Source organism: Amycolatopsis sp. NPDC104819 (assembly GCF_055583145.1).
In genome coordinates, this window is the sequence record NZ_JBVJON010000010.1 from 1 (window position 1) to 54,599 (window position 54,599).

General features: G+C 72.9%; 53 protein-coding genes and 2 pseudogenes. 37 read left to right on the forward strand and 18 right to left on the reverse strand.

The window, feature by feature from the left end; all coding sequences use genetic code 11:
* Window positions 1–93 precede the first annotated feature (93 nt).
* From ACZ63E_RS29955 to mptB, 4 genes and pseudogenes are all read left to right on the forward strand, one after another.
* A pseudogene (locus ACZ63E_RS29955) lies at window positions 94–1,065 on the forward strand (ABC transporter permease); the annotation flags it as partial.
* A complete protein-coding gene (locus ACZ63E_RS29960) occupies window positions 1,062–1,958 on the forward strand; it encodes an ABC transporter permease (protein ID WP_465304870.1) in 897 nt (298 codons plus the stop codon). The pseudogene ACZ63E_RS29955 and the gene ACZ63E_RS29960, both read left to right, overlap by 4 nt.
* Window positions 1,955–3,607 carry a nickel ABC transporter ATP-binding protein NikE gene (nikE, locus tag ACZ63E_RS29965; protein WP_465339472.1) on the forward strand — a complete coding sequence of 551 codons (1,653 nt, stop codon included), beginning with the start codon at window positions 1,955–1,957 and terminating at the stop codon, window positions 3,605–3,607. The genes ACZ63E_RS29960 and nikE overlap by 4 nt, the downstream gene beginning before the upstream one ends.
* 47 nt (window positions 3,608–3,654) lie before the next feature.
* Window positions 3,655–5,190 (forward strand): polyprenol phosphomannose-dependent alpha 1,6 mannosyltransferase MptB, encoded by a 1,536-nt coding sequence (gene mptB, locus ACZ63E_RS29970; RefSeq protein WP_465339473.1) that lies wholly within the window; start codon window positions 3,655–3,657, stop codon window positions 5,188–5,190.
* A 52-nt stretch (window positions 5,191–5,242) separates the two neighbouring features.
* On the opposite strand, the gene ACZ63E_RS29975 is transcribed toward mptB, so the two are convergent.
* Genes ACZ63E_RS29975 through ACZ63E_RS29990 form a run of 4 tightly spaced genes read right to left on the reverse strand, consistent with a single transcriptional unit; the run spans window position 5,243 to window position 8,768 of the window.
* Complete coding sequence (locus ACZ63E_RS29975; protein WP_465339474.1) at window positions 5,243–5,509, reverse strand: hypothetical protein; 267 nt, start codon at window positions 5,507–5,509, stop codon at window positions 5,243–5,245.
* Between the two features lie 42 nt (window positions 5,510–5,551).
* Window positions 5,552–5,953: a TIGR03668 family PPOX class F420-dependent oxidoreductase gene (locus ACZ63E_RS29980; RefSeq protein WP_465339476.1), complete on the reverse strand. Its 402-nt coding sequence runs from the start codon at window positions 5,951–5,953 to the stop codon at window positions 5,552–5,554.
* On the reverse strand, window positions 5,950–6,849 hold the full coding sequence (locus ACZ63E_RS29985; protein ID WP_465339477.1) for a S66 peptidase family protein: 900 nt from the start codon (window positions 6,847–6,849) through the stop codon (window positions 5,950–5,952). The genes ACZ63E_RS29980 and ACZ63E_RS29985 overlap by 4 nt, the downstream gene beginning before the upstream one ends.
* Window positions 6,846–8,768, reverse strand: a complete 1,923-nt coding sequence (locus ACZ63E_RS29990) for an alpha/beta hydrolase family protein (protein ID WP_465339478.1) — start codon at window positions 8,766–8,768, stop codon at window positions 6,846–6,848. The genes ACZ63E_RS29985 and ACZ63E_RS29990 overlap by 4 nt, the downstream gene beginning before the upstream one ends.
* 76 nt (window positions 8,769–8,844) lie before the next feature.
* On the opposite strand from ACZ63E_RS29990, the gene ACZ63E_RS29995 reads away from it, so the two are divergent.
* The 7 genes from ACZ63E_RS29995 (at window position 8,845) to ACZ63E_RS30025 (ending at window position 14,434) form a co-directional block, all read left to right on the forward strand.
* Complete coding sequence (locus ACZ63E_RS29995; RefSeq protein ID WP_465304883.1) at window positions 8,845–9,420, forward strand: DUF3090 domain-containing protein; 576 nt, start codon at window positions 8,845–8,847, stop codon at window positions 9,418–9,420.
* A 2-nt stretch (window positions 9,421–9,422) separates the two neighbouring features.
* The gene (locus tag ACZ63E_RS30000) at window positions 9,423–10,238 is read left to right on the forward strand and encodes an SCO1664 family protein (RefSeq protein ID WP_465339479.1); all 816 of its coding nucleotides are present in this window, start codon (window positions 9,423–9,425) and stop codon (window positions 10,236–10,238) included.
* Window positions 10,223–11,107, forward strand: a complete 885-nt coding sequence (locus ACZ63E_RS30005) for an aminoglycoside phosphotransferase family protein (RefSeq protein ID WP_465339480.1) — start codon at window positions 10,223–10,225, stop codon at window positions 11,105–11,107. The genes ACZ63E_RS30000 and ACZ63E_RS30005 overlap by 16 nt, the downstream gene beginning before the upstream one ends.
* 51 nt (window positions 11,108–11,158) lie before the next feature.
* A complete protein-coding gene (locus ACZ63E_RS30010) occupies window positions 11,159–11,971 on the forward strand; it encodes a DUF3097 domain-containing protein (RefSeq protein ID WP_465339481.1) in 813 nt (270 codons plus the stop codon).
* Window positions 11,972–12,055: 84 nt separating this feature from the next.
* A complete protein-coding gene (locus ACZ63E_RS30015; protein ID WP_465304891.1) occupies window positions 12,056–12,490 on the forward strand; it encodes an NfeD family protein in 435 nt (144 codons plus the stop codon).
* The gene (locus ACZ63E_RS30020) at window positions 12,487–12,975 is read left to right on the forward strand and encodes an SPFH domain-containing protein (RefSeq protein ID WP_465339482.1); all 489 of its coding nucleotides are present in this window, start codon (window positions 12,487–12,489) and stop codon (window positions 12,973–12,975) included. Before ACZ63E_RS30015 ends, ACZ63E_RS30020 begins: the two co-directional genes overlap by 4 nt.
* Before the next feature lie 16 nt (window positions 12,976–12,991).
* A complete protein-coding gene (locus ACZ63E_RS30025) occupies window positions 12,992–14,434 on the forward strand; it encodes an SPFH domain-containing protein (RefSeq protein WP_465339483.1) in 1,443 nt (480 codons plus the stop codon).
* A 52-nt stretch (window positions 14,435–14,486) separates the two neighbouring features.
* On the opposite strand, the gene ACZ63E_RS30030 is transcribed toward ACZ63E_RS30025, so the two are convergent.
* The 3 genes from ACZ63E_RS30030 to ACZ63E_RS30040 form a co-directional block, all read right to left on the reverse strand.
* A complete protein-coding gene (locus tag ACZ63E_RS30030) occupies window positions 14,487–15,833 on the reverse strand; it encodes an MFS transporter (protein WP_465339484.1) in 1,347 nt (448 codons plus the stop codon).
* 82 nt (window positions 15,834–15,915) lie between these two features.
* Complete coding sequence (locus ACZ63E_RS30035; RefSeq protein ID WP_465339485.1) at window positions 15,916–16,365, reverse strand: hypothetical protein; 450 nt, start codon at window positions 16,363–16,365, stop codon at window positions 15,916–15,918.
* Window positions 16,366–16,848, reverse strand: a complete 483-nt coding sequence (locus tag ACZ63E_RS30040; RefSeq protein WP_465339486.1) for a MarR family winged helix-turn-helix transcriptional regulator — start codon at window positions 16,846–16,848, stop codon at window positions 16,366–16,368.
* 76 nt (window positions 16,849–16,924) lie between these two features.
* Between ACZ63E_RS30040 and ACZ63E_RS30045 the strand changes: the two genes are divergently transcribed.
* The 6 genes from ACZ63E_RS30045 (at window position 16,925) to ACZ63E_RS30070 (ending at window position 20,934) form a co-directional block, all read left to right on the forward strand.
* A complete protein-coding gene (locus tag ACZ63E_RS30045; RefSeq protein WP_465339487.1) occupies window positions 16,925–17,539 on the forward strand; it encodes a TetR/AcrR family transcriptional regulator in 615 nt (204 codons plus the stop codon).
* Window positions 17,540–17,618: 79 nt separating this feature from the next.
* Window positions 17,619–19,145: an FAD-dependent monooxygenase gene (locus tag ACZ63E_RS30050; protein ID WP_465339488.1), complete on the forward strand. Its 1,527-nt coding sequence runs from the start codon at window positions 17,619–17,621 to the stop codon at window positions 19,143–19,145.
* A gap of 26 nt (window positions 19,146–19,171) precedes the next feature.
* Entirely contained in the window at window positions 19,172–19,558 is a 387-nt protein-coding gene (locus tag ACZ63E_RS30055) for a VOC family protein (RefSeq protein WP_465339489.1), read from the forward strand.
* Window positions 19,558–19,878, forward strand: coding sequence for a metalloregulator ArsR/SmtB family transcription factor (locus tag ACZ63E_RS30060; RefSeq protein ID WP_465339490.1), 321 nt, complete (start codon window positions 19,558–19,560; stop codon window positions 19,876–19,878). Before ACZ63E_RS30055 ends, ACZ63E_RS30060 begins: the two co-directional genes overlap by 1 nt.
* On the forward strand, window positions 19,875–20,348 hold the full coding sequence (locus ACZ63E_RS30065; protein ID WP_465339491.1) for an SRPBCC family protein: 474 nt from the start codon (window positions 19,875–19,877) through the stop codon (window positions 20,346–20,348). The genes ACZ63E_RS30060 and ACZ63E_RS30065 overlap by 4 nt, the downstream gene beginning before the upstream one ends.
* A complete protein-coding gene (locus tag ACZ63E_RS30070; RefSeq protein WP_465339492.1) occupies window positions 20,332–20,934 on the forward strand; it encodes a TetR/AcrR family transcriptional regulator in 603 nt (200 codons plus the stop codon). The genes ACZ63E_RS30065 and ACZ63E_RS30070 overlap by 17 nt, the downstream gene beginning before the upstream one ends.
* On the opposite strand, the gene ACZ63E_RS30075 is transcribed toward ACZ63E_RS30070, so the two are convergent.
* On the reverse strand, window positions 20,914–21,690 hold the full coding sequence (locus tag ACZ63E_RS30075) for an SGNH/GDSL hydrolase family protein (RefSeq protein WP_465339493.1): 777 nt from the start codon (window positions 21,688–21,690) through the stop codon (window positions 20,914–20,916). The genes ACZ63E_RS30070 and ACZ63E_RS30075 overlap by 21 nt on opposite strands.
* A gap of 73 nt (window positions 21,691–21,763) precedes the next feature.
* Here ACZ63E_RS30075 and ACZ63E_RS30080 point away from each other — a divergent pair, with 73 nt between their 5' ends.
* The 3 genes from ACZ63E_RS30080 (at window position 21,764) to ACZ63E_RS30090 (ending at window position 24,327) form a co-directional block, all read left to right on the forward strand.
* On the forward strand, window positions 21,764–22,552 hold the full coding sequence (locus ACZ63E_RS30080; RefSeq protein WP_465339494.1) for an LLM class flavin-dependent oxidoreductase: 789 nt from the start codon (window positions 21,764–21,766) through the stop codon (window positions 22,550–22,552).
* 8 nt (window positions 22,553–22,560) lie between these two features.
* On the forward strand, window positions 22,561–23,433 hold the full coding sequence (locus ACZ63E_RS30085; RefSeq protein WP_465339495.1) for an alpha/beta fold hydrolase: 873 nt from the start codon (window positions 22,561–22,563) through the stop codon (window positions 23,431–23,433).
* 189 nt (window positions 23,434–23,622) lie between these two features.
* Window positions 23,623–24,327, forward strand: coding sequence for an SRPBCC family protein (locus tag ACZ63E_RS30090; RefSeq protein ID WP_465339496.1), 705 nt, complete (start codon window positions 23,623–23,625; stop codon window positions 24,325–24,327).
* Here the strand turns inward: ACZ63E_RS30090 and ACZ63E_RS30095 are convergent.
* On the reverse strand, window positions 24,324–24,833 hold the full coding sequence (locus ACZ63E_RS30095) for a CGNR zinc finger domain-containing protein (protein WP_465304923.1): 510 nt from the start codon (window positions 24,831–24,833) through the stop codon (window positions 24,324–24,326). The genes ACZ63E_RS30090 and ACZ63E_RS30095 overlap by 4 nt on opposite strands.
* A 25-nt stretch (window positions 24,834–24,858) precedes the next feature.
* Here ACZ63E_RS30095 and ACZ63E_RS30100 point away from each other — a divergent pair, with 25 nt between their 5' ends.
* Complete coding sequence (locus ACZ63E_RS30100) at window positions 24,859–25,029, forward strand: hypothetical protein (protein WP_465304925.1); 171 nt, start codon at window positions 24,859–24,861, stop codon at window positions 25,027–25,029.
* Between the two features lie 6 nt (window positions 25,030–25,035).
* On the opposite strand, the gene ACZ63E_RS30105 is transcribed toward ACZ63E_RS30100, so the two are convergent.
* Window positions 25,036–26,079, reverse strand: coding sequence for a site-specific integrase (locus tag ACZ63E_RS30105; protein WP_465339497.1), 1,044 nt, complete (start codon window positions 26,077–26,079; stop codon window positions 25,036–25,038).
* Window positions 26,080–26,176: 97 nt separating this feature from the next.
* Between ACZ63E_RS30105 and ACZ63E_RS30110 the strand changes: the two genes are divergently transcribed.
* Window positions 26,177–26,521: a YciI family protein gene (locus ACZ63E_RS30110; RefSeq protein WP_465339499.1), complete on the forward strand. Its 345-nt coding sequence runs from the start codon at window positions 26,177–26,179 to the stop codon at window positions 26,519–26,521.
* A complete protein-coding gene (locus ACZ63E_RS30115; protein ID WP_465339501.1) occupies window positions 26,518–27,705 on the forward strand; it encodes an RNA polymerase sigma factor in 1,188 nt (395 codons plus the stop codon). Before ACZ63E_RS30110 ends, ACZ63E_RS30115 begins: the two co-directional genes overlap by 4 nt.
* Before the next feature lie 3 nt (window positions 27,706–27,708).
* On the opposite strand, the gene ACZ63E_RS30120 is transcribed toward ACZ63E_RS30115, so the two are convergent.
* Window positions 27,709–28,092: a RidA family protein gene (locus tag ACZ63E_RS30120; RefSeq protein ID WP_465339502.1), complete on the reverse strand. Its 384-nt coding sequence runs from the start codon at window positions 28,090–28,092 to the stop codon at window positions 27,709–27,711.
* A 288-nt stretch (window positions 28,093–28,380) separates the two neighbouring features.
* On the opposite strand from ACZ63E_RS30120, the gene ACZ63E_RS30125 reads away from it, so the two are divergent.
* From ACZ63E_RS30125 to ACZ63E_RS30155, 7 genes are all read left to right on the forward strand, one after another.
* Complete coding sequence (locus ACZ63E_RS30125) at window positions 28,381–30,132, forward strand: non-ribosomal peptide synthetase (protein WP_465339503.1); 1,752 nt, start codon at window positions 28,381–28,383, stop codon at window positions 30,130–30,132.
* Window positions 30,133–30,191: 59 nt separating this feature from the next.
* Window positions 30,192–36,248 (forward strand): amino acid adenylation domain-containing protein, encoded by a 6,057-nt coding sequence (locus ACZ63E_RS30130; RefSeq protein ID WP_465339505.1) that lies wholly within the window; start codon window positions 30,192–30,194, stop codon window positions 36,246–36,248.
* 17 nt (window positions 36,249–36,265) lie between these two features.
* On the forward strand, window positions 36,266–37,105 hold the full coding sequence (locus tag ACZ63E_RS30135) for an alpha/beta fold hydrolase (RefSeq protein ID WP_465339507.1): 840 nt from the start codon (window positions 36,266–36,268) through the stop codon (window positions 37,103–37,105).
* An 11-nt stretch (window positions 37,106–37,116) separates the two neighbouring features.
* Window positions 37,117–38,283 (forward strand): MFS transporter, encoded by a 1,167-nt coding sequence (locus tag ACZ63E_RS30140; RefSeq protein WP_465339508.1) that lies wholly within the window; start codon window positions 37,117–37,119, stop codon window positions 38,281–38,283.
* Between the two features lie 531 nt (window positions 38,284–38,814).
* Window positions 38,815–39,858: a hypothetical protein gene (locus ACZ63E_RS30145; RefSeq protein ID WP_465339510.1), complete on the forward strand. Its 1,044-nt coding sequence runs from the start codon at window positions 38,815–38,817 to the stop codon at window positions 39,856–39,858.
* A 39-nt stretch (window positions 39,859–39,897) separates the two neighbouring features.
* Window positions 39,898–40,236 (forward strand): ArsR/SmtB family transcription factor, encoded by a 339-nt coding sequence (locus tag ACZ63E_RS30150; protein WP_465339511.1) that lies wholly within the window; start codon window positions 39,898–39,900, stop codon window positions 40,234–40,236.
* A complete protein-coding gene (locus ACZ63E_RS30155; protein WP_465339513.1) occupies window positions 40,233–40,664 on the forward strand; it encodes an SRPBCC family protein in 432 nt (143 codons plus the stop codon). The genes ACZ63E_RS30150 and ACZ63E_RS30155 overlap by 4 nt, the downstream gene beginning before the upstream one ends.
* A gap of 4 nt (window positions 40,665–40,668) precedes the next feature.
* On the opposite strand, the gene ACZ63E_RS30160 is transcribed toward ACZ63E_RS30155, so the two are convergent.
* Window positions 40,669–41,601, reverse strand: coding sequence for an AraC family transcriptional regulator (locus tag ACZ63E_RS30160; RefSeq protein ID WP_465339514.1), 933 nt, complete (start codon window positions 41,599–41,601; stop codon window positions 40,669–40,671).
* An 82-nt stretch (window positions 41,602–41,683) separates the two neighbouring features.
* Between ACZ63E_RS30160 and ACZ63E_RS30165 the strand changes: the two genes are divergently transcribed.
* A complete protein-coding gene (locus ACZ63E_RS30165) occupies window positions 41,684–42,508 on the forward strand; it encodes a Rossmann-fold NAD(P)-binding domain-containing protein (protein ID WP_465339515.1) in 825 nt (274 codons plus the stop codon).
* 17 nt (window positions 42,509–42,525) lie between these two features.
* Window positions 42,526–42,981: an anthrone oxygenase family protein gene (locus ACZ63E_RS30170; protein ID WP_465339516.1), complete on the forward strand. Its 456-nt coding sequence runs from the start codon at window positions 42,526–42,528 to the stop codon at window positions 42,979–42,981.
* Here ACZ63E_RS30170 and ACZ63E_RS30175 read toward each other — a convergent pair whose 3' ends face one another.
* The 5 genes and pseudogenes from ACZ63E_RS30175 to ACZ63E_RS30195 all read right to left on the reverse strand — a co-directional run bounded on the left by ACZ63E_RS30175 (window position 42,982) and on the right by ACZ63E_RS30195 (window position 46,944).
* Window positions 42,982–43,467: a GyrI-like domain-containing protein gene (locus tag ACZ63E_RS30175; RefSeq protein ID WP_465339518.1), complete on the reverse strand. Its 486-nt coding sequence runs from the start codon at window positions 43,465–43,467 to the stop codon at window positions 42,982–42,984. It lies immediately after the preceding gene.
* Window positions 43,467–43,802, reverse strand: a complete 336-nt coding sequence (locus ACZ63E_RS30180; RefSeq protein ID WP_465339519.1) for a YciI family protein — start codon at window positions 43,800–43,802, stop codon at window positions 43,467–43,469. Before ACZ63E_RS30180 ends, ACZ63E_RS30175 begins: the two co-directional genes overlap by 1 nt.
* A gap of 1 nt (window position 43,803) precedes the next feature.
* Complete coding sequence (locus ACZ63E_RS30185; protein WP_465339817.1) at window positions 43,804–44,568, reverse strand: alpha/beta fold hydrolase; 765 nt, start codon at window positions 44,566–44,568, stop codon at window positions 43,804–43,806.
* Between the two features lie 12 nt (window positions 44,569–44,580).
* Window positions 44,581–45,837: pseudogene (locus tag ACZ63E_RS30190) on the reverse strand (RNA polymerase sigma factor); the annotation flags it as partial.
* Between the two features lie 63 nt (window positions 45,838–45,900).
* Complete coding sequence (locus tag ACZ63E_RS30195) at window positions 45,901–46,944, reverse strand: TetR/AcrR family transcriptional regulator (RefSeq protein ID WP_465339521.1); 1,044 nt, start codon at window positions 46,942–46,944, stop codon at window positions 45,901–45,903.
* A gap of 86 nt (window positions 46,945–47,030) precedes the next feature.
* On the opposite strand from ACZ63E_RS30195, the gene ACZ63E_RS30200 reads away from it, so the two are divergent.
* The gene (locus ACZ63E_RS30200) at window positions 47,031–48,200 is read left to right on the forward strand and encodes a cytochrome P450 family protein (protein WP_465339522.1); all 1,170 of its coding nucleotides are present in this window, start codon (window positions 47,031–47,033) and stop codon (window positions 48,198–48,200) included.
* Here ACZ63E_RS30200 and ACZ63E_RS30205 read toward each other — a convergent pair.
* Window positions 48,183–48,959, reverse strand: coding sequence for a TetR/AcrR family transcriptional regulator (locus tag ACZ63E_RS30205; RefSeq protein WP_465339524.1), 777 nt, complete (start codon window positions 48,957–48,959; stop codon window positions 48,183–48,185). The genes ACZ63E_RS30200 and ACZ63E_RS30205 overlap by 18 nt on opposite strands.
* Before the next feature lie 79 nt (window positions 48,960–49,038).
* On the opposite strand from ACZ63E_RS30205, the gene ACZ63E_RS30210 reads away from it, so the two are divergent.
* From ACZ63E_RS30210 to ACZ63E_RS30225, 4 genes are read left to right on the forward strand one after another with little or no spacing between them, the layout of a single operon-like run.
* Window positions 49,039–49,968, forward strand: a complete 930-nt coding sequence (locus ACZ63E_RS30210; protein WP_465339526.1) for an ATP-binding cassette domain-containing protein — start codon at window positions 49,039–49,041, stop codon at window positions 49,966–49,968.
* Window positions 49,965–50,747 carry an ABC transporter permease gene (locus ACZ63E_RS30215; protein ID WP_465339528.1) on the forward strand — a complete coding sequence of 261 codons (783 nt, stop codon included), beginning with the start codon at window positions 49,965–49,967 and terminating at the stop codon, window positions 50,745–50,747. The genes ACZ63E_RS30210 and ACZ63E_RS30215 overlap by 4 nt, the downstream gene beginning before the upstream one ends.
* A 44-nt stretch (window positions 50,748–50,791) precedes the next feature.
* Window positions 50,792–53,323, forward strand: coding sequence for a DEAD/DEAH box helicase (locus ACZ63E_RS30220; RefSeq protein ID WP_465339529.1), 2,532 nt, complete (start codon window positions 50,792–50,794; stop codon window positions 53,321–53,323).
* Window positions 53,320–54,432: an SWIM zinc finger family protein gene (locus ACZ63E_RS30225; protein ID WP_465339531.1), complete on the forward strand. Its 1,113-nt coding sequence runs from the start codon at window positions 53,320–53,322 to the stop codon at window positions 54,430–54,432. Before ACZ63E_RS30220 ends, ACZ63E_RS30225 begins: the two co-directional genes overlap by 4 nt.
* Window positions 54,433–54,599 lie beyond the last annotated feature (167 nt).

Sequence of the window (54,599 nt, forward strand, 5' to 3'; positions counted from 1 at the left end):
CCCCCCCCCCCCCCCCCCCCCCCCCCCCCCCCCCCCCCCCCCCCCCCCCCCCCCCCCCCCCCCCCCCCCCCCCCCCCCCCCCCCCCCCCCCCCGGGACCGGCACCGGCCGGTTCTTCCTCCGGAAGCTCCTCGAAGCCGTCATCAGCATCGTGCTGGTGGTCGTGCTGTTCTTCTTCCTCTTCCGCATGCTGCCCGGCGACCCGGTCGCCGCCATGACCCGCGACCGCGCCACCAGCCCCCAGCAGATCGCCGAGCTGCGCGAGAAGATGGGCGTCGACAAGCCCATCTTCGTCCAGTTCGGCCAGTACTTCTGGAACCTGCTGCACGGCGACCTCGGCGAGTCCCGGCTGCTCAACAACGGCCGCCCGGTCGCGGACATGATCGGCGAACGGCTCTGGCCGACCATCCTGCTCGTCGGCAGCGCCACCATCCTCGCCGTCCTCATCGGCCTGTGGCTGGGCATCCGCGCCGCCTGGCGCCGCGACAGCTTCTTCGACCGCGCCCAGACCGGCATCGCGCTCACGCTGTGGTCGGTGCCGCAGTTCTGGCTCGGCCTGATGCTGCTCGTGGTCACCGGCGGCCTGTTCCCCAGCCGCGGCATGCACTCCCCGGACGCCGCGCCCGACGTGCTCTCCCAGACCGTCGACGTCCTGCACCACCTGGTGCTGCCGTGCGTGACGCTGCTGGCGGTGTTCTACGCCCAGTACATGCTGATCATGCGGTCGTCGCTGCTGGGGGAGATGAACGCCGACTACCTCACCACCGCCCGCGCCAAGGGCCTGCGCGACGACCTCGTCCGCCGCCGCCACGCCGTCCCCAACGCCCTGCTGCCGACCACCACGCTGGTGTTCATGCAGTTCGGCCAGGTCGTCGCCGGCGCGGTCACCGTCGAAGCCGTGTTCAGCTGGCCCGGCCTCGGCCAGCTGACCTACGACGCGCTGCACGGCCCCGACCTGCCGGTGCTGCAGGGCGTGTTCACCGTGCTGGCGAGCGCGGTGGTGCTGATGAACCTGCTCGCGGAGCTGCTCTACCGCGTGCTCGACCCCAGGGTGCGTACCTCATGACCACCGCCGAGACCCCGCGGCAGATCGCCTGGAGCCGCCGCCGCGCGTCCCTCGCCCGGACCTGGCGCGAGTTCGCCTCCCAGCGCGCCGCGCTCATCGGGCTGGTGCTGCTCGCCGCCACCGTGGTCGTCGCGCTGCTGCTGCCGCTGATCAGCGACGAAAGCGGCCTCGACGTCACCAAGGCGGCCGGGCAGCCGCTCAGCCCGCCCACCGGCGACTACTGGCTCGGCACCGACAACTTCGGCCGGTCGGTGCTGCTCATGACGATCTGGGGCAGCCGGATCTCCCTGCTCGTCGGGTTCTCCGCGGCGCTGCTGTCGGTCGTCATCGGCACCGTCATCGGCATCACCGCCGCGCACTTCGGCGGCTGGGTGTCGGCGACGCTGCTGCGGTTCACCGACTTCTTCCTCGTCCTGCCCTCGCTCATCCTGGCGATCGCCCTCTCGGCGGTGCTGCCCAAGGGCGTCGGCACGATCATCGTCGCGATCGGCCTGACCGCCTGGCCCAGCACCGCCCGCCTGGTCCGCGCCCAGACGCTGACCATCGAGAGCCGCCCGTACATCGAGCGCGCCCACGCCCTCGGCGGCGGCCACCTGCACGTCATCGGCAAGCACGTCCTGCCCGGCGTGATGCCGCTCGTGCTGGCCAACACCACCCTCGTCGTCGGCAACGCCGTCATCGCCGACGCCACCCTGTCGTTCCTCGGCGTCGGCGACCCCAACTCCGTCACCTGGGGCCTGGTGCTGGAGAACGCCCTCAACAACGGCGCCATCAGCCGCGGCGCGTGGTGGAACGTGCTCCCGCCCGGCATCGCGATCGTCCTCGTCGTCCTCTTCTTCACCCTGGTCGGCCGGGGCCTGGAGACCGTGCTCAACCCGAGGTTGAAGAAGTGACCACCCCGCTGCTGCAGCTCGACGACCTGACCGTCACCTACACCGTGGGCGAGCAGGACATCCCCGCCGTCCGCGGCGTCTCCCTCGGCCTCGACCCCGGCGGCACCCTCGGCATCGCGGGGGAGTCGGGCTCGGGCAAGTCGACCGTCGCGATGAGCGTCCTGCGGCTGCTGCCCCGCACCGCGAAGATCACCGGCGAGATCCTCCTCGACGGCGAAGACGTCACCGCCATGAAGTGGGGCCGCCTGCGCGCGGTCCGCTGGGCCGAGGCGTCGGTGGTCTTCCAGGGCGCCATGCACGCGCTCAACCCGGTCCGCAAGATCGGCGACCAGATCGCCGAGCCGCTGCGACTGCACCCGCCCGAAGGCGGCAAGGCGCTCACCGACGCCCAGGTCGACGCGCGGGTCGCCGAGCTGCTCACCCAGGTCGACCTGCCGCCGAGCCGCGCCGGCGCCTACCCCCACGAGCTCTCCGGCGGGCAGAAGCAGCGGGTCATGATCGCGATGGCCCTGGCCTGCTCACCCCGGCTGATCATCGCCGACGAGCCGACCACCGCCCTCGACGTCATCGTCCAGGCCCAGGTCCTCGACCTGCTCTCCCGGCTGGTCGCCGAACAGGACATCGGCCTGATCATGATCAGCCACGACCTGTCGGTGCTCGCCGCCACCTGCAAGCGCATCGCCGTGATGTACGACGGGCAGATCGTCGAGGAGGGTCCCAGCGCCGAGGTGATGGGCTCGCCTCAGCACGAGCACACGCGGGCGCTCGCCGCGGCGTTCCCGACCGTCGGCGACCCGGTGTCGCGCTTCGCCCCGGCCACCAGCATCCCGCTGCCGCCCGAACCGCCGGAACGGGTGGCGGGCGAGCCGCTGCTGGCCGCGGAAAACCTGCGCGTGTCCTTCCGCGACCGCACCGGCAAGCGCATCAACGCCGTCGCCGGGGTCGACCTCACGGTGGCGCGCGACGAGATCGTCGCCCTGGTCGGCCAGTCCGGCTCCGGCAAGACCACGCTCGCCCGCACCCTGCTCGGCCTGCAGAAACCCGACTCCGGCGTGGTCCGCTACGCCGGGGACCCGGTGCCCACCGGCGGCGCCGGGCTCAAGGCCTACCGCCGTCAGGTGCAGCTGGTCCTGCAGGACCCGACCAGCGCGCTCAACCCGGCCCACACCGTCTACGAGGCCGTCGCCGAAGGCCCCCGCATCCACAAGCTGGCCGACGAGCGCGCGGTCGTCCACCGGGCCCTGGAGGCCGCGGAGCTGCGACCGGCGGAGAAGTACGCCGACCGGCTCCCGCACCAGCTCTCCGGCGGGCAGCGCCAGCGCGTCGTCATCGCCGGGGCACTGGCGCTCGAGCCGTCGGTGGTGGTGGCCGACGAGCCGGTCGCCTCTCTCGACGCGTCCGTGCGCGGCGAGATCCTGGGGCTGCTGCTGCGGCTGCGCCGCGAGCTCGGCCTCGCCGCGCTGGTGATCACCCACGACCTGGGCCTGGCCTGGAACATCGCCGACCGCGTCGCCGTGATGTACCGCGGCGAGCTCGTCGAAACCGGGACGGTGGAACAGGTCCTGCTCGACCCGCGGCACGAGTACACGAAGTCCCTGCTGGCCGCCCTGCCCGGCGGCACCGCCCAGCGCCGGACCGTCGAAACCTGACACTGCGGGAACCCCGCCCGAGCGCAGTGTGTAACCTCCGAACGGAAATGGCGACCACCACCGACCCCGCGCAGAGGCCCTCGACCGGACTGGCCGAGCGGCTCCTCACGCCTTCGCGATTCCCGTACCGCACGATCGCGATGGGCACGGTCGGGAGCACCCTGCTCATGCTCGCCGCCTTCGGCGCCGGCGGCATCCTGATCAAGGACCCCGTGCTCGGCCACGGCCCGATCTCGTGGATCCGCTACGGCCACGGGCGCATGCTCGCCAACGCCGTCCTCTACACCGGCTTCGGTCTCGTCGTCTGGGCCTGGGTCCGGCTCGGCCGCTACGTGCTGGCCGGCCGCATCGGCAGCCGACCCATCCTGGTCGCCGCCGGCTGCTGGATGGCCCCGCTGCTGGTCTCGCCGCCGCTGTTCACCCGCGACGTCTTCTCCTACCTCGGCCAGGGCGCCCAGCTGCTCTACGGGCTCGACCCCTACGCCAACGGCCCCGCCGAGCTCGACGTCCTGCCGAACGTCGTGCAGAACGTCCACCCGCTCTGGCAGACCACCCCGGCGCCGTACGGGCCGCTGTTCCTGCTGATCTCCAAGGGCGTCGTCTCGGTCAGCGGCGACAACATGATCCTCGGCGTCATCCTCATGCGCCTCGTGCTGCTGGTGGGGCTCGCGGGCACGCTGTGGGCGCTGCCGCGGCTGGTCAAGCACCTCGGCGGCAAGCTCCCGGTCGCGCTGTGGCTCGCGGTCGCCAGCCCGATGATGGTCATCCACCTCTTCGGCGGCCCGCACAACGACCTGATGATGCTCGCGTTCCTCACCATCGGCGTCCTCGCCGCCCTGGAACGCAAACACGTCGTCGCGGTCGTCCTGGTCACGATCGGCATGCTGATCAAGCCGACGGCCGCGATCGCGCTGCCGTTCATCGTCTGGATGTGGGCCAACCACATGGCGGGCGAGTCGAAGGTCCGCAACTTCCTGCGCGCCGGAGCGGCGTCGGTCGGGCTGTTCCTGCCGGTGTTCGTCGCCGGCACGTGGATCTCGCTCGGCTCGCTCAACCTCGGCTGGTGGTCCGGGCTCAAGGCCCCGCAGCTCATCGCGAACTGGCTGAACATCCCCACCGGCATCGGCGAGGTGTTCTACAACCTGGTCCACCTCGTGGTGGACGTCCAGGTGTCCCCGTTCGTCACGGTCGCCCGCGCGGCCGGCATGCTCCTGCTGATCGGCTTCGGCATCCGCCAGTGGTGGCTCGGCCGCGGCGGCGGCACCGAGGCCGTCTACCGCGCCGGGATCTCGCTGCTCGCGGTGGCGATCCTCATGCCGCCCACCCTGCCGTGGTACCTGACCTGGGGTTTTGTGCTCCTGTCGGCGTTCAAGTGGCAGCCGCGGCACCTCGCGCTGGTGGTGGCGGTCTCGGTGTTCGTGACGCTGGTCTACTACCCGACTGGCGAGCAGGCCCTCTACGACTGGTGGTTCATCGCGCTGGTCGTGGTGGCGAGCCTGTACTCGGCGGCGTCCCTGCTGCGCCCGGACCCGCTGGGCCTGATCGACGCGTGGCGCCGGCCGGAGAAGTTCCTCCGCGACTGAGAGCCGGCCCGGCAGGTCGTTTGAGCAGCACCGCGACCTCGACGGCCTGCCCCTACCGGGCCGGGCGACTGCGCGCGATCTCCTCCGCGACCTTCTGCAGGAACCACACCATGATCTCGTGGGGGACGCTGTGCTCCTGCGGGGCGTGAACACGCACGGTCGGCTCCACCGTCAGATCTTCGTCGGGCACGACCCCCGTCATGATCAAGTCGCCGGACTTGACGTCGGTCAGCTCGACGAACCAGGCCTCTTCCGGTACGGCGTACATGAACTGCACCCCGTAGTGGCGCCCGGCGTGCTCCCGTTCTTCGTAAGCCATGGTCGGACGATGCCACACCGGTCCGCCGCGGGACAGCCGATTTCAGGCGCCCGCCCAGCCGCTCCACTTGCGCACCCGCGTGACCACCACCGCGTGCTCCGGCGGCCTTTCCGCGTACTGCTCGTACTTCGCGACCAGCCACGAAACCGGCTCCGCGCCCGGCGGCAGGACCCAGGCCGAACCGTCCGCGCGGGCCCACCACAGCCGCGACCAGTCCTCGTCGTAGCCGTCGGCCAGGAAGCACACTGCCGGGTTCTCCGCGATGTTCGCGAGCCGCCGCAGCGCCACCGTCGACTTCGGCTTGTGGTCGACCGCGAACGCCACCTCGTCCCCGCGCACCGCGAACGTCACCGGCACCAGGTGCGGGATCCCGGCAGCCGAGACCGTCGCCAGGCGCGCCACCCGTGCCGCGGAGAACCGCTCCCTGGCTTCTTCGGGAGTCATGTCAGCGCAGGGGAGTCGAAGGTCAGCGTCCCCAGGTCCGCGTCCAGCGTCACCGGCACCCCCAGCGGCAGCGTCGGCGACGACGCCACGTGCCCGAACCCGAACTCCTCCACCATCGGCACCTCCAGCGGCCCCAGCCGCTCCAGCAACAGCGCCCGGACGTCCGACGGGGCGCCGCACGCCGCCCACGAGCCCAGGACGATTCCTCGGACCCCGGTGAACCAGCCGCTGCGCAGCAGCTGCGTCAGCATCCGGTCCAGCCGGTACACGCTCTCGGTGACGTCCTCCAGCAGCACCACCGCGTCCCGCGCGGACCCCTGCTCCGGCGTCCCCAGCCCCGCCGCCAGCAGCGACAGGTTCCCGCCCGTCAGGACTCCCGACGCGCGGCCCGGCACCAGCGGCGAACCGCCGCGCACCACCAGGTTCCGCTCGGGGTCGAACAACGACCGCCGCAGGTGCTCCACCGCGAAGTCGTCGAACAGCACGCTCGCCGGCATCGGCGAGAACAAACTGGACAGTCCCAAGTGGACGTTCACCGCCCGGTGCAGCGCGGTGACGTCCGACGACCCGGCCAGCACCTTCGGGCCCGCTTCCCGCAGCGCCGCCCAGTCCACCAGGTCCAGCATCCGCTGCACGCCGTAACCGCCGCGCGCGGCCAGGACACATCGGACACCGGGGTCGAGCCACGCCTCGGTGAACTCCGCCGCCCGCGCGGCGTCCGAACCGGACAGGTACGGCGGCGACCCCGGCTCGGCCGTCACGCACGGCCCGACCCGCACCTCGACGCCCCAGCCGCGCAGCACCGGCAGCGCCTTCTCCAGCAGGTCCGCCGGCACCGGCCCGGCCGGCGCGACCAGCGCCAGGGTGTCGCCCGCACGCAGGCGTGGCGGCCTCATCGCCGCAGCTCCAGCCGCGCAACGTCCGGTGTCTCGAACCCGAGCACCTGGCCGTAGAACGACAGCTCCGCCGCCAGGGCCGCCTCGATCGTCGCGGCCTGCCGGAACCCGTGCTGCTCGCCGGGGAACCGCTGGTAGGCGTACGGGATCCCGAGGCCGGCGAGCCGCGCCACGAACCGGTCCGCCTGCTGCGGCGGGCAGATCCGGTCCTCCAGGCCCTGCTGGAGCAGCACCGGCCCGGCCAGGGTGGCGGCGTTGGCCAGTGGCGAGCGTTCGACGTACCGCTGTCTCGCCGCGGGCAACGGCCCGACCAGCCCGTCCAGGTAGTGCGACTCGAAGTCGTGGGTCTCACCCCCGCCGCCGGCCCAGTCGGCCAGGTCCAGCACCGGGTACATCACCGTGCCCGCCTTGTAAGTCTTCGTCGTGGTCAGCGCCGCCGCGGCGGTGAACCCGCCCGCGCTGCCGCCGCGGATCGCGAGCCGGTCGCGGTCGGCCAGCCCGGCTGCCACCAGCGCCTCGGCCACCGCGGCGCAGTCCGCGACGTCGACCACGCCCCACTGGCCGCGCAGCCGCTCCCGGCGGGCCCGCCCGAACCCGGTCGACCCGCCGTAGTTCACCGCCGCGACGGCGAGGCCGCGGCTGGTGAAGTAGGCGATCTCCAGGTCCAGCGTCGCGTGGTGCTGCCCGGTCGGGCCGCCGTGGACGTGCACCAGCACCGGCGGAAGCTCACCCGCGGGCGCCGCGAACTCCGGGTTCGCGGGCGGGTACAGCACCACCGGCACCGGCTCCCCGTCCGCCGCCGTGAACACCCGCTCCTGCGGCACCGGCAGGAACGCCGTCGGCAGCTCGGGCTGCGGCGTCAGGTCCGTCAGCTCCCCGCTGCCGAGCGCGACGTGGACCACGGCGGACTCGCGCAGCGGACCGGCCGCGACCCCGGCGACCCCGCCGCCGTGCGCGGCGAACCCGGTGCTCGACCAGGCCGTCAGCTCCTCGGCGACCGGCGTCACCGAGCCGTCCGTTTCGTCGAGCACCGCCAGCCGGCCCGACACCAGCACCGCGTGACGGCCGCCGCCCAGCGGCACGAACCACCGCGAGCCCGCCTTCCACAGCGGCCCGCCCAGCTCCCGCTCCACCGGCGCCAGGTTCACCACCGAGCCGTCCAGCCCGATCCGGTGCAGGTTCCACCAGCCGTCCGGGTCCAGCAGGGCCAGCAGCGTTGTCGCCGTCTCCCACTCGACCTGGCACACGGCGACGTCCGGGCCGCCGGCCAGGACGCGGTGCGGCTCGAACGAGCCGTCCTCGGCCACCGGAGCCACGCACAGCTCGGTGCCGTCCCACGGCATCGCCGGGTGGTCCCAGCCGAACCAGGCGGCGTGCCGCCCGTCCGGCGACAGCTTCGGCACGGTCAGGAAGTGGTGACTCGCCGCCAGCACCCGCTCGGCTCCGCCGGCCGGCGCGATCGACACCAGCTCCCGCTCGACGTCGGTGGGCCGCGAGCCCACCGACCGCTCGCGCACCGCCCACACCTCACCCGGCCGGCCCTCCCGGAGGTCGCCGTAGCGGACGCTCTGGGGCCGCGCGGGCTCCGGTGTCAGCGGCGCCACACCGGTTTCGCTCACCGCGTAAACCCGCTGATCCGCCCAGTGCGTGAACACCACCACACCGCCGGCGACCACCCACGGCCGGCCGCCGTACTCGTGCAGCCGGTTGCGGACGCTCCACGGGGCCGGCAGGACGTCCTCGGTGCCGCCCGGCACCGCCCGCACCAGGGCGACCCGCCCCTGCTCACCGGGCCGCGCCTCGGCCCACCACACCTCGTCCCCGACGACGTCGAGCCACTGCGGGCCGCCGCCGGCGGCGGCCACGGCGGCGGCGGTGATGGGCGAAGACCAGGTTCCGTACGGGGCGATCCGAGACACCCCCAGAGGCTAGCGGCCCGCGAAGGTGGGGCGGCGGATGCCGATCATGCGCCGGTGGCCTAGGGTCGTCGGTGCTATGTCTCGCGTAATCCACGTCTTCCGCCAGCCGGATCGGTTCGTCGCCGGCACCGTCGGCGAGCCCGGCGATCGCACGTTCTACCTTCAGGCCTCCGAGGACGTGCGCACCATCAGCGTCACCATCGAAAAGCAGCAGGTCGTCGTCCTCGCGGAACGCCTCAGCTCGCTGCTCGAGGAGGTCGCCAGCCGCTTCGGCGCCGACGTGCCCGAGGACGTCCCCGACGACCTCGTCGACGTCGACCCCCTGACCGTGCCGGTCGAGGAGGAGTTCCGGGTCGGCACCATGGGCCTGGGCTGGGACGCCGACAGCAGCGCCGTCGTCGTCGAGCTGCTCGCCATCACCGAGGGCGAGGTCGACGAGACGGTCGTGCTCGACGACACCGAGGAGGGCCCGGACGCCGTCCGCGTCTTCCTCACCCCGGCCGCCGCCCGCGCGTTCGCCGAGCGGGCCGACCGGGTCGTCAACGCCGGCCGCAAGCCGTGCCCGCTGTGCGGGGAGCCGCTCGACCCGGCCGGGCACATCTGCCCCCGGCAGAACGGCTACCGGCGCGACACCGACGCGGGCGAAGACTGACCATGGCCGACACCCCGGCGGACCAGCCGGACCCGGCCGACCCGGCGTCGCGCGAGCTGGTCACCCACGGCCGCATCGACGTCGAAGGCCGGCTCGTCGACGCCTCCAACGTGACGCTCTTCTGCGCCATCGAGCTCGACGGCGTCACCGGGCGCGTCGTGTACAAGCCGGTGTCGGGGGAGCGGCCGCTGTGGGACTTCCCGGACGGCACGCTCGCCGGGCGTGAGGTCGCCACCGCGATCGTCGCCGACGCCGCCGGCCTCGGCGCGATCCCGCCGACCGTGCTGCGCGACGGCCCGTTCGGCCCCGGCATGGTCCAGCTGTGGGTCGAGACCACCGAGGACGACGTCGTCGAAGTCCTCCCGCCCGACGAGGTCCCCGAAGGCTGGCGCGTCGTGCTGCACGCCCACGACCGGCTCGGCGAGCCCGCGGTGCTGGCCCACGCCGACCACCCCGGGCTGCGCGACCTCGCCGCGCTCGACATCGTCGTCAACAACACCGACCGCAAGGGCGGGCACCTGCTCCCGGGGGTCGACGGGCGCGTCTACGGCGTCGACCACGGCATCTGCCTGCACACCGACCCGAAGCTGCGGACCGTGCTGTGGGGCTGGATCGGCGAGCCGGTGCCGCCGGACACCGTCGAGAAGCTCCGCAAGCTGCGTTCGGAGCTCGATGGCGGCCTCGGCACGACGCTGTCCGAGCACATCACGAAGTTCGAGATCCGCGCGCTGGCCGAACGCACCGACGTGCTGCTCGCCGAAGGCATCTTCCCCGAGCCCGGCGACGACTGGCGCGCCATCCCGTGGCCCCTGTTCTAGTCGACGCCGCCGCCCGCGCCCGCCTGGTCGACCGCTTCGGCGCGGAGCTGGCCGAGCCGTGGTGCGACACGCTCCCGGACCTCGTCGCTCGGCTGACGGCCACCTGGAACCTCGAAGTCCGCGAAGCGCGGCCGGGCAACACCGGCCGCACCCTGCTGTGCACCGGTCTGCGCGGTGACCTGCGCGTTCTCAAGCTGACGCCGGACCCCGAAGTCGCCCGGCTCGAGCTCACCGGGCTGAGCGCGTGGGCCGGGTGCTCGCGGGTCGTCCAGGTGCTCGACGCCGAACTCGACGCTAATGCGATCCTCCTCGAAGGCCTGGTCCCGGGCACGCAGGTGGACGGCGACGTTCCCTGGGCGCAGCTCGGCGAAATGCTCGACCAGCTGCACGCGGCCGAACCGGCCGGGCAGGTCCGGCGGCTGGCCGAGGGCATCGACTTCATCTTCACGCTGTCGGAACGCCGTCGCCGCGAATCCCCGGCCGCGGCGCACCTGAGCGCCGAGACGCTGCAGAAAGGCCGCGAGCGGGCGCTCGAGCTGGCCGGCAGCGGGCCCGTCACGCTCATCCACGGTGACCTGCACCCCGCCAACGTCCTCGACGCCGGACCCGGGCGCGGCGCCGTCGCGATCGACCCGCGCCCCGGCCTCGGTGACCCGGCGCTCGACGCCCTCGACTGGATGTTCGTCCCGGTGGCACGCGGCGGCACGATCGAAGACGGCCTGACCGCGCTCGCCCCGCACGTCGCGGGCTTCGACGCCGACCGCGTCCGCGCCTGGTGCGTCGCGATGGCCCCGCTGGTCGCCCTCGGGCCGCTGCGGCGCGGTGAACCGTCGCCGTTCACCGACGCCGTCCTGCAGATGGCGCGCTGACCGGCGTGGCGTCACCCGCCCGGGTCGCCCGGGCCACTAGCGTCGCTGGCCGTGCGCTCCCATTCCTATGACGACGTGCTCGCCGGCCCGCGCCGCAAGAAGGTGCCGGAGGTCCCCGCCGAACCCGGCCTGGTGGTCGAGGACCCGGCCAGCGGGTTCTGCGGCGCCGTGATCAAGATCGAGTACGGCAATGTCGTGCTCGAAGACGGCAAGGGCCGCCACCGCGTGTTCCCGCTGGCCCCCGCCGGGTTCCTGCTGGAGGGCAAGCCGGTCACGCTCGTGCCGGTCAAGACGGTGAAGGCGCCGGTCAGGCAGGTTTCGGCGTCCGGGTCGGTCAAGGTCCAGGGCCTGCAGGCCCGCGTCGCCCGCGACTCGCGGATCTGGGTGGAGGGCAAGCACGACGCCGAGCTCGTCGAACGCGTCTGGGGCCACGACCTGCGGGTCGAAGGGGTCGTCGTGGAGCCGCTGGACGGCGTCGACGTCCTGTCCGACCGGATCGCAGAGTTCGGCACCGGGCCCGGCCGGCGCCTCGGCGTGCTGGTCGACCACCTCGTCTCCGGCAGCAAGGAGTCCCGGCTCGTCGGCGCGATCCACGACGAGAACGTGCTGGTCACCGGCCACCCGTACATCGACGTCTGGGAAGCCGTGCGGCCCGAGGCGGTCGGCATCCGGGCGTGGCCGAAGATCCCGCGCGGCACCGAGTGGAAGCAGGGGATCTGCGACGCGCTCGGCTGGGGGCAACCTTTTGAAGGCTGGCAACGTGTGCTGAGCGGGGTGAGCAGTTTCCGCGACCTCGAGACCCCGCTCATCGGGGCCGTGGAACGGCTCATCGACTTCGTCACCGAGCCGGCGGAAGAGGCCTGAATGTCTGAATTGTCCAAGGTCACGCGTAGGTCACGTCGAGTCACGGCGCCGGTGCGAACCGGCGCTATCTGAGAGCATTAAGCCATGTCTTGGGCACTGGTCTGGTTGATCGTCGGCATCGCCCTGGTGATCGCCGAGGTCCTCTCCGGCGACTTCGTGCTGATCATGCTGGGCATCGGCGCGCTGTTCGGCGCCGGGGCCGACGTCATCACCGGGAACGTCTTCATCGACGTCGCGGTGTTCGCCGTCGCGTCCGTCGGCATGCTCATGCTGGTGAGACCCGCGCTGAAGCGGCGGCTGCTCGCCGGCTCGTCGCACCGGACCGGCATCGACGCGCTGATCGGCGCCCGCGCCGTCGTCGTGTCCACAGTGGACTTCGAGGCCGGGCAGGTGAAGCTGGCCGGCGACGTCTGGTCCGCCCGCAGTCTCTCCGAGGCCCACGAGCCGATCGCACCCGGCACGTCCGTCACCGTCGTCGAGATCTCCGGCGCCACCGCCGTCGTGTCGGCCGAGCCGTGAGCCTGGGCCTCGTCACCGTCCCCGAGGGCCGGGCCGCGGTGATCGAACGCGGCGGGCGGTTCCGCGCCGTGCTCGGCCCCGGCCGGCACTTCGTGCTCCCGTTCGCCGACCGGGTCCGCGCCCGCGTCGACCTCGGCGAGCAGATCCTGTCCGCCCCGCCGCACGCCGTCGAAACCGGCGACGGGCAGGAAGTCCACATCGGCTTCGAGGTCGTCTTCGCGGTCACCGACCCGCGCCGGGCGACCTACGAAACCACCAACCCGGCCATCGCCATCGAACAGCTGACCCGCACCGCGCTGCGGCAGGAAGCCGGGCTCACGACGGCCGAGCGCGCCGTCGCCGCGCCCGGGGACCTGCACCGTACAGTGTGGACGGTCCTGCACGACACCACCGGACGCTGGGGCGTCACCACGCGGGAGCTCAAGCTCGCGGTGCGCCCGCCCGCGGCGCCCGGACCGCCGTCAACCGCGCAAGAATGGTACTAGGTAAGGGGAAGAGCTCTTGACCGGATTTGTGATCGGCCTGGTCATCGTGTTGGCCTTGCTCGTGATCATCACGATCGCCAAGGCGGTCATGGTCGTGCCGCAGGCACAGTCGGCCGTGATCGAGCGACTGGGCCGGTTCCGCACGGTCGCCTCGCCCGGCCTGAACATCCTCGTGCCGTTCCTGGACAAGGTGCGCGCCCGGATCGACCTGCGCGAGCAGGTCGTCTCGTTCCCGCCGCAGCCGGTGATCACCGAGGACAACCTGACGGTCTCGATCGACACCGTCGTCTACTTCCAGGTGACCGACTCGCGTGCCGCGGTGTACGAGATCTCCAACTACATCGTCGGTGTCGAGCAGCTGACCACCACCACGCTCCGCAACGTGGTCGGTGGCATGAGCCTCGAGCAGACGCTGACCTCCCGCGACTCCATCAACACGCAGCTGCGCGGGGTCCTCGACGAGGCGACCGGCCGCTGGGGCATCCGCGTCGGCCGCGTCGAGCTCAAGGCGATCGACCCGCCGCCCTCCATCCAGGACTCGATGGAGAAGCAGATGCGCGCCGACCGTGAGAAGCGCGCCATGATCCTCACCGCGGAAGGCCAGCGGGAGTCCGCGATCAAGACGGCGGAAGGCCAGAAGCAGAGCCAGATCCTCTCCGCGGAAGGTGCCCGCCAGGCCACCATCCTCGCGGCCGAGGCCGAGCGGCAGTCCCGGATCCTGCGCGCCCAGGGTGAACGCGCCGCGCGGTACCTGCAAGCGCAAGGCCAGGCGAAGGCGATCGAGAAGGTGTTCGCCGCGATCAAGGCCGGCCGCCCGACGCCGGAGGTGCTGGCCTACCAGTACCTGCAGACGCTCCCGCAGATGGCGCAGGGCGACGCGAACAAGGTCTGGATGATCCCGAGCGACTACGGCAAGGCCCTCGAAGGCTTCGCCCGCGCGCTCGGCGCCCCCGGCGACGACGGCGTGTTCCGCTACGAGCCGCCGAAGGAAGACGACGTCCCGGCCAAGCCCGACCTCGAGGACGAAGAGGTCTCCAGCTGGTTCGAGACGAAGAGCGACCCGAAGGTCGCCGAGGCGGTCGCGGCGGCGGAAGCCGTGGCACGCCAGGAGGTCCCGGCCCTCGGCGTCGCGACCGGAACGCCGCCCGCACGGCCGCAGATCCCGCGTCCGGCGCAGCAGCAGCAGGCGCCGGAGCTGGAAGAGGCGGAGGAGGAGCGCGGCACCGAGGTCGCGCCCGCGCCGCAGCAGCCGTCGACACCGCAGAGCGGGCTGCCCCAGCCGCAGTCGCCGTCCCCGCAGCAGCCGCCGCCCGGCCCGCCGCCGGGTGGCCAGTACCAGGGCCCGCCGCCGCAGTCCCCGCCGCCGGGCCAGTTCGGCGGGCCGCAGCAGAACCCGGGCAGCGGGCCGTTCCCGCAGCAGCCCCCGTTCGGCGGCCCCCAGGGCGGCCCGCGCCGCTGACGTCCGGTCCGTGAAGGCCTCCCACCACGCGGTGGGAGGCCTTCACGGCGTTTCAGGCTCGCTGGTAGACGCTCGCGTCGTCGATGTCCACCTTGGACCGGTCCTTCAGCCAGATCACGCACAGGACCGAAACCACCGCCGACAGCACGATGTACCCCGAGATCGAGTACGGCGTCCCGGTCTGGTGCAGCAGCCACGTCGCCAGCAGCGGCGCCGGGCCGCCCGCGAACACCGACGCCAGCTGGTAGCCCAGCCCCGCGCCGCCGTAGCGCAGGTGGGTCGGGAAGCTCTCGCCGATCAGCGCCGCCTGCGGGCCGTACTGCAGCGCGTGCGGGATGAACGACACCACCACGATGACGAACACCAGCGCGTGGCCGCCACTGGTCAGGACCGCGAAGTAGGGGAACGCGATCACGCCGGTGAGCACCACCCCGGACAGGTAGACCTTCTTGCGCCCGTACCGGTCGGACAGCTGCGAGAAGAACGGGATCATCAGCAGCTCCAGCGCCGCGCCGACGAGCACCGCGTTGAGCACGAACGTCTTGCTGAACTCTTCGCGCGCCACGACGTAGATCAGCACGTAACTGGTGAACAGGTAGAACGGCATCTGCTCGCTGAACCGAACGCCGGCCGAGAGCAGGATCTCGCGCCAGTGGTGGCGGATCGCGTCGAGCACCGGCGTCTTCGCGGTCTTGCCGCTCTCGACCAGCTTCGCGAACATCGGCGTCTCGAGGATCTTCAGCCGGATCACCAGGCCGACCGCGACGAGGATCAGGCTGGCCAGGAACGGCAGCCGCCAGCCCCAGGAGTCGAACGCCGCGGGGGAGAGGACCGCCGAGAGCAGCGTCATGCCGCCGGTGCCGAGCACCAGCCCGACCGGCACGCCGATCTGGGCGAAACTGCCGAGCAGGCCCCGTTTCTTCTGGTCGCCCCACTCCATGGCGAGCAGCACCGAACCGCTCCACTCGCCCCCGATCGCGATGCCCTGGACCAGCCGCAGCAGCACCAGGATCAGCGGCGCGGCGAACCCGATCGCCGCCGTGCCGGGCAGCATCCCGACCACGCCGGAGGAGATGCCCATCAGCAGCAGCGTGACGATCAGCGTCGTCTTGCGGCCGATCCGGTCGCCCCAGTGCCCGAAGATCGCGGCGCCGACCGGGCGGGCCGCGAAGCCGACCGCGTACGTCGCGAACGACTGCATCGCCCCCGCGTACGCGCTCGAAGCGGGGAAGAACAGGTGCGGGAAGACCAACGCGGCCGCGGTGTTGTAGAGGAAGAAGTCGTACCACTCGATGGTCGTGCCGATCGCGCTCGCCAGCGCCGCACGCCGTACCTGCACTCGCCCCGTCTTGCTGCCCGGCTCCACCTTGTGAGTGACGCCGTTGTCTCCCAGGACCATCTCGCAACACCTCCGGTGACTGATGTCACACAACAGTGTGACGCCCGTCGACGAATTCGGCGATCGATGACCGTGATCGTGGCTAACGCGTGAAGAACCGCCGGGCGGTCCGCGGCGCCCACAGCAGCACCACGACGGCGACCTGGATCGCGCCGACCACCGGGATCACCGCGTGGAACATCGGCGACGACGACCACGAGAAGACGCTGAACACCACGGACAACAGCTGCGACACCGTCGTCAGGCGACGCGTCCACGGCCGCGCCCCGGCCAGCTTCACCACCAGCAGCAGGCAGACCAGCAGCAACACGCCGTGGAAGACCGCACCGGAGACAACGGCGATGTCGGCCGAACGCGCCACCTCGGCCGAGCCGAAGTCCGGATGCCGGCCGGCGATGACGTCCCGCAGCGAGTTCTCGCCGGCCGCCATGACGATCGGCACCACGAGGTGGCTGAGCGCGACGAGCACCAGCAGTCCCCGCGCCAGCTGGACGGCCGGCGGCACCCGGCGGCCGGTGGAAAGAGTGGTCATCTAGTTCTCCTCGATCCGGCGGGTCCGGCGCCACCGCGGCCCGGATGGGGGAGCCGGCCGCGCGTTGCGGCGGCCCCAGTCCTCGGTCAAGCGGGTGATCAGCACCCGTGCGGTCACGACGTCTTCGTCCGGCCAGTCGGCGACGACCTCCGCGAAGACCGCCGACCCGGCTTCGACGGCCGAGTCGAGTTCGCTCTGGCCGGACTCCGTCGCCCGCACGAGGAACGTGCGCTGGTCGGCCGGGTCCGGCTCGACGGCGATCCGGCCGGCGCGCTCCAGCGCGGTCAGGTGGCGGCTGGTGGCCGACGCGGTGAGCCCGAGCTCCGCGGCGAGCGTGGCCGGGCGCACCGGTCCTTCGGCCGCGACCGTGCCGAGGATTCGCATCCGCGTCAGGTCCAGGTGCCGCGAGATCCCCCGGTGCCCCTGGTCGATCAGCTCCATCACGGCCCGGGCCAGTTCGGCCCGTTCATTTCGTTGCGCCACGAAACGAGTGTACCTCACGGGAACCCTGCAGATTCGGCAACTTTGCAGAATCTGCAAGTTTTGCTACTTTGGGTTCATGGACACCGACGGCGCCGGGCTCCGGGAGCGCAAGAAGCAGCAGACGCGCATCGCGCTGAGCTGGGCGGCGATCCGGCTGACCGTGCAACGCGGGTACGACAACGTCCGGATCGAAGACATCGCCGCCGAGGCCGGGGTGTCCACCCGGACGTTCAGCAACTACTTCGGCAGCAAGGGCGAAGCCGTCGCCGCCCGCCACCACGACCGGGCCCAGGCGATCGCGGCGGCACTGCGCGAGCGCCCGGCCGGCGAGCCGATCTGGGACGCCGTCACCGAAGCCACGCTGGCCGGGTTCGCCCTGGGTGAGCCGGTCGACCGAGGGCGCCCGGCGGACCCGTCGTGGGTCGAAGGGCTCCGCCTGATGGTCGCCGACCCCGCACTGCAGATCGAGTTCCAGAAAGCCGCCGCGGCGGCCGAAGCCGAAATCGCCTGCGTCGTGGCCGAACGCACCGGAGCCGACGACTTCTACCCGCAGCTCGTCGCGGGCGTGGTCGGCGCCGCGCTGAACGTCGTCACCTGCGAATGGCTCCGCGCCGACCCGCCACCACCGATGGACGAGCTCTTGCGCGACGTTTTCGGCCGGCTCGCCGCCGGCCTGCCCGAACCGCGCTGAACCACTGAAAACTGGGGCGCCCGGCACCCGCCGGGCTGGTTCGTCGTGCCCTTTTCCTTCCACCGCAAGGAGTTCCGCCATGGAAGACGTCGTCATCGCCGGAGCCGGCCCGACCGGCCTCCTGCTCGCCTGCGAGCTCGCTCTCGCCGGCGTCCGCCCGCTGGTCTTCGAGCGGCTGCCCGAGCCGGCCTCCGAGAACCGCGCCAACGGTCTCGTCGGCCAGGTCGTGCGCCTGCTCGACCGCCGCGGCCTGCACGAGCGGCTCGCCGGCCCGATCGGCCCGCCCGTGCCCGCTTTTGTCTTCGGCGCGATGCGCCTGGACCTCACCCTCGCCGAGCACAACTCGCTCACCATCCTCGGGGTGCCGCAACGGCAGGTGGAGGCGATGCTCGCCGAACGCGCCGCCGAGCTGGGCGTCCAGGTCCGGCGCGGCCACGAGCTGACCGGCCTGACCCAGGACGAGGAGAAGGTGACCGTCCAGGTCACCGGCCCGGACGGGCCCCTCGAGGTGACCGCGCGTTACGTCGTCGGCGCGGACGGCGGCAAGAGCGTCACGCGCAAGCTCGCCGGCATCGGTTTCCCCGGCGTCACCGAAGACCGCACCATCTCCTACAGCTCGAGCGCGACCGTGCCCGCGGAGCTCGTCGACCCGGTGTCGGGCGGGTTGAAGGTGCCCGGCCACGGGGTCGTGCCGCCGTTCTTCCACTACCGCACCGAAACCGGCCTCTTCGTCTTCGCGCCGTTCCCCGGCCGGCCGCTCGTCACCACGATGGAGTGGACCGACGACGACAACGACGACGACAGCCCGATGTCGCTCGACGAGCAGCGCGCGAGCATCCGCCGGGTGCTCGGCTTCGACCTGCCCCTCGGCCCGCCCGAGGGTGACGGGCCGCGCCTGCTGCGCCGGCTGCGGGGCCGCAACACCCGCCTCGCCGACCGCTTCCGCGAGGGGCGGGTGCTGCTGGTCGGCGACGCGGCGCACGTCCACTCCGCGATCGGCGGCCCCGGGCTCAACCTCGGGCTGCAGGACGCCGTCGGCCTCGGCTGGAAGCTCGCCGCCGAGGTGCGCGGCCACGCTCCGGCCGGCCTGCTCGACACCTACGAGAGCGAACGGCGGCCGGTCGCCGAGCGGGTGGTCATGCACACCCAGGCCCAGTCCGCGCTGATCGCGCCGGGTGGCGACGTCACGGCGCTGCGGCAGCTGTTCGGCGAGCTGCTCCGGCAGCCGGGCACGGTGCAGCACATCGCGGACCTGATGTCCGGCGCGGACGTCCGGTACCCACCTGGCACCGACCACCCGCTCGACGGCCGCTGGGCCCCGGACCTGGTGCTCGACGACGGGACCCGGCTGGCCGAGCTGACGCGGACCGCCCGGCCGCTCCTGCTGGACCTCACCACGAGCGCGTCGCTCGGCGACGAGCTGACGGGCTGGACCGACCGCGTCGACATCGTCACGGGGAAGGCGTCGGCGCCCGCCACCGCGCTGCTCGTGCGTCCCGACGGGTACGTCGCCTGGGCGTCGAGCTCGGCCGAGCCGGACGAGGGGGAGCGCAAGACGCTGCGGATCGCGCTGGAACGGTGGTTCGGCAGCCCCGTTGACATGTAGGAGATATCCTACGTATGGTCGCGGGCATGACGATCACCCACGTGCAGTTCCTGACCCTGCCCGTCGCCGACCACGCCCGCGCGCGCGACTTCTACGTCGGCAAGCTCGGCTTCGAGGCGCTCGTCGACCGCCGCACACCCGAGGGCGGCCGGTTCGTGATGGTCGCGCCGAAGGGCGCGCAGACCGGGATCGTGCTGACCGACCAGCCGATCACCGGCATGGAGCCGGGTCCGCGGCACTTCCAGCTGCAGACCACCGACCTCGACGCCGACGTCGCCGCGCTGCGGACCGCCGGGGTCGAGGTCGCCGACCCGGACGACCGGCCGTGGGGCCGCGCGACGTCGTTCACCGACGTCGACGGCCACACCCTCGGCCTGCTGGAGCCGTCGGACTTCGGCAATGTGCCGAGCTGATGCCAGTCAACGACGACGTCTTCGCCGCCCTGGCCAGCCCGGCGCGGCGGCAGGTCCTGCGGCTGCTGCTGGACGGCCCGATGGCCGCCGGCTCGATCGCTGAGCGCTTCGCGATGGCCCGGCCCAGCCTTTCGGAACACCTTCGGGTGCTGCGCGAGGCGGGCCTGGTCACCGAGCAGCGTCAGGGCCGCAATCGCGTCTACCGCCTGGACGCGGCCCCGCTCGAAGAAGTCGCGGACTGGCTGACGCCGTACGAGCGCTTCTGGCGGACCAAGCTCACCAACCTGCGTGACCTGCTCGACGAGGAAGAGGACCTGTGACCGACGACGACCCGACCGCCATCCACGTCGACCAGTTCCTCGCCCACCCGGCCCGCAAGGTGTGGCGCGCGCTCACCGAACCGGATCTGCTCGAGCGTTGGATAAACATGCCGAACGACATCAAACCCGTGGTGGGGCACCGGTTCGAGCTGCTGGCCGAGCCGGTGCCCGCGGCCGGGTTCGCCGGCGGGCCGGTGGCGTGCGAGGTCCTCGAGGTCGAGCCCGAGCGCAAGCTGAGCATCCGCTGGGGTCCGCAGTGGACGGTCACCTGGCGGCTCGAACCCGAGGGTGCCGGCACCCGGCTCTTCCTCAGCCACGAAGGCTTCGACCCGGACGACGAGCTCCAGCGCGTCTCGCGCCGGATCATGGGCGGCGGCTGGCGCTCCCACGTGCCACGCGCGCTGGCCCGCTTGCTGGCGACTCTGCCCGATCCAACCCCGTTACGATCGGGTGGTGAATCCCGCCGCTGAACCCGCCGAGCCGAAACCGCTGCGCGCCGACGCCCGGCGCAACCGGGCGCGCGTGCTGGAGGCGGCCGAGAGCGTGTTCGCCGCCAAGGGCACCGGGGCGCCCACCGAAGAGGTCGCCCGCGCCGCCGGGGTCGGCATCGGCACCGTCTTCCGGCACTTCCCGACCAAGGAAGCCCTGCTCGAAGCGGTGCTGGTCGCGCGGCTGCGCCGGTTCGTCGACGAGGCCGAAGCCGTCGTCGCGGCCGACTCGGCGGACCCCGGTGACGCGTTTTTCGCCTTCCTGACCAGCTGGATCGAGATGTCCAGCGCCAAGAACGCCTACTTCGAAGCGCTCACCGCGGCCGGGGTGACCGTGCCGGTCTCGAAGTCCGACATCGGCGCCCGGCTGCTCGAATCCCTCGGGGTGCTGCTGTCACGAGCGCAGGACGCCGGCGCGGTGCGCAAGGACCTCGTCGTCGGCGAGCTGATCACCGTGATCATCGGGGTCGCGAAAGCCGCCGAATACGCCAAGGACGCGCACCTGCGCGACCGGGCCGTGACGATCCTGTTCGACGGCCTCCGCCCGTCAGCGGGGGACCGGCGCTGAGCCGACCGGCTCCAGCGTCGGGCGCTTCGCGGTGAGTGTGTCCCCGGAGGACTCACCCTTGACGCGCCGCCGCACCCACGGCAACGCGTGTTCGCGCGCCCAGTGCAGGTTCTGGCTGCGACGCTCGGCCGGGCTCAGCACCACCCGCGGCGCCGGCTCCGGGTTGGTCAGCGAGTGCTCGACGCCGAGGACACGCAGGACCTCGATGGCGACCTCGGTGTGGCCGAGCGCGTTGAGGTGCAGGCGGTCCGGCGCCCAGAACCGCCGGTCGCAGAGCTGCCGCATCGACCACAGGTCCACCAGCAGCGCGTCGTGCCGGGCCGCGATCCCGCGCACGAGCTCGTTGTAGATCGCCACCCGGCCGCGGATCGCGCGGAACAGCGGGTCCTCGACCCCGTCGACGCCGGTGAACAGGATCAGGCGGGCGCCGGTCGCGCGGATCCGGGCGACCGCGGCCTCGTAGTCGACGAGCAGCGCGTCGATGTCGACCTTGGGCCGCATCAGGTCGTTCCCGCCGGCGTAGAGGGAGACGAGGTCGGGTTCCAGCGCCAGCGCCGGCTCCAGCTGCTCGGCGAGCACCTGCGGCAGGAGCTTGCCGCGGATGGCGAGGTTGGCGTACCGGAAGCCCGGCTCGCGCGCGGCGAGCTGTTCGGCGGTGCGGTCGGCCCAGCCGCGCACGCCGTTCGGGGCGGCCGGGTCGTCGTCCCCGACGCCTTCGGTGAACGAGTCCCCCACCACCACTAAGCGCTTGCTCATGTCTGCAGTCTAAGCAGGCGCCCGCGGAAAAAGGATCACACCCCTGGGCCCCGGGTGGATTACGGTGACGGGCATGGCCGATGTTCGTGTGGGTGTGGTGTTCCGTCCGCAGTCGCCGCCGGAGGAGCTGCGGGAGACCGTGATCGCGGCCGACCGGGCCGGCATCGACGAGCTCTGGCTGTGGGAGGACTGCTTCCGCGAAGGCGGCCTCACGACGTCCGCGGCCGCGCTGGCGTGGAGCGAACGCCTGACGGTCGGGATCGGGCTGCTGCCGGTGCCGCTGCGCAACCCGGCGCTCGCCGCGATGGAGATCGCGACGCTGGCGCGGATGTTCCCCGGGCGGTTCGTCCCGGCGGTCGGGCACGGCGTGCTCGACTGGATGGCGCAGGTCGGCGCCCGGGCCGCGTCCCCGATGACGTTGCTGCGCGAGCACACCGACGCCGTCCGGCGGCTGCTGCACGGCGAGCCCCTCAGCGTGACCGGGCGATACGTGCAGCTCGACAACGTGGCGCTGGACTGGCCGCCGGAGCAGGTGCCCCCGCTGGTCGTCGGCGCGCGCGGGCCGAAGACGGTCGCCCTGGCGGGCGAGGTCGGCGACGGCGTGCTCCTGGACTCCTTTCTGGTCACCCCGGAATACGTCGCTTCGGAGACTGCTCGAGCCACCGAGGCGGCAGAGGCCGTTGGCCGGCCGGCGCCGCAGGTCATCGTCTTCACGGAGATCGAACCGAACGTGCCCGCCCTCGGCGACCGCGCCCGCGACCTGATCGCCGAGCTGGCCGCCGCCGGCGCGACGTCCGTGATCTTGCAGTGCCCTTCCGACCACCCCGACCCGGGTCCGCTGATCGCCGCCCTGGGCCGCTGACGGCGACCGTGGGCAAATCCGTCACCACATCGCTGCTGGACATCGCGTACGAAGAGTCGGGTTCGCCGGAGGGCGTCCCGGTCGTGCTGCTGCACGGCTTCCCGTACGACGTCCGCAGCTACGACGAGGTCGCCGCCGGGCTCCCCGACGCCCGGGTGCTGGTGCCGTACCTGCGTGGCTTCGGCGGCACGCGGTTCCGCTCGGCGGAGACGCCCCGCTCCGGCCAGCAGGCCGCGCTCGCCCAGGACCTGCTGGACTTTCTCGACGCCCTCGGCGTCGAGCGGGCCGTCGTCGGCGGTTACGACTGGGGCGGCCGCGCGGCGTGCCTGCTCGCCGCGTTGTGGCCCGAGCGGGTGCGCGGGCTGGTGTCGGTCGACGGTTACAACGTCCAGCTCCTCGCCCACGCGGGCGAACCGGCGCCGCCGGAGTGGGAGCGGACCTACTGGTACCAGTACTACTTCCACGCCGAGCGTGGCCGCCGCGGGCTGGAGCGCAACCGTGAAGAGCTGTGCGAACTGCTGTGGCGCACCTGGTCCCCGACGTGGGCGGGTGCGACGGAGGCGTTCCGCGCGAGCGCGGCGAGCCTGCACAACCCGGACTTCGTCGACGTCGTGATCCACTCCTACCGCCACCGTTTCGGCCTGGCCGAGGGCGATCCCCGCTATGACCGGCTGGAGGAGCTGATCGCGCGGGAGCCGCGGATCACCGTGCCGACGGTGGTGCTGGAACCCGGCGCCGACGGCATCGGCGGTCCCAGCGCGGCCGAGGACCGTGAGTACTTCACCGGCCCGTACGAGCACCGTGTGGTGCCGGACGTCGGGCACAACGTGCCGCAGGAAGCTCCCGAGGTGTTCGCGGAAGCGGTGCGCGCACTGCTCTGACGTTCCGCCGCAGCATGACGGCCCACGACATGATCGCCGGCTGGTACGAGACGACGTTCGCCGAGGGCGAGCCCACCCCGACGGTCCTCGAGTGGCGGGCGAGAAAACTTCCGCGGAGTTGTCGAATCCGGCCCACCCCGGTTGACGCCCTCACAAGAGCGCGGACCACACCGAGGGAGCTGAGCAGCGATGGCGAAGGAATTCGAAGTCGGTTTCGAGGGCACGCTGACCGCCACGGCGGAAGACTGCTGGCGGGCGATCACCGTCGACGCGGGGAGCTGGTCGTGGCCCGTCTCGTACGAGCCGCGGGTCGGCGGCCGGGAGTCCGGGCTGACCATCCACGGCGGGGAGGTCACCGTCTGGCAGCCGGGCGAGCACTTCGCCACCCGCTGCGAACGGGACGGCTGGTTCAACCAGCTCGACTACACCTTCGCCCGCCGGGACACCGGGACGCACCTGAAGTTCGTGCACCGCGGGGTCTTCCTCGAAGACTGCGACAACAACTACGACGCCTGCCGGCAGCACACCGCGTTCTACTACCACTCGCTCGGCGAGTACCTCACGCACTTCGCCGGCCGCACCGCCACCTATGCGATGACCGAGGCGCCCGCGGTGTCCGCGGCGGCCGACGGCTTCACCAACCTGACCAAGGCGCTCGGTGTGCCCGAAGGCGTCCGGGTCGGGGATCCCGTGTCCGTGCGAGGCACCGCGGGGGTTGTCGACTACACCACGCCGAACTTCCTCGGGGTCCGGACCGCGGACGCGCTCGTCCGCTTCTACGGCCGCAACGCCTTCGGCTGGCCGATCGGCGTCGGGCGGCACCACTTCGCCACTGTCGACGTCGAGGCGGAGGAACGCGCCTGGGCGGCGTGGCTGGCGGAGGTCTTCGCCTAAGCGGTCAGCTGCCGCGCCCGGTGCTCGGCGACGTGGACCCGAGTCGCGCAGCGCGTCGAGCAGAACCGGCGGCGGCCGTTGCGCGAGGTGTCGACGTACGCCGTCTCACAGTCTTCGCGGCCGCAGATGCCGAGGCGGTCCGGGGCTTCGCAGACGAGGTGCGCGAGGCCGCCCGCGGTGTAGGCGCGGACCCGGCCGACCGGCCCGGCGTCCTCGGCCGAGTAGTGCAGGTGGGGCGGCTTGCCGTCGTGGGTCGTGATGTACGGCCGGCACGCCGCCTCGGTGAGCAGGCCGTTGACCAGGTCGGGCCGCTGCGCGGGCTCGGCGGCGAACACCGGGCGCAGCCGCCGGGCCCACGCGGCGATCCGGGCCGCCTCGTCGTCGTCGAGCGCCGGGATGGACATGCCGTTGCGGACCATCCCCGCCAGCAGCTCGCTCGCGGAGCCCGCGTTCACCAGGTCGGCGGCCACCAGCGCGGCCGGCCCGCCGTAAGGGTTGAAGTGCATAAAGCCATTACACCACGATCGGGGTATGCCCACGAACCGTTGCCCCCGCTGCGGCTGGCCGCTCGCCGAACTGCCGGCGACCGCGGCCCGGCCGGCCACCCACCGCCTCGACTACGTGCGCTGCGTCTGCGGCAGCTGGCTGGCCCGGCTCGACGGCGAAGTCGTCGGCGCCACCCGGGACCGGCTCACCCGGTGAGGCCGCTCAGAGGTCGAGCACACCCGCGGCGTTGTCGTCCCACTGGTCGACGCGGCGGATGTACTCGTACAGCGCCCGGCTGCCGCGCACCCAGCGCCCCTGGTCGGCGATCGCGAGGTCGTCGGCGCCCGCCCGGCGGGCCTCGGTGGCGAACCCGGAGCGCAACGAGTGCCCGGTCACCGGGTACGGCAGGTCCGCCCGGACACCGGCCCGGGTGAGGATCTGGTTGACGCCGGTGGTGCTCAGCGCGGGCTCGCCGACGTTGCCGTGCCGGTCGACCCGGCGGAACGCGGGCCCCTCGGTGATGCCCGCACCGGAGCGCCACGCGAGCCACGCCCGCACCGGGTCGGTGTCGGGGTTCTCACGGCGCGGGACGACCATGTCCCCGGTGCTCTTGCCGTGCCGCACAGTCACCGACAGACCCCGGTCGTCGACCCGCTCGACGTCGGTGACCAGCAGGTTCGCCAGATCCGAGCACCGCGCGGCGATGGGGAACCCGATCAGCAGCATCGCCCGGTCGCGGGCCCCGGCGAGGGTGTCGGGACACGCGCGCGACATGGCCCGCAGATCGGTGAGGGTCACCATCGTGGCCTTGCCGCGGCCGCGCTGGATGCCGTCCCGGGCGAGCCGCTGCCGGTAGCCCTTCAGCGCCCGCCACGCGGCCCGGCTCGCTTCGGGGTCGACGACGACCTTGTGGTGACGCAGCCCAGCGAGGGCGCCGGTCAGCCGTCGTTCGATCGTCGACGGCGCCGCCGGGGCGGCCCGTTCCGGCACCTCGGCGACGGCGCGTTCGTCCGGCCGCAGCGTCCGCCCGCGCTCCAGCCACACGACGAACCCGGTCAGCGCGCCGATCGACGCTGCCAGCGGCGGGATCCCGGCTTCGGCGGTGTAGTCCTGCCACACCTGCCAGTCCTGGGCGTAGGCCTTGAGCGTGTTCGGCGGCCGCTGCCCGTCGACGTGGCGGGCCGCGGCCTCGTCCAGCAACGCCAGCCGGTCCTGCGGGCTCGCGGCGGCCAAGACCGCGTCGGTCACCGGTTCCAGGTCGGGCACGCGCCGAGGTTAGTGGATGATTCGTCCGGGACGCTGTCGATCCGGCCGGGCGCCGTTCGTGTCAGCGGTGAACGCACCGACCGGCGAAGGAGACGACGTGAAGCAGTACCTGCTCAGCATCTACCAGCCCGACGGCCCGACCCCGCCGCCGGACGTGCTCGACGAGGTGACCAAGAAGCTCGACGCGCTGAACGCCGACCTCCAGGCCGCCGGGGCCTGGGTGTTCGCCGGCGGCCTACACCCGCCGTCGAGCGCCACCGTGCTGCGGGCCGCCGACGGCGACACGCTCGTCACCGACGGCCCCTTCACCGAGGGCCGCGAACACCTCGGCGGGTTCACGATCATCACCGCGCCCGACCTCGACGCGGCCCTGGCCTGGGGCAGCCGTCTCGCCGACGCCGTCGCCCCGCTGCCGGTCGAGGTGCGGCCGTTCAGCGGATGAGCGTCGAGGAGGTCTTCGCCGCGGAGTACGGCCGCGCGGTGTCGGTCCTCGTGCGGGTGTTCGGCAGCATCGACATCGCCGAGGAAGCCGTCCAGGACGCGTTCGCCGAGGCGGTCCGGCGCTGGCCGGCCGCCGGGCTCCCGCCGAGCCCGGCCGGCTGGATCATCACCACCGCCCGCAACCGCGCCGTCGACCGCCTGCGCCGGGAAGCCGCTCGCGAAGACAAACACGCCCAGGCCGCCTTGCTGCACCTGGAATCCGAGCCCGTCGAGGAGGGCGCCGTGCCCGACGAACGGCTCCGGCTGATCTTCACCTGCTGCCACCCCGCGCTGGCCCGGTCCAGCCAGGTCGCGCTGACGCTGCGGCTGCTCGGCGGCCTGACCACCACCGAGATCGCGGCGGCGTTCCTGGTCGCCGAGCCCACGATGGCCCAGCGGATCGTCCGCGCGAAGAACAAGATCCGCGACGCCGGCATCCCGTACCGCGTCCCGCGAGACGCCGACCTGCCCGCCCGGCTGGCGGCGGTGCTCGCGGTGCTGTACCTGATCTTCACCGAGGGGTACACGGCCAGCGCGGGGGAGGACCTGGTCCGCGACGACCTGTGCCACGAGGCGATCCGGCTCACCCGCGTCCTGGCCGGGCTGATGCCGGACGAGCCGGAGGTCTGGGGCCTGCTCGCGCTGATGCTGCTCGTCCACGCCCGCCGCGCCACCCGCACCACCGCCGACGGCGACCTCGTCCTGCTCGCCGACCAGGACCGCACGCGCTGGGACCCCGCGCTGATCGGCGAGGGCCAGGAGATCGTCCGGCGCTGCCTGCGCCGCAACCAGCCGGGCCCGTACCAGATCCAGGCGGCGATCCAGGCCGTCCACAGCGACGCGCCCACGGACTGGACGCAGGTCAAGGCGCTCTACGACCAGCTCCTGGCCGCCACACCGACCCCGGTGGTGGCGCTGAACCGGGCGGTCGCGGTCGCCGAGGTCGACGGTCCCGCCGCGGCGCTGGACCTGCTCGACGGCCTCGACCTCGAGGGTTTCCCGCTGTACCACGCGATTCGCGCGGATCTGCTGGCTCGCCTGGGCCGCACCGAGGACGCGGCTTCGGCGTACCGGCGCGCGATCGAGCTGACCCGCAACCGCGCGGAGCGGGAACTGCTGGAGCGCAAGCTGGCGCTCCTGAGCTGAGGGTCAGCCCGCGGCGAACGCGTCGATCTCGACGCGGAACCGCGGGTCCACCAGGCCGCGCACCTGCACCAGCGAACACGCCGGCAACCGGTCCGGGTCCAGGTACTCGTCGCGCACCGCGCGGAACGCCGGCAGGTCGGCGAGATCGGTGAGGAAGACCGTCAGCTTCACGATCCGGTCGAGCCCGGAGCCGGCCGCGGCGAGCGCGGTCGCGAGGTTCTCGAACACCTGCCGCACCTGCGCGTCCGCGGCGTCCCCGGCGAACTCCCCGGCGCCGCTGACCGGAACCTGACCGGAAACCGCGACGAGCGGCCCGTCGAAGGTCACGACGTGGCTGTATCCGTTCACCGGGGGCAGCCCGTCCGGTCGCACCAGGTATTCCGCCATGGGTTTCCTCCCCTTCTCGATCTCCCCACCGTATCGCCGCACGACCAACGCACACGAACGGGGTGGCGGCAAGCGAAAATCCGTTCACCCGACCGGCGGTGTCTCGGCAACGAGAAGGCCTCATAAGGTGGGGAAGCTTGACAGGGGAGATCAAGTCACTTCGGCATGTATTCCATGGGGGAATCGTTGTCACATTCACGCAGCCGTGATTTCGCGCGCCAGCAAAGCGCTTACGCCGCGGCGGACAACAGGGAAACAATCGGGGAAATCGAAACCGACGACCGCGGGGTGGCCGATCTGGTCGCCGCGCACGTCGGGATCCGGCCGGGCGCGCTCGCGGTGGCCGAGCCCCGCGGCGGCGAGCGGCTGACGTACGCGCAGCTGTGGGAACGCTCCGGCTGGCTCGCCGCCGAGCTCGCCGCGGCCGGGATCGCGCGGGGTGACCTGGTCGCCGTCGACTCGCCGCGGTCCGCGGACCTCGTCGTGGCACTGCTGGGCGTGATCCGCGCCGGCGCCGCCTACCTGCCGCTGGACGCGCAGGCGCCGGCGGACCGCGTCACCGGCATCCTCGCCGAGTCCGGCGCCCGCGCCGTCGTCTGCGGAGCGGGCGGCAGCCGGGTTCCCGCCGGTGCGGCCCAAGTCGTCAGGATCCCGCGCCACGCACCGGAAACAGCCGTCCCGGACGTGCACGCGGGCGGAAACGACCCGGTCTACGTCACGTTCACCTCGGGCTCGACCGGCCGCCCGAAGGGTGTGGTCATCCCGCACCGCGCCGTCGTACGGCTCGTAGTGGCGCCGAACTACTGCCCGGTCGGCCCCGGCGACCGCGTCGCCAACACGTGCAACCCGGCCTTCGACGTCACCACCTCCGAGCTCTGGGGCGCGCTCGCGGCGGGCGCCACCGTGGTCCCCTTCCCGGACCTGACCGGGCTGGGCATGGCGGCCTGGCTGGACCTGCTCCCCGGCGAAGACATCACCACGATGTTCCTGACGACCTCGCTGTTCCACACGGTCGCCTGGGACCGGCCGGCCGCGTTCGCCACCCTGCGCGACCTGGTCGTCGGCGGGGAACAGCTCGACCTGGCCGCGGTCCGGCGGACTCTCGCGGCCGGCCCGCCGCAGCGGCTGGTCAACGGCTACGGGCCGACCGAAGGCACGTCGTTCGCCACCTACTTCGAGTGCACCGAGGACAGCGTGCGCGACGTCGAGCGCGTCCCGATCGGCCACGCGCTGCAGGACACCGAGCTGTTCGTGCTGGACGACGTGCTGCAGGCGGTCGCGCCGGGCACGGTCGGCGAACTGTGCCTCGGCGGCCCCCGCATCGCCACCGGCTATCTGCACCGGCCCGAGCTGACCGCCGAGCGGTTCACCGTCGAGCCGGTCAGCGGCACCCGGATCTACCGCACCGGCGACCTGGTGCGGCGCCTGCCGTCCGGCGCGCTGGAGATGCTCGGCAGGCGTGACCGGCAGGTGAAGCTGCGCGGGTTCCGCATCGAGCTCGAGGAGATCGAACGGGCGATCACCGCCACCGGCCTGGTCGACGCCGGCTTCGTCGAGAAGACCGGGGACGGCCCGACCGAGCAGCTCGTGGCCTTCGTGCTGCCCCCGCGCTCGGCGCCGGAGCCGGACACGCTGCCGATCCGGCTGGCGGAGCTGCTGCACGACCGCCTCCCGGGGTACATGGTCCCGAGCCGGTGGCTCGTGCTCGACACGCTCCCGGTCGGGCCCACCGGCAAGGCCGATCGGGCCGCGATGGCCGCGCTGCTGGCCACCCCGGCGGCGCGCGAAGAGAGCGGCGACTGGGCCGACGAGGCCTTCACCCCGGTGCGCGCGATCGTCGAGGAAATGCTCGGCGTGCCTGCACTGTCCCCTTCGGACAATTTCGTGGAGCTGGGCGGCAATTCGATTCTGGCGGTTCGCATCGCCCACCGCGTGCGCGAACGCCTGTCACTTCCGGTTCACCCCGGCGACGTGTTGCGCGCCGAATCGATGGCGCAGTTCGCCGAACGCGTCAGCGTGCTGGAAGCACAACCCGCCTGAACCGCACCTTCCGCATTCCGGCGCGATTCCCGCGCCCACATTCCGGAGGAACTCCGTTCATGACGAACGAATCCGACCTGTCCACGCACGCCGTTTCGGCCACCCAGGAGAGCCTGTGGCTGGTCGATTCGGTGGCCCGCCGGGCCGGGGCGCCGGTGTACCACGAACCGCTGGCGTTCCGGATCACCGGCGACCTCGACCCGGCCCTGCTGCGCACGGCGCTCGCCGAGGTCGTCGCGCGGCACGAGACCCTGCGCACGTCGTTCTCCAGCACGTCCTCGGGACTGCACGCGACCGTGCACGCCACCGCCCCGGACGTGCTCTCGGTCGTCGACCTGCGCGACGAGCCGGCCGAGGCGGCCCGCGCCCGGGGTGACGAGCTGCTCGCGGCGGACTACCGCCGCCCGTTCGACCTGGCCACCGGCCCGCTGGTCCGCGCGGTCTGCGTGCTGCTGCCCGGGGCGGAGGCCCTGTTCGGGCTGACCCTGCACCACCTCGCCACCGACGGCTGGAGCAACACCGTCGTCGTCGACGAGCTGGGCCGCCACTACCGGTCCCTGGCCGCGACCGGGGAACCGGCCACGCTGCCGCCGCTGAAGACCCGGTTCGCCGAGCACGTGCGCCGCGAACAGGAGGCGGGCGAGGCCGGCGCGTACGGCGAAGCGATCGAGCACTGGCGCAAGGCCCTGCGCGACGGCCCGGAGCTGCTGCGCCTGCCGCTGGACTTCCCGCGCCCGGCGACGCAGACCTTCGCCGGCTCCGGGACGACCCTGCAGGTGCCGCGGGCGGAGCTGGCACCGGCGCTCGAGCGGTGCCGCGCGGCGTGCCGCAGCACGGACTTCACCGTCCTGCTGGCGGCGTACGCGCTGCTGCTGCACCGCTACAGCGGCCAGGACGAGGTCACCGTCGGCACGACGGTGCTCAACCGGCCCAGCGAAGCCGACCTCGACGTCGTGGGCTGCTTCGTCAACACCGCCGCGCTGCCGGTCCGCGTCGACGAGGGCATGACCTTCCGCGAACTGCTCGCTCACACCGGCGAGACCGCGGGCGCGGTGCTCGACCACGGCCACGTGCCCTACCCCCGGGTGCTGGAGAACCTCGACGTCCGGCGCGACCCCAGCCACAACCCGGTGTTCCAGACCATGCTCACCGTGCTGGGACGCCGCCCGGAGCCGGCGCTCGGCGACGGTCTCACCGTCCGGCGCCACGAGATCCGCCGAGCCGCGGCGAAGTTCGAAATCCTGCTCTACGTCGCCGAGACCGAGGACGGGTTCGAGCTCGAAGCCGAGTACGACACCGGGCTCTTCACCGCATCGACCGTCGAGCGCCTGCTGCGCCACTACGTCCGGCTGCTGACCGCCCTGCCGGACCACCTCGACACCGCCGTCTCCGACATCCCCTTCCTGCCCGACGAGGAACGCACGCAGATCCTCGACGGCTGGAACGCCACCGAGCGCGACTACCCGTGGACGACGGTCGTCGACGCGTTCGAGGCGCAGGCGCGCACGACCCCCGACGCGATCGCGGTGGACTACGCCGGGCGCACGCTGACCTACCGCGAGCTGGACCGCTTCACCAACCGGCTCGCCCGCCGCATCCTCGACCGCCGGGCCGGCGCCGAGGCCCCGTTCGTCGGTGTCTACCTCGACCGTTCCCTCGAGATGGTCGCCGCGCTGGTGGCGATCGTGAAGGCCGGCTGCGCGTACGTGCCGATCGATCCGGAGTACCCGGCCGACCGGGTCGCCTTCATGATCGAGGACTCGGCCCCGTCGCTCGTGCTCACCCAGGAGCACCACCGCGCGCGGCTGGCCGGCGGCGCGGCGCAGGTGCTGGTCGTCTCCGCCGACGAAGAGCTGCCGGAGGACGACGCGCCCGTCGAACGGCACCTCACCGGCGACTCGCCGGTCTACATGATCTACACGTCCGGGTCGACCGGCCGCCCCAAGGGCGTGGTCAACCGGCACGTGTCGCTGTTCAACCGGCTCTACTGGATGCAGGAGGAGTACGGGCTGACCGGCGAGGACCGGGTCCTGCAGAAGACGCCGTTCAGCTTCGACGTCTCGGTGTGGGAGTTCTTCTGGCCGCTCATGTTCGGCGCCCGGATCGTCGTCGCGAAGCCGGGCGGCCACAAGGACACCGACTACCTGAAGCGGCTCATCGCCGACCGCGGGGTCACCACCGTCCACTTCATCCCGTCCATCCTCAACGTCTTCCTCGAAGAGGAGGAGCTGGCCGCGCACTGCGGCTCGCTGCGCCGGGTGATCTGCAGCGGGGAGGCTCTGCCGTTCGCGGCCGTCGAGAAGTTCGAGCGCCTGCTGTCCTGCGGGCTGCACAACCTCTACGGCCCGACCGAAGCCGCCATCGACGTGTCGTACTGGCCGTGCACCACGGACTACCCGGGTTCGGTCGTGCCGATCGGCCGGCCGATCGCGAACGTGCGGCTCTACGTCCTCGACCGCAGCGGCGGACTTGCCCCGATCGGGGTGCCGGGCGAGCTGTGCATCGGCGGGATCGGCGTGGCCGCGGGGTACCACAACCGTGACGAGCTCACCGCCGAGAAGTTCGTCCCGGACCCGTACGGCACCACGCCCGGCGCCCGGATGTACCGCACCGGCGACCTCGCCCGGTTCCTGCCCGACGGGCAGCTGCAGTACCTCGGCCGGATCGACAACCAGATCAAGCTGCGCGGCGTGCGGATCGAGCCCGAGGAGATCGCGGCGGCGCTGCTGGAGCTGCCGGGGGTCCGGGACGCCACGGTCGTGCTGCGGGAGTTCGGCGCGAGCCGGGCCCTGGTCGGGTACGTCGTGGCCGACGAACCCTTCGACCCCGCGGCCGCCAAGGAGGTCCTGGCCGGGCGGCTGCCGGAGTTCATGGTCCCGCAGGCGGTCGTGGTGCTGCCGGCGCTGCCCACGACGGCGAACGGCAAGCTCGACCGCAAGGCGCTCCCGGACCCGCGCGTGCTCACCGCGCCCGCCGAAGAGCCCGCCGAGCCGCCCGCGACCGACCGCGAGCGCGAGCTGGTCGCTGTCTGGGCCGAAGTCCTCGGCTCGGACACGATCGGGGTCGAGGCGAACTTCTTCCGCCACGGCGGCGACTCGATCCTCAGCATCCGGGTGACCGCGCTGCTGCGGGAGCGCGGCTACCCGGTGCAGGTCCACGACCTGTTCGCCCATCCCACGATCCGGCAGCTGGCGAAGGTCCTCGAACCCGCCGGGGTGGCCCCGGCGGAGAACACGGCGCCGTTCTCGCTCGTCGGCCCGGCCGACCGCGCGGCCCTGCCCGCCGACGTCGTCGACGCCTGGCCGTTGACCACGTTGCAGGCCGGGATGATCTACCACACGATGCGGCACGAGGACTCGCCCGTCTACCACGACGTCTTCACCTACGAGCTGAGCGGCGACGTGCGGCCCGAGCTGCTGCGCCAGGCCATCGCGGAGGTCGTGGACCGGCACCCGCAGCTGCGCTCCGGCATCGACCTCGCCACCTTCGGCGAACCGCTGCAGCTGGTGCGCGTGGGAACGGCCCCGGCCGAGATCACCGACCTGACCGGCCACCCCGCTGCAGAGCAGGACACCGCCGTCGCCCAGTGGGCGGCGCGGGAACGGCAGCGGCCGTTCGACCTCGTCGCCGGGCCGCTGGTGCGGTTCGCCGTCCACGTCCGCTCGGACTCGGCCGCGACACTCGGGCTCTCGTTTCACCACGCCGTGCTCGACGGCTGGAGCGTGGCACTGGTCGTCGACGAGATCCGCGGCCGGTGCGCGGAGCTCGCGGCGGGCACCGGGACCGTGCTCCCGCCCGAGCCGGGTTCGTACGCCACTTTCGTCGACCTGGAACGCAAGGCGGTCGCCGATCCCGCGCACCAGGCGCACTGGGCCGGCCTCGCGGCCGGGGTGACGCCGACCCTGCTGTCCACTGTGGACGTCACCGACGGCGTGGCCGGAACCGCGACGGCCGGCCGGATCGTGCCCGTCGAGCTGGAGCGGGCCGTCGACACCTTCGCCGCCGGCCTCGGCGTGCCGGTCAAAAGCGCCCACCTGGCCACCCACCTGACCGTGCTGGCCCGGCTGACCGGGCGGAACGCGGTGGTGACCGGACTGGTCTCGGCCGGGCGGCCGGAGACCACCGGCGGCGCCGAGCAGGCCGGGCTGTTCCTCAACACCCTGCCGTTCCCGCTCCGGCTGCGGGCCGAAAGCCGGGCGGCGCTGACCCACCGGGTGCTGGCCGCCGAGCAGGCTTCCCTGCCGTTCCGGCGGTTCCCGCTGGCGGAGATCCAGCGGCTCGCCGGCGGCACCGACCTGTTCGACACCGTCTTCAACTACACCGACTTCCACGTCCACGACGCCGCGGCGGCCGGGGTGCGGATCACCGGGGCGGACTACTTCGAGCAGACCAGCTTCCCGGTGGTCGTCCACGTGCACCGCGACCACTTCGCGGGCCGGCTGCGCGTGTTCGTCAACCACGACACCGCCCGCGTGCCGGCCGAGGTCGTCGAGCGCTACCTGGACGGGTACCTCTCGGCGCTGGCCGAGCTGGCCGCCGGCGACGACCGGCCGGCCGAGGACGCGGCGGGCACCGACCTGGAGCGCCGGGTCGCCGCCGTGCTCGCCGAGGCGGTCGGGGTCAGCGGCCTCGCCGGGGACGAGGACTACCTGGACCTCGGCCTGGACTCGATCTCCGCGATCCGCGTGGTGGCCCGGCTCCGCAAGATCGACCGGTCGGTGAGCATGGCCGACGTCTTCGACGCGCGGACGGCCGGCGCGCTGGCGGCCCGGCTGGGCACAGGGACGGCCGTCGCGGCGGACCAGCCGGAGCTGCGGCCGTTCGAGCTGGCCGCCGGCGTCGCCGGGGAACCGGGCGCCGCCGACGCGTACCCGGCGACCGCGCTGCAGCTGGACATGATCCGGGCGACCGACCGGGACCTGGCCCAGGCGGCCTTCCACGACGTCTTCACCTACCGGGTGCCGCTGCGGTTGCGGGAAGAGCCGCTGCGCGCGGCGCTGCGGCGGACGCTCAACGCGCACGAGGTGTTCCGGACGTCCTTCCGGCTGGACCACACCCCGGCGCTGCAGGTGGTGCACGACTCCGTCGAGCCGCGCCTGGACGTGGTCGAGGACGCCGACGCCTGGTTCGAAGCCGAACGGGCCCGCGGGTTCGCCTGGGCGGAGCCGGGACTGATCCGGTTCGCCGCGCAGCCGGCCGGGGAGGCGGAGTTCCGGCTCGCCCTCGGGTTCCACCACGCGATCCTCGACGGCTGGAGCCTGTCGCTGTTCGTCCGCGAGCTCGTCACCGCGTACCGGGCGGAACTGGCCGGGGAGCCGATGACCGCGACGAGCCCGCCGCCGGTGCGCTTCCGCGAGCACGTCCGCGCCGAGCTGACGGCGGCGGCGTCACCGGAAAGCCGTGACTTCTGGACCGGTCTGCTGGCCGGCGCGCCGGAGGCGACGTTCCCGGCACCGGCATCGCAGGCGACGCCGGTGCGCTGGAGCGAGGAGAAGCTGGTCATCGGCGAAGCGCGGCACCAGGCGCTGACCGCGGCGGCCGCGCGGTGCCACGTCTCGCTCAAGCACGTCCTGCTCGCGGCCCACCTGCGGGCCCTCGGGCTGCTCACCGGGCAGGACGACGTCGTGACCGGCGTGTTCACCCACGGCCGCCCGGAAACCGACCGGGCCGAGGAGATCCTCGGGATGTTCCTCAACTTCCTCCCGCTGCGGCAGGAAGTGGCCGGCCGCCCGTGGGCCGAGCTCGCCCGCGGCGCCTTCGACGCCGAACGGCGGGCCCTGCCGCACCGGCGCTTCCCGCAGGCCGCGATCCGCGCGGCGACCGGCCGGGAGCGGCTGTTCCCGGCGCTGTTCAACTACACGCGGTTCACCGCCTACCAGGGCGTGGTGACCGGCGGCCGGTGGTTCGAGCACGTCGACGTGCCGCTGCTGGTCAACGCCGGGCACGACCTCGACGGCGAGCACCTCGTGCTGACCCTCAACGCCGACGGGCGGGTGTTCCCGCCGGCTCGCCTGGCCCTCGTGGCCGAGCTCTACGACGAAGTCCTGACCACACTGGCGGCCGGTGTCCCGGCCGCGTCCCGGGGCATCACCGCCCTGCTCGGCGAGATTCGCTGACCCAGAAAGGAACAGCCATGCAGATCGGCACGTTCGACCAGGCCGACGGGTACGTGACGCACTACCGGCAGTGGGGCGCCGAGCGCGGTGACGACGTCATCGTCATGCTCCACGGCGGCATGAGCCACTCGGGCTGGCAGGCCCCGCTGGCCGAGGCGCTCGAGGGCGCCCCCGTCACGTTCGTCGCGACCGACCGCCGCGGCTCCGGGCTCAACGACGGCCGCGGTCACCTGCCCGACCGCGACCAGGCCGTCGAAGACACCGTGGAGTTCCTGCGGTCGCTCGCCGGCCGGTTCACCCGGATCCACCTGGCCGGCTGGTGCTTCGGCGCCCAGGTGGCGACCGCGGTCGCCGCGCGGGTCGCGGGGGAGGGGCTCGTCACCAGCATGCTGATGATCTCGCCCGGGTTCTTCTTCAACGAGCGCTACAGCGACGTGCTGTCCCTGTCGGTGGACGCGGCCGAAGCGGCGCCGCGCGAGCTCGGCCTCGAGCCGCCCCGCGACCGCGCCTACATCCGGGTTCCGTTGCAGCCGCGGGACTTCACGCTGCTGGAGAACTGGCACGAGTACATCCAGGCCGACGACCTGCGGCTGACCACCGTCACCGAGGCGACCGTCGCGGTGTGGGGCGAGCTGGCGGGGCTGGCCGAGAAGTCCTACCCGGGCATCGGCGACGTCCCGGTGCTGGCCGTGATCGGCCGGCACGACCGGCTCGTGGACAATGACCGCGTGGTGGAGTTCCTGACCGGCGTGCGGACGGTGACCGTCGAGTACTTCGACACCGGGCACGCGGTCCACTTCGAGCAGGCGGACAAGCTGGCGAACCTGCTGACCGGGTTCGTGGCGGCCGCCAGGTGAGCGACCCGGCGATGACGGAGGCGGTCCCGGACCGGCAGACGCGGTCCTCGTGGTGGCTGCTGCCGCTCACCCTCGCGACGTTCGCGGTGGGCACGGACAACTTCGTCATCGCCGGGCTCCTGCCCGCGATCGCGCACGACGTGGGTGTTTCGGTCTCGGCGGCGGGCCAGCTCGTCACGTTCTTCGCACTGACGTTCGCGGTGTCGGCGGCCGTGCTGGGCGCGGCGCTGAGCGGCCTCGACCGGCGAGCCGCGCTGCTGGTCGCGCTCGGCCTGTTCGTGGTGGGCAACGTGGCGACGGCGCTGGCCGGCGACTACGCCTGGATGATGGTCTGCCGGGTGCTGACCGCGATCGGCGCCGGCACGATCACGTCGACGGCATCGGGCACGGCGGTGGCCCTGAGCCCCGAGGGGCGACGCGGCTGGGTGATGTCGGTGGTGCTGGGCGGCCTCAGCGCCGCGACGACGATCGGCCTCCCGCTCGGCACGCTCATCGGCGGCGTCGACTGGCGGGTGACGTTGTTCGCGGTGGCGGGGCTCGGCCTCGTGGCGGCGGCCGGGGTGGCGCTGCAGCTGCCCCCGGTGCGCCTCCCGTCGGTGGGCCTGCGCCAGCGGCTCGCCCCGCTGCGCAACGGGTGGACGGTGCTCGTGCTGGTCACGACCGTGTTGTTGTTCAGCGGCACGTACACGGTGTACACCTACCTCGCGGCCGTGGTGACGGGCGCGACCGAAGGGGCGATCGGCCAGCTGACGCTGGTCCTCCTGGTGTTCGGCGCGGGGTGTTTCGCAGGCACGCTGGTGTCCGGACGGCTGTCGGACCGCTTCCCGCCGGAGCGGGTCGTGGTGGTGACCCTGCTGGGAGCGATCGTGGTGCTGGCGATCGGGCCGCTGGTGGTGGCCGATCTGGCGGCGACGTTGGTGTGGGTGGCGGTGTGGGGCGCGGTCGCCTCGGCGGCCACGGTGCCGCAGCAGCACAAGCTGGTGACATCGGCCCCGGCGTCGGCGCCGGTGTTGCTGGGGTTGAACTCCTCGGCGATCTATCTGGGTATCAGCTTGGGTGGCGCGGTGGGTGGGGTGCTGTTGCCGCTGGTCGGCGCCGGGCATCTGCCGTGGGCGGCGGGGCTTCTCGTGGCGGCGGCGGTGGTTCCCGCTCTTCGGCGGCCACGCCCCGTCGGCTGAGTTCGGCTGCCGGCGTGGCCGCGCTTCGGCTGTGCCCGAAGTCCCGTGGCCTCGCCCGAGTCCGGCTGTCCCGCGCTCGCGCTTTAGCTGTAGCGAAGTCCCGCGGCCGCGCCTGTCGGCTGAGTCCCGGCTGTCACCGGGAGGTGTTCGCTGAGGCTGGTGGCGGTGCCGCCGCCTTCGGTGAGCAGCAGGTCCCGCATCCACGCTGCGTGGCCTGAGTTCGACTGTCGCGGAGTAGTGCGCTCGCGCTGAGCGGAGTGCCGCGATCTCGCCCCGTCCGCTGCCTCCGGCCGCGCGCCGCACCAGGCGGCCGTCTCCCGGGTCGGGCGCGGCTCAGTCCTCGCTGAGGGCCTTCAGGCTCGCCCGGCGGGGGCTCCTAGTTTTGCACCCCGTGAATCCGCCTGAGGAAGCCATCCGGTGTTCTGAGTTGGGATATGTGACCTTATCCAAACCCAGAGTCCTTATCGTTCAGTTTCTAGTTCAAACTAGATGCTTCTAGTTCTGATTAGAAGCTTTGATAGGGTCTCGATCATGACGGAAGATGCCGGTCAGGCCCGAATCTGCGAGTACCGCCGCTGTGGAGCACCGCTGCCACCCGCAGGAGGCCGGGGGAGCCGGGCGCGGTTCTGCCAGGACGGGAAAACCTGGGGCCGCCGGAACCTCACCTGCCGCGACGCCGAAGCCGTCCTGTCGGACGCCGAGTCGCTACGAGAGAACGACACCCAACTCGACGACACCGCCGTCACCGCCCTGGCCGGCCACGTCGACCGGGTGCTCGAACCAGCACAAGGACTCGTCGAGACGCTCACAACGCTGCGCCACCAGCTCGAAGCGACCACCGCCACCGCGCTCGCCGAGCGGGACGCAGCCTTGGCCGAAGCCGACGACCACCGCCGTCAGCGAGGTCTCGCCGAAGCCGAATCCACGCAAGCCCGGGAGACCGCCGAAGAAGCCTCCTCGGCCGCAGCCGCCGCGGAGAAAGAGAAGGCCGTCGCCATCCGGGAGCGAGACGCCGCCCGCGGCGCTCAGCGAGAGGCACTCCACGAGCGTCAGCGCGCCGAAGGCCAACTGGCCGCGATCCGCGACGAGCTGGCGCGGGTCACCGAACGAGCCGAGGCGACCGCGACCCTCGCGGGCGAGCGAGCCTCGACGATCGCCACGTTGACCGCGGAGCTCACGGCCACCCGCGCCGCCGTCGACGAGGAACGCCATCGCGGTCAAGCCGCCGCGACCAGGGCCGAGACCGCCGAAGCCCGCGCCGAAACAGCTGCCGGACGGCTCGACGCGGCCCGCGAAGAGCTGACCAAGGCAGCAGCTGCCCACCAAACGGCACAGGAACGAGTCCGGAACGACACCGACCGCCTGCGCGCCGGGTTCGACCAGCGGCTGGCCGAGCTGCAGGCGACCCACGAGCAGACGGTCCGGTCCATGCACGAAACCACCACGAACCTCGGCGCCGAGCTCCGCGCCGCCCTCACCCGCGCCGACACCGCCGAACACACCCTGACCAGGGTCTTCACCGTGCTCAAGGAAACGCCGGACCTCCCCGACGCCGTCACCGCAATGGTTAAGTAGTTACTTGACTATCGAGAAGCCGCAGCATAACTTAAGTACATGGTTGACCATGACCTGGACCTGGTGTTCCGCGCCCTGGGTGACCGCACCCGGCGGGCGCTGGTGGAGCGGCTCGTACGCGGTCCGGCGTCGGTCAGTGCGCTGGCCGAGCCGCTGACCATGTCGCTCGCCGCCGTCGTTCAGCACCTCCAGGTGCTGGAAGCCGCCGGGATCGTGCGGTCGGAGAAGACCGGCCGCGTCCGGACCTGCCGGATCGAACCGGACCTGCTGCGCGCCGGCGAGCACTGGCTGGGGCGGCAGCGCACCACCTGGGAAAGCAAGCTCGACCGGCTCGGCGACCTCCTGGCCGAGCCGCCTGAGGAAGGGAGCACGACATGAGCGTCATCCACACCACCTTCACCCTCGAACGGACCTACCCGGTGACCCCGGAGCGCGTGTTCGCCGCCTGGGCGGACCCGGCGGCGAAGGAGGCCTGGTTCGTCTCCGAGGGGACGCACGAGCTGGACTTCCGCGTCGGCGGCGAGGAGACCATCAACGGGCTCACCCCGGACGGCGGCGTCTTGGCCCTCGTCTCGACCTACCACGACATCGTGCCCGGACGGCGGATCGTCTACGCCTCCACGCTCAGCGGCGGCGGCAAACTGGCCACGCTGTCGACGACCACCGTCGAGCTGGCCGACGAAGGCGACGGCACCCGGCTGACCCTGACCGAGCAGGGCACCTTCCTCGACGGCGCGGAGAAGCCGGAGTGGCGTGAGCAGGGCACCGGCGACTGGCTCGACCGGCTGGGCGAAGCGCTGAAATGACCGTTCACGCCGTCCGGTACTGCTGGGGACTGACGCCGAACTCGCGTTTGAAGGCCGCGCTGAGCGCGAACGCGCTGCCGTAGCCGACCTGGTGGGCGACCGAGCCGATCGTGGCGTCCGGTTGCTGGCGCAGCAGATCCGCGGCGAGCGCGAGCCGCCAGCCGGCGAGGTAGGCCATCGGCGTCTCGCCGACGGTGACGGCGAACCGCCGGGCCAGCGCGGCCCGGGAGACCCCGGTGTTGGCGGCGAGCTTCGCGACCGTCCACGGTTCGGCGGGCTGGTGCTGCAGCAGCCGCAACGCCTGGCCGACGACCGGGTCGTCGTGGGCGCGGTACCAGGCGGGCGCGCTGGTGTCCGGCCGGTCGAACCAGGTCCGCAACGCGGCGATCAGCAGCAGGTCGAGCAGCCGGTCCAGGACGGCTTCCTGGCCCGGCACGTCCTTGCCGATCTCACCGGCGAGCAGCCCGACCAGCGGCGTCGGCCAGTCGTCCGCGCGCAGCACGATCAGCACCGGCAGCGCCGCGAGGAGCCGTTTGCTGAGCTCGCCTTCCATGCCGTAAGTGCCGGTGAGCAGCACGACCGGCCCGTCGGTGCCGTGGCCCCAGGTCCGGACACCGAGGTCGGCGTAGTCGGTGAGGTGCCCGCCGTCGGGGGTGCGGCACTCCTGGCCGGGCAGGATGATCGCCTGCGGCGGCGTCGCAGGGTGGTCGGCGACGAGGTACGGGTCCGGGCCGCGCGCGATCGCGACGTCGCCTTCGCGCATCAGGACGGCTTCACCGCCGTCGGGCACGATCCACGCTTCGCCGCGGACGACGGAGACGACGGTCAGGGGCGCCTCGTCCTCGATGTGCAGCGCCCACGGTGGCGTCAGCACCGAGCGGAGCAGGAACGCGCCGTGGGCGCGGGGGCCGTCGAGGAGCGCGGCGAGCGGATCCATGCTGCCGAGTGTAGACGATGAAACATGCAATCAAGGCTTTGAACTATGGAGAGTCTCACTCGGAGCCGGTTGACTCACTGCCATGACAACAACGAACTTCCTGGTGGTGGGCGGCACCGGCAAGACCGGGCGCCGCGTGGCGGACCGGCTGCGGGAGCACGGCCTGCCGGTGCGGATCACGTCGCGGCGCGGCGCGCCGCCGTTCGACTGGAGTGTCCGCGAGACCTGGGCACCGGCCCTCGACGGGGTCGGCTCGGTCTACCTGACCTACTACCCCGACCTGGTGGTGCCCGGCGCGGCCGGCGACATCCGCGCGTTCACCGAGCTCGCCGTCGCCCAAGGGGTGCGGCACGTGGTGCTGCTCTCGGGCCGCGGCGAGGAAGAAGCCGAGGCGTGCGAACGGATCGTGGCCGACGCGGGCACCGGCTGGACGGTCCTGCGGTGCAGCTGGTTCGCGCAGAACTTCAGCGAGCACTTCCTGCTCGACGCGGTGCGCGGCGGGGAGATCGCGCTGCCGGCGGGCACGGTGACCGAGCCGTTCGTCGACGTCCGCGACATCGCCGACGTCGCGGTGAAGGTGCTGACCGAGCCCGGGCACACGGGACGGCTCTACGAGCTGACCGGGCCGCGGCTGCTGAGCTTCGCCGACGCCGCCGCGGACATTTCGGCCGCATCCGGGCGGTATGTCCGCTATGTTCCGGTTTCCGCCGAGGACTACGCCGCCGCGGCCGTCGGGTACGGCGTCCCGGAGGACGAGGTGGGAGCGCTCACCGAGCTGTTCGCCCGGGTGCTCGACGGGCGCAACGAGTCGGTGACGCACGACGTGGCGAAGGTGCTGGGCCGCCCGGCGACGGATTTCGCCGAGTTCGCCCGGGACGCGGCGGCCACCGGGGTCTGGGCGCGGTGAAGGGGAAGGAGAGCTCGATGTCCACTGTGGTGCTGGTGGCCGCGCTGGTCGCGGCCGGGTTGATCGCGGGGTTGTTCTACGCCTACGCCTGCTCCGTGATGCCGGGGCTCGCCCGCGGCGACGACAAGACGTTCGTGGAGGCGATGCGGGGCATCAACGTCGCGATCGTCAACCCGGTCTTCATGCTGACGTTCCTGGGCGCGCCGGTGCTGGCCGGCGTCGCGGTGTTCGTCAACCTGGGGTCGCGGCCGTTGCCGTGGATCATCGCCGGGTTCGTGTTCCTGCTGGCGATGGTCGTGATCACCGGGGTGGTGAACATCCCGCTCAACAACGCGCTGGAGAGCGGCGGTGACGACTACGCCGCGGTGCGGGCGGCGTTCGAGGCGGTCTGGGTGCGCTGGAACGTCATCCGCGCCCTGGTGAGCACGGCGGGCTTCGGCTGCCTGGTCGCCGCCGTGCTCACCCGGAGCTGATCAGTCGGCGAGGCGGAACAGCAGGTCGGTGACCCACTGGGTGGGGTCGGGCTGGTCGAGGGGGTTGGTGCGCAGGACTTCCAGGCGGCCACCCCATTCCTCGCCGTCGGGGCCTTCGGTGACGTCCCACGTGAGGCCTTCGGCCGCGCCCCAGGCCAGGACCTCCGCGGTGGCGGCGGCCAGGCCGTCGGGCGCGCCGACGTAGGTCTCGAGGACGTACTTGCCGGCCGGGACCTTACCGAGGAAGGCGGGTTCCTCCGGGGTGAAATCACCCTCGATCGGGACGCCGGCCTCGACGGTGAACCGCATGCCGGGGTGCAGCACGCGGTAGCGGAAGAACGGCGCTCCGGCAGGCACGACCCCGTGGCCGGCGAGGGCGCCGATCAGCGGGGGCAGCCGGTCGGCGATGCGCGGGAACTGCTCGATCCCCAGCGTCGCGCGTTCGGCGACGTAGCGCTGGGCGGGTCGGTCCACTGTGGACGGCATCAGGCGGGCTCCTCGGGGACGAACATCGGGCGCACCTCGATGCTGCCGTAGCCGGCGGCGGGGTGCTTGGCGGCGAGCTCGAGAGCTTCGTCGAGGTCGTCGCAGTCGAGGATGACGAACCCGCCGATCTGTTCCTTGGCTTCGGTGAACGGCCCGTCGGTGAGCAGGACCTCGCCGTCGCGGACCCGGATCGTGGTGGCTTCCGACGGCGGGCGCAGTCCTCCGCCGCCGCGGATCTTGCCGCGGCGGGCCAGGTCTTCACTCCAGCCGCCGCACCCGTCGTCCTGGTGTTCTTCGGCGGTCTCGTCGCCGGCGATGATCAGCAGGTACTGCATGTCAATGTCCTTCCAGTACTTCGCGCAGGCGCGCGGCGAAAGCTTCCGGTTCGATGGCGAACCCGCCGTGGTCGCCGGGAAACTCGACGGCGGTGAGCTCGAGACCGGCGGCGAACCCGAGGGCGGCTTCGTGGGCCGTCGTCCCGGCGGACTTCTCGCCGACGGCGACGACCAGCCGCGCGGGCGACGCACGGAGCGCGTCGAGATCGGGTTGGTAGCCGCCGGTGGCGGCCATCAGGTGGCGGAAGAAGTAGGTGAAGTTGCCTTCACCCCGGGGGTCGAGCGGGGGCGCGGGGTCGACACCCACGAGCGCCATGAACGCGGCGAAGGCCGGGGCGAGGCCTTGGTCGCGGAAGAGGGCCGGGATGTCGGGGCCGTCCAGGGCGGCGGCGGGCAGGTAACGGCTGACGGGCGGTTCGTGCAGCACGAGCGTGCGGACGTCGCCGGGGTGCCGCCGGACGTGGTCGAGCATCGTGATGGCGCCGCCGCTGCTGGCGAAGACGTCGGCGGGGCCGACTTCGGTGAGCAGACGGTGCACGTCGTCGGCGTGCTCGCGGATGACGTCGTCCCCCGGTTCGCCGTCGAGGGGGCTGCGGCCGAGGCCGCGCGGGTCGTAGGTGACCACGGTGTGGTCTTTGGCCAGCAGCGGCCAGATGTGGGTGAACACCGCGGCGTCGGCCGGGCCGCCGGGGACCAGCAGCAGCACGGGTCCGTGGCCGGTGACGTCGTAGGTGATCGTGGCGCCGGGGACGGCGAGGGTGGGCATGGGCTCCTCCGGTGGTCGGGGTTCACCCGACCGACGAACGGGCCTGGCCTGGACCGACAGCGTTTCGGAGATTCTTCGGGTGAGGTAGTCGCGCTCGGCGTCGGTGGGCGCGAGGTCGCGGGCGTTCGCGTACCACTCGGCGGCTTCGGCGTGGCGGCCGAGGCGGCGCAGGAAGTCCGCGCGGGTGGCCGGGAGCAGGTGGTAGCCGGTCATCGTCAGGCCCTCGAGCAGCACGAGCCCGGCCTCGGGACCGTCGGCCATGCCGACCGCGACCGCCCGGTTGAGCTTGACGACTTCGCTGGGGACGTGCTTGCGCAGCTCACCGTAGAGGCCGGCGATCTGGGCCCAGTCGGTGTTCGCGGGCGTCACGGCGGTGGCGTGACAGGCCGCGATGGCGGCCTGGATCTGGTACGGCCCGGGCCGGCGTCGGCGCAGCGCGGTCTCCAGGACCTGGGTGCCTTCGGTGATCTCACCCGCGTCCCAGCGGGTGCGGTCCTGCTCTTCCAACGGGACGAGCTCGCCGTGCGCGCCGGTGCGGGTGGCGCGGCGGGCGTGCTGGAACAGCAGCAACGCGAGCAGTCCGAGGACTTCCGGTTCGTCCGGCATCAGGCGGGCCAGGACGCGGGCGAGGCGGAGGGCTTCGGCGGCGAGGTCGGGGCGCAGCAGGTCGGGCCCGGCGCTGGCGGAGTAGCCCTCGTTGAAGGTCAGGTACAGCACGCCGAGCACGGCGGTGGTGCGTTCGGGCAGCAGGTGCGCGGGCGGGACGCGGTAGGGGATGCCGGCGTTGCGAATCTTGCGCTTCACCCGCACGAGCCGTTGGGACATGGTCGCTTCCGGCACGAGGAACGCGCGGGCGATCTCGGCGGTGCTCAGCCCGGCGAGGGTGCGCAGGGCGAGCGCGACCTGGGCTTCGGTGGCCAGGGCCGGGTGGCAGCAGGTGAAGATGAGCCGCAGCCGGTCGTCGGTGACGCCGCTGTGGTCGGTGTCGGGGTCGTCGGGGACGTTCACGAGGCCGGCCTCCCGGAGCTTGGCGGCGCCGAGGGCGTCGCGGCGGAGCCGGTCGGTGGCGCGGTTGCGGGCGGCGGTGGTGAGCCAGGCGCCGGGCCGGCGCGGCACGCCGTCGCGGGGCCAGGTGCGCAGGGCCAGCGCGAAGGCCTCCTGGGCGCACTCCTCGGCGAGGTCCCAGTCGCCGGTGATCCGGATCAGCGTGGCCACGACCTGGCCCCACTCCTCACGGAACGCCTCGGCGACCGCGCTCTCGACGTCCACCACCCGTACCTCCCCACGTTTCCGGTCACCCCGCCGACGAACGGCGGGCGCCGGGACCGACACCTAGCCGGTCGCCGCCGCGTGACAGGCGCCGAAGCCTTCGGCTCGCACGACGATCCGGCCGTTTTCGACGCGGACGGCCGTCTCGGTGGCGTCGCTGACCGCCGTGACGCCGGCGGCCGCGGCCAGCTCGCCGGTGGTGTCGCAGACGATCCGCAGCCGGGGCCGGGCCGGCGGGGTGATCGCCTGGTCGAGGCAGCCGCGCAGGTCGGCGACGGCGAGCCGGGCCAGCGGGGCGAGCTCGCCGGGGTCGCTGGTGACGAGCACCGCGGTGACGTCGGCGCCGGTGCGGACGGCTTCTTCGAACGCGGCCGCGCGGTGCAGGCCGAGCACGGTCACGACGCCGTCGCCGGGCCGGATCGTCTCGCCGGTCAGCAGGTCGGTGCCCGCGGGCGGGCGCCACGGCTCGTCGACGGGCTTGGCCTGGCTGGTGATCGGCGGGGTCGCGGGCCAGTCGTCGCTCAGGCCGAGGTCGAGCAGGGCGGCGCAGGCGGTGACGACGTGGAACGGCTCGCCGAAGCCGGGCGCGGCGGCGGCGAGCTGGCTCGCGCCGTGCAGGGTGGTGAGGGCGGCTTCGGCGACGCGGACCAGGCGCCGTCCGGGGCGACGGCGTTCGAGGGCGAGCCCGAGCAGGATCGCCTCGACGCGCATGAGCTGCGCGAACGGCCGCCGGGTGTGCTCGTCGGCGAGGATCTCGGGCAGCAGGTCGCGGCCGAGGCGGGCCTCGTCGCTGTCGGTGTCGGTGGCCAGGGGGAGCCGGGCGACCCAGGCGCGGGCGAACGCGGCCAGCACGTCGGACACGCTCGCGTCCGGTGGCGGGGTCGCGGGCCGGGGCGCGCGTTCGGCGAGGTCGGCCAGGACGGCGAAGTAGAGGGCCCGTTTGCCGGGGAAGTTGGAGTAGACGGCGCCGCGGGTCAGCTCGGCGCGTTCGGCGATGACGTCGATCTTCGCCTCGCGGAAGCCGCGGCGGGCGAACTCGTCGCGGGCGGCGGTGAGCACCTTCGCGCGGTTGCGCTCCTGGGTCTCCGCCCTGCTGAGCCTGACCATCGTCCTCCTTGCCGTGGTGTCATGAGTCAAGATACCGTGACCACTGAGATGATAAGAACATCTGATTTGAGCATCTGGAGTGGTGGATGACCCCCGAAATCGACCTGACCGACCTCAAGGTCCTCACTGACCCGTTCACCGCCTACGACCACGCCCGCGAAGCCGGCGCGCTGGCCAAGCTCGTGATCCCCGGCTTCGGCCCGTTCTGGGCACTGACCCGCTACACCGAGGCACGCGCGATGCTCGCCGACCCGCGGTTCGAGGTCCGCGCGGAGAGCTTCATGCGCCCGCCGGGCATCCCCGAGCACTGCCTGGAGTACCTGCGGACGATGGCCGAGCAGGACGGGCCCGAGCACCTGCGGCTGCGGCGCCTGGTCGCGCCGGCGTTCACACCGAAACGCGCGGCGCGGCTCCGGCCCCGGCTCGCCGTGCTCACCGAACGGCTGCTCGACGAGCTGCCCGCCCACGCCGACGGCGGTGTGGTCGACCTGATCCCGCACTTCGCCCGGCCGCTGCCGATGGACGTCATCTGCGAGCTGGTGGGCATTCCCGAGGCCGACCGGTCGCGCTGGCGGCAGTACGGCGCCGCGGTCGCCGGTGGGGTGGGCCCGGACTTCACCAGTGCGATCCCGGAGATCATCGCGGGCGCGAAGGAGGCGGTGGCGCGCAGCCGGGCCGAGCCGGGTGACGACCTCATCGGCGACCTCGTGCGCGCTGAGGACGACGACCGGCTCACCGACACCGAGCTGGTCACCCTGGTCTGGCACCTGGTGCTGGCCGGGCAGACGCCGGTGAATCTCCTCGCCAACGCCGTCGAAGCCCTGCTGCGGCACCCGGACCAGTTGGCGGCTGTGCGCGCGGATCCGGCGTTGTGGCCGGGCGCGGTCGAGGAGCTGATGCGGTTCTGCAGCCCGCAGCTGCTGACCACCCCGCGGTTCGCGCGGGAAGACGTCGAGATCGGCGGCGAGGTGATCCGCGAGGGCGAGCGCGTGACCGCGGCGATGGTGGCGGCCGACCGCGACCCGCGGGTGTTCCCCGACGCGGACCGCTTGGACGTGACCAGGAACGGGCCGGCGCAGCTGGGGTTCTCGCACGGCCCGCACTTCTGCCTGGGCGCGTCGATCGCCCGGGTCGAGACGGAGGTGGCGCTCTCGGCGCTGTTCGCCCGCTTCCCGGATCTGGCGCTGGCCGGTGACGTGCCGCGCGCGCCCGACGGCGGGACGTGGCGGCCCGCGGAACTACCGCTGACGCTCTGAGATCAGCGCTTCGATGCCGTCGAGGACCCGGGCGAGGCCGAACCGGAACGTGTAGGCCGGGTCTTCGGCGGCGTTGTGGGCCTCACCCGCGGCCTGCCCGACGCGGGAGGCGAGGGGGTAGTTGGCCGCGTCGGCGGCCGGGATGCCGGCCAGCACCGGCGCGGCTCGTTCCCACCACTGGGCGTCGGTCAGGCCGCTGGTGCGGACCAGGCGGGCGGCGTCGAGCGAGCTGCGCGCGGTCGTCCGGACCAGGCCGGTGACCAGGCCGACGGCGGCGTCCATCTCGACGTCGTCCAGGCCGATGCCCTCGACCGCGCGCAGTTCGTGCTCGTACTTGGCGAAGCTGTTCGGACCCAGCGCCGAGCGGCTGGTGGTGGCCTGCAGCAGCCAGGGATGCCGGTGGAACAGCGTCCACTGCCCGTCGGCGACCGCGGTCAGCGCCGCGCGCCAGCCGAGGCCGGGTTCGGGGACGGGCAGCTCGCCGTGGGCGTGGTCGACCATCAGGTCCAGCAGCTCCGTGCGGCCGGGCACGTAGGTGTAGAGCGACATGGGGGAGACGCCGAGGTGCTCGGCGACGCCGCGGATGGTGACGGCGTCGAGCGTGTCGGCGTCGGCAAGGGTGATCGCCGCGCGGACGACGTCGGCCGTGGTCAGCTTCGGTTTCGGGCCGCGTCGCGGGGGTGCCGACACGCCCCAGAGCAGCTCGATCGCGCGGCGCGGGTCACCGCCGCCGGTCTCCTCCGTGGTCACGCCGCCCATTCTGCCCACCCGATTCTCGTACAACGTACAGAGTTGTGCTAACCTCTTCTTCGTACACAGTACAGAGTAAAGGGGGACGATGACCCTGCAGATCCAGGCCGAGGGACTTCGCAAGCGCTACGGCGCCGCGTACGCCCTGGACGGGTTCGCTCTTTCCGTCCCGGCGGGCACGCTCCACGGCCTGCTGGGACCCAACGGCGCGGGCAAGACGACCGCCGTCCGCGTGCTCTCCACCCTGCTGCGCCACGACGAGGGCCTCGCCCGGGTCGCGGGCTTCGACGTCACCACCGAACCGGCGAAGGTGCGCGCGTCGATCGGGCTGGTCGGGCAGCAGGCCGCGGTGGACGAACTGCTGTCCGGACGCCAGAACCTGGTGCTGTTCGGCCGCCTGCACCACCTGGGCCGGCGCGAGGCCGCCCGCCGCGCCGACGACCTGCTGGACCGCTTCGGCCTCGCCGACACCGGCGCGAAGCCGGTGTCGGCCTACTCCGGCGGCATGCGGCGGCGGCTCGACCTGGCCGCGTCCCTGCTCGCCGCCCCGCGGGTGCTGTTCCTCGACGAGCCCACCACCGGGCTCGACCCGCGCAGCCGCGCCGAGGTCTGGCGGGCGGTGCGGTCGCTGGTCGCCGACGGCACGACCGTGCTGCTCACCACCCAGTACCTCGAGGAGGCCGACCGCCTGGCCGACCGGATCTCGCTGGTCGAACACGGGCGCGTCATCGCCGAAGGGACTCCGGCCGAGCTGAAGGACTCCCTCGGCGCGACCCGGATCGAGCTGACCCTGCCCGACCCGGACGTCGTCGTCCCGGCGGCGGCACTGCTGGCCCGCGTCACCGGGACCGAGCCGGTCACCGAAGAACTGCGGGTCAGCGCCCCGGCCGAGCCGTCGATGCTGACCGACGTCGTGCGCGAGCTGGGCGCGACCGAACTGGTGGTCGCCGACGTCGCGCTGCGGCATCCGACGCTCGACGAGGTGTTCCTGGAGCTGACGGGGAAGGTGGCGCGATGAGGTGGGCCCTTGCAGACGGCTGGACGCTGACCGGGCGCTACCTCGCGCACCTGGCGCGGCGCCCGGCCCGGCTGGCCACCGTGGTGGCGTTCCCGATCCTGATGGTGCTGATCTTCGCCTACCTGCTCGGTGGCGGCATGACCGTGCCCGGCGGCGGCTCCTACCGCGAGTTCCTGATGCCGGGGATGTTCGCCATGACCATGGCGTTCGGGCTGTCGGGGACGATGATCTCGGTGCTCGACGACGCCACCAAGGGTGTCACCGACCGGTTCCGGTCGCTGCCGATGGCGCCGTCGGCGGTGCTCACCGGCCGGGTGGCCGCGGATCTGGTGAACGCGGTGCTCGCGCTGGCGGTGCTGCTCGGCTGCGGGTTCGCCGTCGGGTGGCGCCCGCACGGCAGCCTCGGGGAGACGCTGGCCGCGGTGGTGCTGCTGCTCCTGCTGCGCACGGCGCTGGTGTGGGCGGGGATCTACCTGGGGCTGCTGACGACGGATCCGTCGATGGTGACGCTCGCGCAGACGCTGGAGTTCCCGTTCGGGTTCCTCTCCAGCGCGTTCGTGGCGACCGCGACGATGCCGGCGTGGCTGGGAACCGTGGCGGAGTGGAACCCGTTGTCCTCCACGGTGACGGCGGCGCGGGTGCTGTTCGGCAACCCGGGGGCGGCGGGGACGTCCTGGGTGAGCGAGCACGCCGTGCTGATGGCCGTGGTGTGGCCGCTGGTGCTGCTCGCGGTGTTCGTGCCGTTGTCCGTGCGCCGATACGGGAGGCTGGGGAACTGACCACCGATTTCCTGCCGGGTGAACCGCCACGAGCGGGCCGCCTGGTGCTCGACGACCGGGAACTGTCCATAACGGACGGTCTGACGGAGTTGCTCGCCACGACGGATCCCGATCCGTCGGCATTGTTCTGGGCCACCGCGGCGAAGGCCGCGCTGCGGCTGGTCGCGGCGGGCCGGTTGCTGCCGGGGGTGACCGAGGCCGGGCACGACGCCTGGCGCGTCGGGCCGCTCGAACCGGCGGAAGCCGCGTGGCTGCGGGATCTCGCGGCGGCGATGCCCGCGGGCGAGCGGGCGCCGGGGCCGCTGCTGCGGGCGTTCCTCGACGCCGTCGCCGACACGCTGCCGCGCACGCCCGCCGCGGCGAAGGCGGCCGGGACGCGGTTGTTCGCCGCGGTCGCGCCGCAGCGGGCCGAGGCGGCGCGGGACTGGGCCGACGAGCTGGCCGCCGGGCTCGACTCGGGCATCCGGGTGTCGCTGCGGCTCGAGGCGCCGGACGGGTTCGACACCGGCCGGTTCGACGCCGTGGTGCAGGTGCACAGCCTCGCCGACCCCGGCCGGGTCGCCGACGCCGTCGAGCTGTGGGAGACGGGCCGCTTCGGCCCGCGGGCCCGCATCGACGTCGTGCTGGCGCTGCGGCGGGGTGCGCAGGTATGGCCGGCGCTGGGGCCGTTGCTGACCTCGGCCGTCCCGGACCGGCTGGCGCTCGGCGCGGACGAGGTGACCGAGCTGCTCGCGGCCGCGGCGCCGCGGCTGGCGGCGGCCGGGATCGACGTGCACTGGCCGGCCGAGCTGGCCGGGGCGCTCACCGCGCGGGCGGTGGTGCGGGCCGGGGACGCACCCGGTGACCTGCCGGCGTTCTTCGGCGGCGGCCGGGCGCTGGCGTTCGACTGGCAGCTGGCCCTGGGTGGCGAGGTGCTGACCGAGGCGGAGCTGGACGCCCTGGCCGAGGCCCGCCGTCCGGTGGTGCGGCTGCGGGACCGCTGGGTGCTGGTCGACCCGGCGCTGGCGGCGAAGGCGCGGGAGCGGACGTTGAAGCCGCTCACGCCGGTCGACGCGCTCGGCGCGGTGCTGTCGGGCACCACCGACGTCGACGGCGAGCCGGTCGAAGTGGTCACCGACGGCTGGCTGGCGCGGCTGCGGGAACGGCTGTCCGAACCCCCGGAGCCGCAGGCGCCGCCGGCCGGGCTGGCCGCGTCGCTGCGGGACTACCAGCTGCGCGGGCTGCAGTGGCTGGCGACGGTGACCGGGCTCGGGCTCGGCGGCTGCCTCGCCGACGACATGGGGCTGGGCAAGACGGTCACGCTGATCGCGTTGCACCTGCACCGCGCGGCCGGGCCGACGTTGGTGGTGTGCCCGGCGTCGCTGCTGGGCAACTGGGAACACGAGATCCGCCGGTTCGCCCCAGGGGTGCTGGTGCGGCGCTTCCACGGCGGCGCGCGCTCGCTGGACGAGCTCGACGGGTTCGTGCTGACGACCTACGGCACCCTGCGCGCCGATCCCGCGCCGCTGGCCGGGATCCGGTGGGGGCTGCTGGTGGCCGACGAGGCCCAGCACGTGAAGAACCACCGTTCCGGCACGGCGAAGGCGTTGCGGCTGGTGCCCGCCGACGCGCGAGTGGCGTTGACCGGCACACCGGTGGAGAACACGCTCTCGGAGCTGTGGGCGATCCTCGACTGGACGGCGCCGGGCCTGCTCGGGTCCCTGGCGGAGTTCCGGGCGCGCTGGGCGAAACCGATCGAGGCGGGCAGTCCCGGGGCGGCGGAGCGGCTGGCGCGGTTGCTGCGGCCGTTCCTGCTGCGGCGCCGCAAGTCCGATCCGGGGATCGCGCCGGAGCTGCCGGCGAAGACCGAGACCGACCGGCCGGTGACGCTCAGCCCCGAGCAGGCGGCGCTGTACGAGGCGGTCGTGCGGGAGATGATGGCCGAGATCGCCGGGAGTGACGGGATGGCGCGGCGCGGCCGGATCGTGAAGCTGCTGACGGCGTTGAAGCAGATCTGCAACCACCCGGCGCAGTACCTCAAGGCTCTGTCTCTTCAAGAGGGCGGCGGCCGCTCGGGGAAGCTGGAGCTGCTCGACGAGCTGCTGGACACGATCCTCGCCGAGGGCGGCGCGGTGCTGGTGTTCACCCAGTACGTCGCCATGGCCCGGCTGCTGGAGAAGCACCTGGCGGAACGCGGGATCGGCACGCAGCTGCTGCACGGCGGCACCCCCGTGCCCCGCCGCGAAGAGCTCGTCAAGCGGTTCCAGGACGGTGCGGTGCCGGTGTTCCTGTTGTCGCTCAAGGCGGCGGGCACCGGGCTGAACCTGACGCGCGCCGACCACGTTGTGCACTTCGACCGCTGGTGGAACCCGGCGGTGGAGGACCAGGCGACCGACCGGGCGTACCGGATCGGGCAGACCCGGCCGGTGCAGGTGCACCGGCTCGTCACCGAAGGCACGGTCGAAGACCGGATCGCGGCGATGCTGCGGGAGAAGCGCGCGCTGGCCGACGCGGTGCTGGCCGGCGGCGAGGCGGCGTTGACGGAGCTGACCGACACCGAGCTCGCGGAGCTCGTCGAGCTGAGGAGCCGCGGATGAGCGACGAGCGGGTGCGCGGGTTTCCCGCGTTCGGCGCGACGGGGACGCGCGGGCGGTTCGCGACGTCGTGGTGGGGGCGGGCGTGGGTGAGCGCGATGGAGGACACCGCGCTGGACCTGCGACAGCTCAAGGCGGGCCGCCGGTACGCCGCGGCCGGGCTGGTCGGGCCGATCACGGTGAGCCCGGGCCGGATCGCGGCGGTGGTCGACGACGCCGACGGCGGCCCGTACCGGACCGAGCTGCGGCTGGCAGAACTGTCCGAAGCGGACTGGACGCGGTTCCTGGACCGGGTCGCCTCGCGCGCGGGGCACCTGGCGGCGTTGCTGGACCGGGACATGCCGCACGACCTGGTGACGGCGGCCGACGACGCCGGAGTCCACCTGCTGCCGGGGATCGGCGACCTCGACCCGGAGTGCGACTGCCCGGGCTGGGAGCTGCCGTGCAAGCACGCGGCGGCGTTGTCGTTCCAGGCGTCGTGGCTGCTGGACGCGGACCCGTTCGTGCTGTTGCTGATGCGCGGGCTGGGTGAGCGGGAGATCCGGGCGGAGCTGGAGAGCCGGACCGCGCCGCGGGACGACTTCCCGGCCGTCCCGGTGGACCGGACGCCGGGTGAGCTGCCGGACCTGACGCTGTTCGAGCCGTCGGGGGCGCCGGCGATCCCGGCGGCGCCCGGGGTCCCGGCCGAGGCGTTCGCCCTGCTGGCGGCGAACGCGTCGGGGCAGGCGCGGGCGCTGCTGGCGGGCGAGCCGTGGCCGGGACGCCGGCACGACGCGGTCCGGCTGGCCGCGCGGTTTCCGGCGGTGGCGGAGCGGCTGGGTGAGGGAAGCGGCTTCCGGCGGGCGGTCGCGGCCTGGAGCTACGGCGGCCGTGACGGTCTTGAGGTCCTCGAATCGTCGTGGTCCCCGCCCAAGGCGGTGCTGGCGGCCGCGCGGGTCGCGCTCGCCGACGTCACCGACGAGGAGCCGCTGTTCGAGCGCAACCACTGCACGGCCGGCGCGGTCCAGTTGCGGCTCGACCATCGGGGCCGCTGGCACCCGTACCGGCTCGAGGACGGCACGTGGTGGCCCGCGGGTCCGCCGGAGACCGACCCGGGGTTGCTGCCGGGCTGAAACCCGCCGGGATTCCCGGTATCCAGCGTGGTCCCCGCTGTCTCCTGTGCGTTGACGGCGGGGTTCCGCCGGGCCCACTGGGGGTGGGGGGGGGGGGGGGGGGGGGGGGGGGGGGGGGGGGGGGGGGGGGGGGGGGGGGGGGGAGGGGGGGGGGGGGGGGGAAGAGA

Bases quoted from the DNA above. Each gene is read 5' to 3' on its own strand.
- ACZ63E_RS29960 (WP_465304870.1), top strand. From the start codon at position 1,062: ATGACCACCGCCGAGACCCCGCGGCAGATCGCCTGGAGCCGCCGCCGC.
- mptB (WP_465339473.1), top strand. From the start codon at position 3,655: ATGGCGACCACCACCGACCCCGCGCAGAGGCCCTCGACCGGACTGGCC.
- ACZ63E_RS29975 (WP_465339474.1), bottom strand. From the start codon at position 5,509: ATGGCTTACGAAGAACGGGAGCACGCCGGGCGCCACTACGGGGTGCAG.
- ACZ63E_RS29980 (WP_465339476.1), bottom strand. From the start codon at position 5,953: ATGACTCCCGAAGAAGCCAGGGAGCGGTTCTCCGCGGCACGGGTGGCG.
- ACZ63E_RS29985 (WP_465339477.1), bottom strand. From the start codon at position 6,849: ATGAGGCCGCCACGCCTGCGTGCGGGCGACACCCTGGCGCTGGTCGCG.
- ACZ63E_RS29995 (WP_465304883.1), top strand. From the start codon at position 8,845: ATGTCTCGCGTAATCCACGTCTTCCGCCAGCCGGATCGGTTCGTCGCC.
- ACZ63E_RS30000 (WP_465339479.1), top strand. From the start codon at position 9,423: ATGGCCGACACCCCGGCGGACCAGCCGGACCCGGCCGACCCGGCGTCG.
- ACZ63E_RS30015 (WP_465304891.1), top strand. From the start codon at position 12,056: ATGTCTTGGGCACTGGTCTGGTTGATCGTCGGCATCGCCCTGGTGATC.
- ACZ63E_RS30030 (WP_465339484.1), bottom strand. From the start codon at position 15,833: ATGGTCCTGGGAGACAACGGCGTCACTCACAAGGTGGAGCCGGGCAGC.
- ACZ63E_RS30035 (WP_465339485.1), bottom strand. From the start codon at position 16,365: ATGACCACTCTTTCCACCGGCCGCCGGGTGCCGCCGGCCGTCCAGCTG.
- ACZ63E_RS30045 (WP_465339487.1), top strand. From the start codon at position 16,925: ATGGACACCGACGGCGCCGGGCTCCGGGAGCGCAAGAAGCAGCAGACG.
- ACZ63E_RS30050 (WP_465339488.1), top strand. From the start codon at position 17,619: ATGGAAGACGTCGTCATCGCCGGAGCCGGCCCGACCGGCCTCCTGCTC.
- ACZ63E_RS30055 (WP_465339489.1), top strand. From the start codon at position 19,172: ATGACGATCACCCACGTGCAGTTCCTGACCCTGCCCGTCGCCGACCAC.
- ACZ63E_RS30060 (WP_465339490.1), top strand. From the start codon at position 19,558: ATGCCAGTCAACGACGACGTCTTCGCCGCCCTGGCCAGCCCGGCGCGG.
- ACZ63E_RS30075 (WP_465339493.1), bottom strand. From the start codon at position 21,690: ATGAGCAAGCGCTTAGTGGTGGTGGGGGACTCGTTCACCGAAGGCGTC.
- ACZ63E_RS30080 (WP_465339494.1), top strand. From the start codon at position 21,764: ATGGCCGATGTTCGTGTGGGTGTGGTGTTCCGTCCGCAGTCGCCGCCG.
- ACZ63E_RS30090 (WP_465339496.1), top strand. From the start codon at position 23,623: ATGGCGAAGGAATTCGAAGTCGGTTTCGAGGGCACGCTGACCGCCACG.
- ACZ63E_RS30095 (WP_465304923.1), bottom strand. From the start codon at position 24,833: ATGCACTTCAACCCTTACGGCGGGCCGGCCGCGCTGGTGGCCGCCGAC.
- ACZ63E_RS30100 (WP_465304925.1), top strand. From the start codon at position 24,859: ATGCCCACGAACCGTTGCCCCCGCTGCGGCTGGCCGCTCGCCGAACTG.
- ACZ63E_RS30115 (WP_465339501.1), top strand. From the start codon at position 26,518: ATGAGCGTCGAGGAGGTCTTCGCCGCGGAGTACGGCCGCGCGGTGTCG.
- ACZ63E_RS30120 (WP_465339502.1), bottom strand. From the start codon at position 28,092: ATGGCGGAATACCTGGTGCGACCGGACGGGCTGCCCCCGGTGAACGGA.
- ACZ63E_RS30130 (WP_465339505.1), top strand. From the start codon at position 30,192: ATGACGAACGAATCCGACCTGTCCACGCACGCCGTTTCGGCCACCCAG.
- ACZ63E_RS30135 (WP_465339507.1), top strand. From the start codon at position 36,266: ATGCAGATCGGCACGTTCGACCAGGCCGACGGGTACGTGACGCACTAC.
- ACZ63E_RS30140 (WP_465339508.1), top strand. From the start codon at position 37,117: ATGACGGAGGCGGTCCCGGACCGGCAGACGCGGTCCTCGTGGTGGCTG.
- ACZ63E_RS30145 (WP_465339510.1), top strand. From the start codon at position 38,815: ATGACGGAAGATGCCGGTCAGGCCCGAATCTGCGAGTACCGCCGCTGT.
- ACZ63E_RS30150 (WP_465339511.1), top strand. From the start codon at position 39,898: ATGGTTGACCATGACCTGGACCTGGTGTTCCGCGCCCTGGGTGACCGC.
- ACZ63E_RS30155 (WP_465339513.1), top strand. From the start codon at position 40,233: ATGAGCGTCATCCACACCACCTTCACCCTCGAACGGACCTACCCGGTG.
- ACZ63E_RS30160 (WP_465339514.1), bottom strand. From the start codon at position 41,601: ATGGATCCGCTCGCCGCGCTCCTCGACGGCCCCCGCGCCCACGGCGCG.
- ACZ63E_RS30165 (WP_465339515.1), top strand. From the start codon at position 41,684: ATGACAACAACGAACTTCCTGGTGGTGGGCGGCACCGGCAAGACCGGG.
- ACZ63E_RS30170 (WP_465339516.1), top strand. From the start codon at position 42,526: ATGTCCACTGTGGTGCTGGTGGCCGCGCTGGTCGCGGCCGGGTTGATC.
- ACZ63E_RS30175 (WP_465339518.1), bottom strand. From the start codon at position 43,467: ATGCCGTCCACAGTGGACCGACCCGCCCAGCGCTACGTCGCCGAACGC.
- ACZ63E_RS30180 (WP_465339519.1), bottom strand. From the start codon at position 43,802: ATGCAGTACCTGCTGATCATCGCCGGCGACGAGACCGCCGAAGAACAC.
- ACZ63E_RS30185 (WP_465339817.1), bottom strand. From the start codon at position 44,568: ATGCCCACCCTCGCCGTCCCCGGCGCCACGATCACCTACGACGTCACC.
- ACZ63E_RS30195 (WP_465339521.1), bottom strand. From the start codon at position 46,944: ATGGTCAGGCTCAGCAGGGCGGAGACCCAGGAGCGCAACCGCGCGAAG.
- ACZ63E_RS30200 (WP_465339522.1), top strand. From the start codon at position 47,031: ATGACCCCCGAAATCGACCTGACCGACCTCAAGGTCCTCACTGACCCG.
- ACZ63E_RS30205 (WP_465339524.1), bottom strand. From the start codon at position 48,959: ATGGGCGGCGTGACCACGGAGGAGACCGGCGGCGGTGACCCGCGCCGC.
- ACZ63E_RS30210 (WP_465339526.1), top strand. From the start codon at position 49,039: ATGACCCTGCAGATCCAGGCCGAGGGACTTCGCAAGCGCTACGGCGCC.
- ACZ63E_RS30215 (WP_465339528.1), top strand. From the start codon at position 49,965: ATGAGGTGGGCCCTTGCAGACGGCTGGACGCTGACCGGGCGCTACCTC.
- ACZ63E_RS30225 (WP_465339531.1), top strand. From the start codon at position 53,320: ATGAGCGACGAGCGGGTGCGCGGGTTTCCCGCGTTCGGCGCGACGGGG.